Raw genomic sequence first — 57,671 nt, 5'->3', positions numbered from 1 at the left:
AGGGCCGCGCCATCCGCCGCGGCTTCCGCGTGGGTGAGGGATTCGAGTCGCTGATGACGGCCGACTACAGCCAGATCGAACTGCGCGTGATGGCCCATCTGTCCGAGGACGAGGGTCTGATCGAGGCGTTCACCTCCGGTGAGGACCTGCACGACACGGTCGCCGCGCAGGTCTTCGGCGTCGAGAAGTCCGCCGTCGATCCGGAGATGCGGCGCAAGATCAAGGCGATGTCCTACGGTCTGGCCTACGGGCTCTCCGCGTTCGGCCTCTCGCAGCAGCTGGGCATCACCCCGGAGGAGGCGCGGGGCCTGATGGACACCTACTTCGAGCGCTTCGGCGGGGTGCGGGACTACCTGCGCCGCACCGTCGAGGAGGCCCGCGCCACCGGCTACACGCACACGATCATGGGCCGCCGCCGCTATCTGCCCGATTTGACCAGCGACCACCGGCAGCGCCGCGAGATGGCGGAGCGGATGGCGCTCAACGCCCCGATCCAGGGCACGGCGGCCGACATCGTCAAGGTCGCCATGCTCAAGGTCGATGCGGCCCTGCGCGCGGCGGACCTGCGCTCCCGGATGCTGCTCCAGGTGCATGACGAGATCGTGCTGGAGATCGCAGCCGGGGAGCGGGAGCAGGTGGAGAAGCTGGTGCGCTCCGAGATGTCCTCCGCGGTGTCGCTGCGGGCCCCGTTGGACGTGTCCGTCGGCGTCGGGCAGGACTGGGAGTCGGCGGCGCACTGAGGCGTGCCCGCAAGTCCACCCGGCGCCGTCCGGATGTGAGGAGACATCGGGGCAAACCGCGGGGAAAGCGGCGGTGTGCCGACGGTGAAAGCGGGGCGGGGGCCCCGGAGTTGGCCGTTGGCCGCTGACTTGTCGGCTACTGTGCCGTAAGGTCGCCGTGATTGTGGGTGATTGCGTCCGTAGGGGATCCGTAGGGGAGAGGACGGGGACGGCTTTATGGCGCGATACCGGGGCAGGCACGCTGCGCAGCGGGAGGCCGTGCGGAGGTCGGGACACCGACGCCGCTCCGGACTGAGCAGCAGCCGATACCGCAGAGGGCTGGGCGGCACCGCGATCGCCGCCGTCGTCATGGCGGCGCTGACCGCGTCCCAGGCTCCCGGCGTGGGGCTCGGCGGCGACGACGGCAAGGGCCGCTCGGACGCCGCGGGCGACCGCACGCCGGGTGACGACAACTACGCGACGGAGCTGCCGCCGCTGCAATCCCCCAACCCGCCGGGCCAGGCGGCTCCCGGCGGCTCCGGGGACGAGTCGGGCATACCCGCCTCGGTGCTGGCGGCGTACAAGAAGGCCGCCAAGTCGCTCGCGTCCCGCACGCCCGGTTGCGGTCTGCGCTGGGAACTCCTCGCCGGTATCGGCAAGGTCGAGTCGGGCCAGGCCCGCGGCGGCGCCGTCGACAAGGAGGGCACGACGCTGCGGCCCATCCTCGGACCGGTGCTCAACGGGGCGGGTTTCGCCCACATCAAGGACACCGACGGCGGCCGCTGGGACGGCGACACCCGCTACGACCGTGCGGTCGGCCCGCTGCAGTTCATCCCCTCCACCTGGAACCGGTGGGGCGCCGACGGCAACGGTGACGGGCGCAAGGACCCCAACAACGTGTACGACGCGGCGCTCGCCGCCGGGCAGTACCTGTGCGCGGACGGCCGCGACCTGTCGGCCAAGGCCGACCTGGACCGGGCGATCCTCAGCTACAACAACTCCGACGCGTACCTGCGTACCGTCCTGGCCTGGTACGAGTACTACCGCAAGGGCACCCACTCGGTGCCGGACAGCGACGCTCCGCTCGTGCCGACGGCACCCGGCCTCGGCGAGTCCGGCAGCGGCTCGAAGAAGGGCGGCTCGCACTCCTCCGGACCGGGCAAGGGCGGCTCGCCCACGCCCGGCAAGGGCGGCGGAGGCAGCCATCCCGGCGGCGGCAACGAGGGCGGCCACGGCGGCGACAAGCCCGGCGGTGGGGACGGCCACGAGACCCCGGCCCCGGAGCCGACGGCCCCGCACGCCGTCGTCGCGGACGGCGCCAAGGAGTTCTCCGCGGTCGCCGGTGAGACCTTTGCCGCGCATCCCCGCGTCAAGGTGGAGACCTCCAAGGGCAAGGGCGTCGAGGGCGTCGAGGTCGACTTCGCCGTCGACGGCGACACCGGTGCGGCCTTCGACGGCGGCGCCAAGAAGGCGACCGTCACCACCGACGCGAAGGGTTTCGCGACGGCCCCCGACCTGGCCGCCGGTGACAAGGCCGGTGCCTTCACGGTGCACGCGTCGGTTCCGGGCAAGGACCTGGGCACCGTCGACTTCCACGCCACGGTGACCGCACCGCAGGCCGACGAGCTGGCCCGCACCAGTGACGTCGCGCTGAGCGCCGCCAAGAACGCTGCCTTCACGGTCCCGGTCGAGGCCAAGGCCACCCGCAAGGGCAAGCCGGTCGCGAACACGGCGGTGACGGCGACGCTGAAGGACACGGCCAAGGGGCCGTACTTCAAGGATGACAAGGGCAACCCGGTGCGCACTCCGGTGCAGTTCACGACGGACGAGAACGGTCTCGTCAAGGTCGAGGGCCTCTTCGCCGACGACAAGCCGGGCGACTACACCCTCACCCTGACCGCCCAGGGCGGTGCCACGGTGACGGTGCAGCTCACGATCACAGGCTGACCCCCGCACCTCCCGCGCGCCCCGGTGCCCCGCACCGGGGCGCGCGTCATGTCTGCGGGGATCCGTGTGCGGTGCGTGCGGCGTGCGGTCCGCGTACGGGGAGGGGTGTGGCGCCCGGAACGGCGCAGCGCTTGCAGCGCTGTTCCCATCCCGGGCGGCCGTTGCTACCGTGCGAGCCCATACCTGACGAGTCGTCAGCTTCCTCGTCGCCGGCCACCCCACCGGGAGGTGGAATGCGCGCTCTCCTCGCTGCCGGGATCGGACTGGTGGCCGCCCTCGCGCTCGTCCTCGCCATCACAGCGGTCGGCGCACCGCCCGGCGAGACCTCGAAAGAGCCCCTGCACACCACCGTCCCCGAACACCCCTGACCGGAGGAGCGCATGCGCCGTCGAGCGAGCCTGGTCCTTGTGGCGTTCGCGGTGTTCTTCGCCGCGCTCTCCCCGCTCATCCGCTGGTACGCCTTCCCCCGCCTGGCGAAGATCCCGCCCAGCCAGTACCAGACCATGGTCCTGGAGGCGAAGAACGCCACTCTCCTCGACTACGCCACCATGCGGTCGAAGAAGGTCCCCGAGGTCAGCATCGTGCAGACCCTCAAGGGCAACGTGGCAGCCGCCCGGAAGGCCGAGGACCGCACCGGCCGCGATGTCGTCGTATGGGACACGCTCAGCTATGTGGCCGACGACAAGGGCAAGATGGTCTCCCGCATCCCGGAGCGCTACGTCTTCGACGCCCACTCGCAGGAGCCGGTCCACGCCGAGGGCGAGCACGTCGACCACGATCCGGTACGCCGCGAAGGCATCGAGTACAAGTGGCCGTTCCTGACCGAGAAGCGCGACTACGAGTACTTCGACTTCCAGACCCGCACCTCCGCGCCCATCCACTACAGGGGCACCCGCACCGTCCACGGCCTGGAGACCTACTACTTCGAGCAGACCATCCCCTGGACGCAGGTGAAGGTCCCCAAGAAGCTGCCGCTGGGCGCCACTCCGCAGACCGTCGAACAGATCGGGCTGGAGCGCTGGTACACCACCAAGCGGATGTTCTGGGTCGACCCCGTCACCGGTGCCCCCGTCGACGGGCAGGAGATCCACAAGGAGGAGATGCGCTGGAAGGACCAGCCCGGCAAGAAGCCCCTGACCGCCTTCGCCGGGCACGTGAAGATGCGGCCCGACTTCCAGGCGGACACGGTCGACCTGGTCACCTCCCAGCGTCGGCTCGTACTCGCCCTCACCTCCTATCTGCCTTGGGGCTTCCTGACCCTGGGTGCCCTGCTCCTGGCGCTCTCCCTCGCCCTGGAGGCCCGTGCGCGGGGCCGCGGTTCCGCGCCCGCGGAGGGGCCGCCACCGGAGGCGGGGAGCGCAGGACCGCGCGCGCCGGGCCCCGGCCCGGACGGTCAGGGAACGGGACCGGACGCTGCGGAGACCGGTTCGCGCCAACTCGGCACGGGGCCCGCCGGTCAGGACACCGGGCCGCCCAGGACGCACCGGCTGCGCTCGTAGATCGCAGGCAGGCACGTGTTGCCCTGCACGCACGCCGGCCGCACCACGGTGTCCGCGGCAGTCGGCCCCCCGGCCGCCTGCCGCATCCGCTCGACCGGATCGGGCCCTCCACGGTTGCCGCCGCCCCGGCTGCCGCGCCGGGACGCCACCGGGTGCGGCAGCGCAGACGGGACGGTGGCCCGCTCCCCGGCGTCGGGCCGCGGCCCGTACGACCGACCCGGACGCCCTCAGTCGAGCAGGACAGTCGTCGTCCACGACGGGCCGGTGCCACGCTCCACAGCGGGGCGCGCCGTGCCGGAGGGCAGGAGCCGGGCTCACCCCGCCGCGGGCCGCCTGCTCTTCGTGTGCCGGGTCGGCTCCGCCGTCGCCGGGTCCGCCGGCCACGGGTGCTTGGGGTAGCGCCCCCGCAACTCGGCCCGCACACCCCGGTAGCCCTCCGCCCAGAAGGAGGCCAGATCGGCGGTGACCGCGACGGGGCGCCCCGCGGGGGAGAGCAGATGCACCAGCAGCGGCACCCGCCCGCCCGCCACCCGGGGAGTCTCCCGCGCCCCGAACATCTCCTGGAGCTTGACCGCCAGCACCGGCTGCTCCGGCTCGTAGTCGACGCGGACCCGCGAACCCGAGGGCACCTCGATCCGCTCCGGCGCCAGCTCGTCCAGCCGCGTCGCCTGACCCGAAGCCCACGGCAGCAGCCCCGACAGCACCTCGCCCGCCTGCACGCGGGCCAGATCCGCCCGCGAGACGACCTCGCCCAGCCACTCGTCGGCCCGCGCCAGCAGCGCCGCGTCCGCAACATCCGGCCACGGCGCGCCCAGTGCCCTGTGGAGGAAGCACAGACGGCGGCGCAGGGAGCGCGCGTGCTGCGACCAGTGCAGCAGCTCCGTCCCGCACCTGCGCAGCCCCTCCAGCGCCGCTTCCCGAAGCAGCGGAGCCGGCGCGTGACGCAGCGGCCGTACCGCCAACGGGACGGCACCCAGCGACTCCACCTCGCGGGCCACCACGTCACCGCCGCCTCCCTGCGGTCCCTGCGCGGGGTCCCAGCGCACCTCCTGCCGCACGCCGTGCAGCGCGCCCGCAGCGCTGCGCGCCGTCGCCTCGTCGACGGCTGCGGCCAGCCGCACCCTGGCCGAGGCGGCGCCCACCGGGCGGTCCGCCACGGCGACCGCCAGCCACGGTGCGCCCCGCAGCGGGCTGGTCACGGCCGGCTCGGCCCGGGTCCCGCCGACCATCAGGTAGGAGCCCGCCTGCTGGGCGCGCCCGATCCGCTCGGGCTGGGCGAGTGCGAGGACGGTGCCCACGCCCTGCTCGTCGGCCAGCCCGGCCGGGCGCGGAGTCTCCTCGCCCAGCAGCGCCCGCAGCCGCCGTGTCTCGGCGGCCCAGCGCACCCCGTAGGGATCGCTGCGGTGTGCCGTGCGGGCGCGCCGCAGAGCCTCCGCCGCATCGTCCCCGTACGCCCGCGGCGGCTCCTCGCTCAGCAGCGCCACCGCTTCGCACGCCAGTTCACTGCCCACGTCCGCGGCGCCGTCCAGCAGCGCCCGGGCGAGCCGGGGGTGCACCCCGATACGGGCCAGCCGCCGGCCCCGGGTCGTGACCCGGTCCGCCCCGTCCAGCGCCCCGACCGCGCGCAGCGTCTCGCGTGCCGCTGCCATCGCACCGCCCGGCGGGGCGTCCAGCAGCGCCAGCCCCGAGGCGTCCGGATCGCCCCAGCAGGCGGCGTGCAGCGCGAACGTGGTCAGATCGGCCACCGTGATCTCGGGCGACGGTTCCCGGGGGCGGCCCGCCTCCTCGGCCTGCGCCCAGCACGCGTAGGCGACGCCGGGCGCCTCCCGGCCCGCCCGGCCGCGCCGCTGCTCCGCGCCGGCGCGCGAGACCCGCACCGTGGTGAGGGAACCCAGACCGCGCGCGTGGTCCATGCGGGGCTCCCGGGCGAGCCCCGCGTCCACGACGACCCGCACGCCGGGCACCGTCAGGCTCGACTCCGCCACCGCCGTCGCCAGGATCACCCGCCGTCCGCCGCCGCCCGCGGTCGTGCCACCGCGCAGCACCTCGTCCTGCGCCTGCGCGGCCACCCGCCCATGGAGCTGGAACACGTGCGCGTCCACGTCGTGGAGGAGGGCCGCGACCCTCCCGATCTCGCCCACGCCCGGCAGGAAGCACAGCACGTCCCCCTCACGCACCTCGGCGAGCGCCCGCCGCACCGTCGCGGCAACGTGCCGCAGCAGGGCCGGGTCCACCCACATCCCGTGCGGGGGCCGCACGCCCGACGGCGGAGGCGCGTACCGCACCTGCACCGGATGGCTCGTTCCCCGGCCGCGGACGACCGGCGCGGACAGCAGCCGTGCCCATGCCGCGCTGTCCTGCGTCGCCGAGGCCGCGATCATCCACAGGTCGTCCGGGCGGAGCGTCGCTCGGACGTCCAGCAGGAACGCCAACGCCGTGTCCGCGTCCAGGTGCCGCTCGTGGCACTCGTCCATGAGGACCACGTCGACCCCCGGCAACTCCTGGTCCCGCTGGAGACGCTGCAACAGCACGCCTGTGGTGACCACCTCGACCCGGGTACGCGGCCCGGCCCGGCGCTCTCCCCGCACCGTGAAGCCCACGCTCTGTCCGGGGCGCTCACCCAGCAGCCACGCCATCCGCCGCGCCGCCGAGCGGGCCGCGATCCGGCGCGGCTCCGCCACCAGGACGGTTCGCGGCGGCGTCCCGTCGCCGAGGAGCCCCGCCAGGGCCAACGGGAGCAGGGTCGTCTTGCCGGTGCCGGGCGGCGCGTGCACGACGGCTGCGCCGCGGGCGGCGAGGGCCTCCCGCAGGTCCGGCAGGGCCTCGGCAACGGGGAGCTGGGTCAACTGGTCGTCGCGGCGCACCCGGCGATTGTCCCTGTCTGGCCCGCGCCCGTTTGCGCCCGCCCGCACCTGCCCGCGCCCACCCGACGCGCGCCTGCCGCGGGGCACCCTCACGTGCGGGTGCGGCCGGCCTTATGCGCGCGTGCAGACGAAGATCGCGGTGCCCGGCACCAGCCGCCCCCGCAGCGGGGACCAGCCGCCCCACACCTGCTGGTTGTCCTCGGGCCACTCCGGTTCGACGAGGTCGTCGAGCCGGAAACCGGCGCCCGTCAGCTCCCGGACCCGGTCACCGAGAGTGCGGTGGTGCTCCACGTACACCGTCCGCCCCTCCGTGTCCTGCTCCACGTACGGCGTGCGGTCGAAGTAGGAGGCGAGGACGGTCAGCCCCTCGGGGCCGGGCTCGTCGGCCAGGGACCACCGCAGGGGGTGGGTCAGCGAGAAGACCCACCGCCCGCCCGGCCGCAGCACGCGTGCGACCTCGGCGAAGACGCGTTCGGGATCGGCCACGAACGGGATCGCGCCGTAGGCGGAGCAGGCCAGGCCGAAGGACTCGTCCGCGAAGGGCAGCACCCGCGCGTCCGCCTCGACCAGGGGGAAAGACAGCTCGCCGCCCCTCCCGTCACCGATCCGCAGGGCGTGCTGGAGCTGCCGGTGGGACAGGTCGAGGGCGACGGGCCGAGCACCCTGTGCGGCCAGCCACCGGGAGCACTGCGCCGCACCGGCGCCGATCTCCAGCACCCGCAGGCCGCGCAGCCCGGAGGCCGGTCCGAGCAGCCCGGCCTCCGCCTCGTCGAGACCCTCGGGGCCCCAGACGAAGCGGTCGTCGCCGAGGAAGTCGCCGTGGTCGTTCTGGTACTCGTCCGCGTTGCGGTCCCACCAGCCCCGGTTGGCGCGGCTGCTCTCCGGGCCGCCGGCCGGGCGCCGTACGGCCTCGGCGTCGTCGTCGGGGGAGACGATACGGTCACCTTCGGTGACGGGTTGTCCACTTGCAGGGCGGACGGTGCCGTCCACCTCGTGCTTTTGTTCCATCGCACCTGTAGCCGTACTCTTCGTCCGGGCTCGCTGTCGAGCACCGAGGGGGACCCGCCGGGCACGCACCGGAGGCGGCCGGGCACCGTCTCACACTGCGGGAACCCCGCCGCGCGGGGCCATCTGCTCGTCCGTCGAAGCGAGTTGTGCCGGGAATGGGGTTTTCCGTCCCGGCTGTACTCTTTCGCGCATTGACCATGCCCAGCGGCCCCCGTATGCTACAAGTTGCGCTGCGGGCCTGCGTGCCTCGGACGGAGCAGGCCGCGCTCGCATCTGTTGTATGTCCCCTCGGGTTTCCGGCTTATCTGGCTGTCCGGCTGACTTGCATGCGGTGCGATCAAAGGGCTCTCGGCGTGGCAGTACCTACGACTTCATGTCCGTACCGGAGACCCTTTCCCACATGACGAGCAGCACCGAGACTTCCGCCACCAGCCCGCAGGTTGCGGTCAACGACATCGGTTCCGAGGAAGCCTTCCTCGCCGCGATCGACGAGACGATCAAGTACTTCAACGACGGCGACATCGTCGACGGCGTCATCGTGAAGGTCGACCGGGACGAGGTCCTGCTCGACATCGGTTACAAGACCGAAGGTGTCATCCCTTCCCGTGAGCTGTCGATCAAGCACGACGTCGACCCCAACGAGGTCGTCGCCGTCGGTGACGAGATCGAGGCCCTGGTCCTTCAGAAGGAGGACAAGGAAGGCCGCCTGATCCTCTCGAAGAAGCGCGCTCAGTACGAGCGTGCCTGGGGCACCATCGAGAAGATCAAGGAAGAGGACGGCATCGTTACCGGTACCGTCATCGAGGTCGTCAAGGGCGGCCTCATCCTCGACATCGGCCTGCGCGGCTTCCTCCCGGCCTCCCTGGTCGAGATGCGCCGCGTCCGCGACCTCCAGCCGTACGTCGGCAAGGAGCTCGAAGCCAAGATCATCGAGCTGGACAAGAACCGCAACAACGTGGTCCTGTCCCGCCGTGCCTGGCTGGAGCAGACCCAGAGCGAGGTCCGCCAGACCTTCCTCACCACCCTCCAGAAGGGCCAGGTGCGCTCCGGCGTCGTCTCCTCCATCGTCAACTTCGGCGCCTTCGTGGACCTGGGTGGCGTGGACGGTCTGGTCCACGTCTCCGAGCTGTCCTGGAAGCACATCGACCACCCCTCCGAGGTCGTCGAGGTCGGCCAGGAGGTCACGGTCGAGGTCCTGGACGTCGACATGGACCGCGAGCGCGTGTCCCTGTCGCTCAAGGCGACCCAGGAAGACCCGTGGCAGCAGTTCGCCCGTACCCACCAGATCGGCCAGGTCGTGCCCGGCAAGGTCACCAAGCTGGTGCCGTTCGGTGCGTTCGTCCGCGTCGACGAGGGGATCGAGGGTCTGGTCCACATCTCCGAGCTGGCCGAGCGCCACGTGGAGATCCCGGAGCAGGTCGTCCAGGTCAACGACGAGATCTTCGTCAAGGTCATCGACATCGACCTGGAGCGCCGCCGCATCAGCCTCTCGCTGAAGCAGGCCAACGAGGCCTTCGGCGCGGACCCGACCGCGGTCGAGTTCGACCCGACCCTCTACGGCATGGCCGCGTCCTACGACGACCAGGGCAACTACATCTACCCCGAGGGCTTCGACCCCGAGACCAACGACTGGCTCGAGGGCTACGAGAAGCAGCGCGAGGAGTGGGAGAACCAGTACGCGGTCGCCCAGTCCCGCTTCGAGGCGCACCAGGCCCAGGTCATCAAGTCCCGCGAGGCCGACGAGCAGGCCGCGGCCGAGGGTGCCACGGGCGGCGGCGGCGCCGGTGCCCCGCAGGGCGGCGGCGGCCAGGGTGGCTCGTACTCCTCCGAGGGCTCGGACGAGGACTCCGGCGCGCTGGCGTCCGACGAGGCCCTGGCGGCCCTCCGCGAGAAGCTGGCCGGCGGCCAGAGCTGACCGTGGTGGCTCGCCACTGAGCAAGGCCGAGCGAGGCCCGCATCCTGGAGACAGGGTGCGGGCCTCGTCCCGTTTCCGGGACCGGGCCGGTCTGCCGGTCCTGCGCCCGTCCCGACCCCGCCCCCGGATTCGTCCCCGCTCTCCGGTTCGGCGCTGCGGGAATGCTCCGGCGGGGCGCAGACGTTGGGGGAGTATGCGACAGGAGCGGGAATCGTTGTACTCGTGGGATCAGGCAGGCCTCGACGCCGTGGACGCGGTGATCAAGGAGCCCGACAGTGCGGGGCTGGTCATGCTGTACCACTTCGAAGGGTTCATGGACGCCGGTGAGACCGGTGAACAGATCGTGGAACAGCTTTCGGCGAGCCAGCCGTACGTCACCGTCGCCCGCTTCGACGTGGACCGCCTCATCGACTACCGGGCACGCCGGCCCATGATGACCTTCCGCCGCGACCGGTGGGTGTCCTACGAGACGCCTCGCCTGGAGCTGCGGCTGATGCGGGACGCGACGGACGCGCCGTTCCTCCTGCTGTCCGGCCCGGAGCCGGACAACGAGTGGGAGCGCTTCACCGAGGCGGTCCGCGAGATCGTGCAGCGGGTGCGGGCCCATCTGTCCGTGACCTTCCACGGCATCCCCATGGGGGTGCCGCACACCCGCCCCGTCGGCCTCACCCCGCACGGCAACCGTGCCGAGCTGGTGCCGGCCCAGCGGCCGGTCTTCGAGGAGGCGCAGGTCCCCGGCAGCGCGGCGGGGCTCACCGAGCTGCGGCTCTCCGAGAGCGGGTACGACGTCCTCGGCGTCGTCGCGCATGTGCCGCACTACATCGCCCGCTCCCGCTACCCGGACGCGGCGCTCGTCGTCGCCGAGGCCCTCACCTCCGCGACCGGCCTGGTGCTGCCCGAGGTCGCGCACGCCCTGCGCACGGAGGCACTGCGGACACAGAACGAGATCGAGCGGCAGTTGGCGGAGGGCGACGAGGAACTGGTCTCGGTGGTCCGCGGCCTTGAGCAGCAGTACGACGCCGTCGCGGGCGCCGAGACCCGCGGCAACCTGGTGGCGGAGCCCGTGGAGCTGCCCTCCGCCGAAGAGATCGGCGCGGTCTTCGAACAGTTCCTCGCCGACCGGGAGGACCGCGAGAGCGAGGGGCCCGGCCAGGGCCAGGAGCGCGGCGACGGCAGCGACCGGGACTGACGGCTGCGACGAACAGCCGGCCCCCGGGGTGCGGACCGGCAAGGCGCCGAGGACGCTGCCGCGGCACCGTACGAGGGCACCGTATAGCGTGGCCCGCATGCTGAAGGTGGGCTTGACAGGTGGCATCGGCGCGGGCAAGAGCGAGGTGTCGCGGCTGCTCGCGGAGTGCGGAGCGGTGATCGTGGACGCCGACCGGATCGCCAGGGAGGTCGTGGAGCCGGGCACACCGGGCCTGGCGGCTGTCGTCGCCGAGTTCGGCGAGGACGTGCTGGCCGCCGACGGCAGCCTGGACAGGCCGCGCCTGGGCGCCGTCGTCTTCGCGGACCCCGACCGCCTTGCCGCGCTGAATGCCGTCGTCCACCCGCTGGTGGGGGAGCGCTCTGCCGAGTTGGAGCGGCAGGCGGCACAGGCCGACAGCGACGCGGTCGTCGTGCACGACGTGCCGCTGCTGACCGAGAACAAGCTGGCGCCGCTCTACGACAAGGTCGTCGTCGTCGACGCGTCGCCCCGGACGCAACTGGACCGCCTCGTGCGGCAGCGCGGCATGACCGAGGAGGAAGGCCGAGCCCGCATGGCCGCGCAGGCCACGCGGGAACAGCGGCTGGAGATCGCCGACATCGTGATCGACAACGACGGCCCGCTGGAAGAGCTCGCCCCGCGCGTCCGCGAGGTCTGGACCCGCCTCCGCACGGAGAGCGGGCTGCCCCGCTGAGGCGGCTCCTGGGCCTCCGTAGCGGCCCCTCGGCTGAACCGGTCGCCCGGGTGCACGGCTGCCGGGCCTGTTGATGTGGCGGTCCGGCTGAACTGGGCGTTCCGGCCGATGTGGCGGTCCGGCTGGTGCGGCTTTTGGGTGGGACGCGGCTGTCCGGATCAGCGGTCGCCCCCGGCGCTCGCCGCGCGGGAATGCCCGAGGCAGCGCCGGTGTTGTGTCCTGGCGGAAGCCGACGGGAAGGGCAGTGCTGTGACGAGCCCGGAGACGAACCTCATCCAGTTCCGCGCCGCGGAGCAGCTTCTGGAAGCACGCGATCCGCGTGGCGCGGTCCACCTCCTCGACAGTGTGATCGAAGAGCACCCCGAGCACCGGGGGGCGCGGCTGCTGCGGGCGCGCGCGTACTTCCTGGCGGCCAGGCTCCGGTCCGCCGAGGAGGAGTTCCAGTGGGTACTGGAACGGGAGCCCGACAACGCGTTCGCCCACTTCGCGCTGGGCCGGACCCTGCAACGGGGCTCGCGTGACGAGGAAGCGCGTGCCCACTTCAAGCTGGCCGCCGCACTCGATCCTAGGCCGGACTTCGTGGAAGCGGCCGGCTTCGACACCTTCGAGCCCCCGGAGCCCGGCTCCACCGAAGACCTCGGCAACTGAGGCGCGGCAGCACACGGATGCGGGCGGCGGCTGCGGCCGTCGCCCGCTCGTGTACGGCTACGCCGGGGTGTGCTCCCGGGCCCAGCGGGCGAGCGTGGCGAAGTCCTCGTCGCGCAGCCCCCGCCGCGGATCGACGTGGTGGACGAGCGCCGGCCCGGCGTGGTGGGCGGCGACGAACCGGCGTTCCTTGTCCGTCACGGCGTCGTCCACCCAGGCGAAGGGGCGTCCCGCCGCCCACGCCACCACATGCCGCGTCTTGAACAGCAGCCCGTCCAACTCGGGCACGATCTCCTCGGGCCAGGCGACGACGGGCAGTCGGCCCAGTCCGATCAGGGGTGCGATGCAGTCGTTGGCCTCCGCGGCCCAGGTGGTGGCCCACACGAGGTCGTAGCCGAGTCGAAGAAGCCGCTCGCCGTGCGTGGCGTTCAACCGTACGCGCAGCGGCTCCACCCGGCGTCCGGCAGCCCGCCTGCGTGCGGCGTGACCCGGGGGCAGCAGCCGGTGGGTGCGGTACTCGCGCGGCCGGCGGGGCCAGCGGGCCGCGAAGGGGTTGAGCGGTCCGTCCACGTCCAGCATCAGCAGCGGGCGCCCCGCATGCTCCCGGGCCCCGTCCGGGTCCCCGCCCCCCTGTGTCACAGCAGGCCCTCCCGTTCCGCTGCGGCGGCGACTGCCAGCAGGTCGGCTTCTCTGCCGTGCGGGGCCACCAGTTGCAGGCCGACCGGGGCGCCGGTGGCCGTCCGCCCGGCGGGAAGGCTGAGCGCGGGGTGCCCGGTGACGTTGAACGCCCACGTCAGGGCCGTGCTCATCGTCGCTCCCGGTCCGTCGTGTCCGTGGGGTGGGTGGGGAGTCGTCGGGGTGGCGAGCAGTTCCACCTGGGCGAAGAGCTGATCCAGGGCGTGTGCGAACTCGGCGGCGGTGCGGTGCGCCGCCGCAGTGTCCGTGCCGGCTGGGGTGCGGGCTCTTGTACCGGCCCGTGCGGGGACTTCTGTGGTGGCTGCGCGGGTCCTCGTGGGCCTCGTACCGGTGGAACGCGGGGCCCGTGCGCGCAGTTCCCGCCAGCAGCCGGCGGGGTCGGGCAGCCGCACGGCGACGGCGGGCCGCGGCGCGATGATCTCCGCGCCCGCCAGGGCCTCCGCCAGAACCCGGGCCGTGCCGGCGACCTCGTCCCGGGTGTCTGCGAACCCCAGCGTCGCCGACCAGGCCATGCGCGGCGGCCGCGTGGGTGGAGCCGCCGACACCCGCCCTGCTGCCCCCGGGAGCCGCCCGCCGTCGGCCGACACCTGTCCGGCCGCATCCGGCGCCCGCCCGGTGGCGGGCCCGCGGAGTGCGGCGACGTACGCCGCGGCGTCGGCCGCCGTGCGAGCCAGCGGACCCGGCGCACTGCGCACGGTGGGACAGCCGGCACCGCCCCGGGAGAACGGCGCGAGCCCACCTGACGTCTTCAGCCCGAGCACACCGCACCAGGCGGCCGGGATACGGATGGACCCCGCCCCGTCGCTGCCGGTGGCGAGCGGCACCATACGGGCCGCCACGGCCGCGGCCGAACCTGCCGAGGACCCGCCCGGGGAGCAGCGCGGGTCCAGCGGGTTGCGGGTGGGCCCGCGATCGGTGTGCCCCCAGGTCTGCCACTCGGTGCCCGGACCCGGCGTGGACGTGGCCCCCACGGGCACGCACCCCGCGGCCCTCAGCAGGGCGACCTGCCGGGAGGTCAGCCGCTGGGTGCCCTTGACCGCCAGCGGCACCCCGGCCAGCGGCAGCGCCAGTTGTCCCGCACGGACGAGCCGGTCCACCTCGGCGGCGTACTCCGCCGCCTGTGCGGGCCACGTCTCGGTGAAGGCGCGTATCGGCCCGTCGGCGTCGGCGATACGCGCCAGCGCAGCCTCGACGACCTCCTGAGCACTGAGGCGTCCCGACCTGACCTCGGTGGCGATCCCGCACGCGCTCATGTCGCGGTAGGCGGCGAAGCCGTCGGCGTCACGGAGGAGAGGGGCGGAATCGCGTGCGGTCGCCCCGCACCTCACGTCCCCGGCACGCCCGGCGACCAGCCCGCTCCGGTGCCGGTGGCCCGCATGGTCGCTGTCCGCCTCCATTCCGGAAACGGTACAGCCGCCCGGGCGGCCTGGCACCGGGCCCGAGCGCCATTTACCGTATGCGGTATGGACGTTGACGCCGCGCTCACGCTCGCCACCACTGCCGCCTCCGCCGCCGCAGGCGGTACCGCCAGCGCGGCCGGACAGTCGGCGTGGGAGTCGCTGCTGTCCCTGGTGCGGCGGGTGGGCGGCCGGCGCCGGGACGGCGAACCCGCCGAAGGCGAGCTGACGGCGGTCGACCCGGCCGACGAGACGCAGGTCCGCATGCTGACCGGCTGGCTCGGCGAACAGGCCCGCGCGGACGACGAGTTCGCCGCGCTGCTGCGCGGATGGGCCGAACGGCACGAGCCGGTGCTGCGGGCGGAGCGCTCCGAGGTGCACAACACCGTGTCGGGGTCGGCCCGGGTGCGCGGGTCCGTGATCCAGGCACGGGACATCCAAGGCGGCATCAACCTGGGCTGACCGCCCTGTGGCGACCCCCACCGGCTGACCGGCGGGCGGTGACCGGCGCCGACGCGGCGCCACCGTACGGGGCCGACCCGGCCCGTCTACCCGCCTGACCTGCGCACCCCTTGATCGTCAGGGGCGGTGTCAGTGGCCGCTCCTAGACTCGTCGGCGAGTTGAGGCCGGTGCGTCCGGCGCGGTGTGGTGAGTGCGGAAGCGGTGGCGCGTATGGGGTCGGGAAGCGGTGGGGCCCTCCTGCGGTGCGCCGCGCTCTTTCTGCCGGGGGAGGTGCCCCGGCAGGGGAGCGTGGCCTTCTGGCCGGCAGACGGAGGGCCGCTGCCCGAGGCGGGGGAGCCGGCCGAGCTGAGGGTGGTGCAGCCGGACGGTGCAGAGGTACGGCCCCGCACGGTGGAGGTCCGCCGCCTGTCGGTGCGGGAGGCCCTCCCTGTCCTGATGAGGGCCCGCGCGGACGCGGGCGCCCACCCGGCCGCCGCCTGCTGGGGCGCCGCCGCACTGCACGGGCTGCGCCTGGTGGCCCGGGGTCGACTGGTTCCGGGGCTGGGCGAGGGGGACGTGGACGTCTGGCGGGCGGGGCCGCTGGACGAGGAGGACGTGGCGCATGTGCGGGCGGTGGCTGCGGCCATGCCGCCGGAGGCGCACGCGGTACCGACGGGACCGATGGGGCCGATGGGGCCGGTCGTGTCGCAGGAGGCTGTCGGGGCGGCTCCGGGCACCTCCGGCCCACCGACGGCTCCTGAGCCGCTGCGGGTTGCGGAGCCGGAACACCTCGTGCGGGCTTTCCTGGACGCGGTCGCCGACGTGCTGCCCCGTACGCCTGCCGGACCTGCCGCTGCGGGGCCCGCCTTCGCGGCCCGGGAGCCGCAACGGCTCACGGACCGGTATCCGCGCGCCCATGAGTGGGCGGCCGACGTGGCGGCCGGTACCGAGGCCGGTATCCGCCTCTCCCTGCGCCTGGACCTGTCGGCCGACCGCATCTTCGACGGCGGTCCCGATCCGGAACCGGGGCCCGTCCCGAAGCCCGGCCGTGCGGACGAGGCGGTCCACGCAGGCGCTGACACGGGCACAGGCGTCGACGCAGGGATAGGCACAGGCACAGGCACTGGCCCAGGGGGAGGTGCCGGTGGCGAGAGCGCCCCCGCGGAAGCGGACCCGTACGTCGCCGCCGCAGTCGTGCAGGTGGCGAGCATCGCGGACGCCACGCTGGTCGCGGATGCGGGGGCGCTGTGGCGGGGCGAGGCCGCATATCTGGGGGCGCGCGCACGGGTCGACACGGTGTCGGCCCTGCGGCGTGCGGCCCGCGTGTGGCCGCCGCTCGAACGGCTGCTGCAACGGCCGGTCCCCGACGTCCTGCCGCTGACCGAGCAGGAGTTGAACGACCTGCTGGGCCGCGCGGCCCGTGCGCTGGCCGCCGCGGACGTGGCCGTGCACTGGCCGCGCGCACTGGCCAGGGAACTGCTCAGCTCGACCGCGGTGGTACGGACGGGGCCGCAGGCGCCGGGCTCGGCGTCGGACGGTTTCGGCTTCTTCAAGGAGCAGCAGCTGCTGGAGTTCCGCTGGCAGATCGCGCTCGACGGCGAACCGCTCACCGACGGCGAGATGGACGAGCTGGCGGAGGCGCACCGCCCACTCGTACGGCTGCGCGACCAGTGGGTGCTGGTCGACCCGGAGCTGGTCCGCAAGGCACGCAAGCGCCACCTGGGGCTGCTCTCCCCCGGTGACGCGCTCGCCGTCGCGCTCTCCGGCGAGGCCGAGGTGGACGGCGAGCGGGTGGCGGCGGTACCCGAGGGCGCGCTGGCGGCCCTCCGCGACCGGCTCGGCGAGGCGGCGCGCCACAGCGCGGAGGCTTCCTCTCCCGGTGCGCCCGGCACGCTCGACACCTCCGGCCGCCAGGTGGCAGGGGCTGTGGCCGCTCCGGCGCGCCTGCGGGCGGAGTTGCGGGGCTATCAGCTCCGGGGCCTGGCCTGGCTGGAGTTGATGACATCGCTGGGTCTTGGCGGCTGTCTGGCCGACGACATGGGGCTCGGTAAGACGATCACCGTGATCGCCCTCCACCTGCGCCGTGCGGAACGGGGCGAGACGGCGCCGACGCTGGTGGTCTGCCCGGCGTCGTTGCTGGGCAACTGGCAGCGCGAGCTGGCCCGGTTCGCCCCGGACGTGCCGGTGCGGCGCTACCACGGGCCGGGCCGCACCCTGGACGGACTCACCCGTGAGGAAGGCGGCACGGACGCCTCGACCGACGAGGACGAGAGGGGCAAGAGAGACAAGCGGGACGGCAGGGACGGCAAGGGCTCCAAGATCGCCAACGGCTCCGAGGACGGCCACCACGACGGCGACACCCGGAACGGCGAGGGCGACGGGGCCCACCAGGGCAGCAAAGGCCGCGACCGTGACGAGAGCGGCGACGCCGGATTCGTCCTGACGACGTACGGCACTCTGCGCGGCAGTGCGGAGCGCCTCGCGGAGCAGGGCTGGGGCCTGGTGGTCGCGGACGAGGCCCAGCACGTGAAGAACCCGCACTCCGCGACGGCCCGCGCCCTGCGGGCTCTGCCGGCCACCGCGCGGGTCGCCCTGACCGGCACACCGGTGGAGAACAACCTGTCGGAGCTGTGGGCGCTGCTCGACTGGACGACGCCGGGACTGCTCGGCCCCCTCAAGACGTTCCGGGCCCGCCACGCGCGCGCCGTCGAGTCGGGCGAGGACCCGCAGGCCACCGAGCGGCTGGCCCGGCTCGTCCGGCCTTTCCTGCTGCGCCGCCGGAAGTCCGACCCCGGCATCGTTCCGGAGCTGCCGCCGAAGACGGAGACGGACCACACGGTCGAGCTCACCCGGGAACAGGCGGCGCTCTACGAGGCGGTGGTGCGCGAGACGCTGGCCCGGATCGAGGCGGCCGAGGGCATGGAGCGGCGCGGTCTGGTGATGAAGCTGCTGACAGCGCTCAAACAGATCTGCAACCACCCGGCGCAGTACCTGCGGCAGGGCGCCGAGGGTCTCCCGGGCCGGGGAGGCCGCTCGGGCAAGCTGCAACTGTTGGAGGAGCTGCTGGCCACGATCCTGGCGGAGGGCGGATCGGTGCTGGTGTTCACGCAGTACGTGGAGATGGCACGCCTGTTGGAGGCACATCTGGCGGAGCGGGGCATCGGCTCGCAGCTGCTGTACGGAGGGACACCGGTCGCCCGGCGCGAGGCCATGGTGGACGCCTTCCAGGCCGGCGAGGCGCCGGTCTTCCTGCTCTCCTTGAAGGCGGCGGGCACCGGCTTGAACCTGACCAGGGCGGGCCATGTCATCCACTACGACCGCTGGTGGAACCCCGCGGTCGAGGAGCAGGCCACCGACCGGGCCTACCGCATCGGCCAGACCCGGCCCGTGCAGGTCCACCGGCTGCTGACGGCCGGCACCGTGGAGGAGCGCATCACCCAGCTCCTCGACGCGAAACGACAGTTGGCGGACGCGGTACTCGGCGGCGGTGAGGCCGCGCTGACGGAGCTGACGGACGCGCAGCTCGCCGACCTGGTGTCGTTGCGGAGGCCAGGGTGAGGGCGTACGGGCTCGCCGACGGGGCGGGCGGTGCGGGGAGCGGGCCGGAGCCCGCGGCCGAGGGCTCGTACGGGCCGCTGGGCGAGGCGTGGGTGCGCGCGGTGGAGGCGGCGGCCGGCAGCGCCGAGCGGGACGTGGCCCGACTCGCGCGGGGCCGCGCGTACGCCCGCGGGGGCGGAGTGTTCACGGTGCGGGCGGGGCCCGGCCACGTCACCGCGTACGTGAGCGGGAGCCGCCCCCGTCCCTACCGGGCCCACTGGCGCCTGCCTGTGCTCTCGCACCAGGAGTGGGACGCGTTCGTGGAGTCGGTGGCGGCCAGGCCCGCGCAGGTGGCCGCCGTGCTGGACGGTGAGCTGCCGGCACAGGTCCTCGCCGACGCCGGTGCTGCCCGTCTCCTTCCCGCCCCGGAGGAGCTCGAGCCGTCCTGCACCTGCCCTGACCAGGGCCTCCCCTGCAAGCACGCCGCCGCGCTCGGATACGAGACCGGCCGCCTCCTCGACAGCGACCCCGGCCTGCTCTGGCGACTGCGGGGCAGCAGCGAGGAGGCCGTGCGACAAGCGCTTGTCCGGCGCACGCGGGCGGAACAGGCGCAGCCCGTCGGCGCGTTGCCGAGCGGGGAGCTGCCGCACGGGCCACTGGGGGAGGGGCTGTTCGGGGCAGAAACGCCCACAGAGGAAGCATCCGGGGAGGGGGTCTGCGCCGAGGGCGGCCTGCGCGAAGGCCCGCCGTCCTCCGGGCGGTCGCGGTCGTCTCCTCGCGTGCCCGCCGCGCGGGCTGAGGAGGGGACGCACGGGACGATGCCGGCGCGCGAAGCGTTCGCCACGTCCGTCAGGCCGCCGCTGCCCGATCCCCTTCCGCTGCCGGCGGAGTCGGACGAGCACCGGCCCGCGTATCCGGAGTTGCCGGGGGCACCCAGCCCGGACGCCCTCGCGTTTCTCGCCGTGGACGCGGCCGCCCGCGCTCGCCAGGCCCTGGCCGCCGCCCGACGAGCCCCGGCCTCCGCCTCTGCCCCGGAACCCGACTCGGAGCTGTCCTTGTGGCACGACACCGTCCGGCTCGCCGCCACGCACCCCCGGCTGACCGGGCGGCGCACTCTGTCCCCGCTGTTCGCCGCGCTCGCCCGGACGGCAGGGCGGGACGTGCTGGAGCTGGCCCGCGCGGCGGCGGCCTGGCGGCAGGGCGAGGTGGCCGGATTGGAGGTGCTCGACACGGTGTGGGACCCGCCGGCGGGCGCCTTCGACCGTGGGCGCAGCGCCCTCGCGGCCTTGGGCATCACCATGAGCATCCACCGCAACCGCCTCACTCACACCACACGCCCCGTCCAGCTCCGCTACGGCCGGGACAGCCGTTGGTACCCGTACCGAGCGGAGCCCGAGGACGCCGGCGGAGCGGCGGCCCCGCAGGATCCCGCCGCCTCCGCGTGGTGGCCCGAAGGACTTGCCGCCGACGACCCGGTGCGAGCTCTGACCGGGCCGCGGGAGCAGGAGGGTGAACCGTTCAGGTCTGCTCGATGCCGCGGGCGAAGACCCGGCGGCTGAGCGCGCAGTTGTCGATGTGCAGCCGCTCCCGCTCACGGCGCAGGAAGAGCACGCCGACGAGCCCGTTGTCCCCGAAGCGGTCGCTGCTGTGCACCGCGAGCACGTGCCTGTCTCTCGCGGTGATCAGCTCACCCACTTCGGCGGGCTGCATGCACACCGTGGTCATGCGGCGCTGATCGGTGCGCAGCATCAGTTGGGCCCCCCGGGGGCAGCCCCACCGGCCCGGGCGCGGCCAGCCGTACCGTCACCTTCCGCTCCTTGAGGTAGTTTTCGACGGAAAGCGGCAGCGTACGCGACGCCTCCAACCGTCCTGCGAGAGCCCGCTTTCGTGCGGGTAACGCGCGTGAGGCGGCATCCGTTCGCCAGGGTGGGGACCGACGATCCGCCGCACGGCCAGTCCGGACAGGGAGACGGCCCTGCCTCCCGTGTCGCGGGCGACTGCGAGGGGCAGGGCGCCGATCGGAGCGGGCGGTCCACGCTTACCGCGGAGCGGCAACGCGGCTTGCCGATATGGCAAGCTGGCCGCATGGACGACGATCTCGATCAGACTCTCGACGCGGTGGGGCCCCGGCTCCGTGCGCTGCGCAAACAGCGCGGGACCACGCTGGCCGAGCTGTCGGCGGCGACCGGCATCTCGGTGAGCACCCTCTCCCGGCTGGAGTCCGGGTCACGTCGCCCCGCCCTGGAACTCCTGCTCCCGCTGGCGCGGGCCCACGGCGTCACCCTCGACGAACTCGTCGGCGCCCCGCCCACCGGCGACCCGCGCGTCCACCTGCGCCCCGTCACGCGCTTCGGCATGACGATGCTGCCGCTCACGCGCAGAGCCGGCGGCATCCAGGCCTACAAATTGATCATTCCGGCTGCCGACACCCCGAAGGAGCCCGACCCGCAGACCCATGAGGGGTACGAGTGGCTCTACATCCTCAACGGGCGGCTCCGCCTCGTACTCGGGGGAAAGGAACTGGTGCTCGCTCCCGGTGAGGCGGCCGAGTTCGACACCCGCGTACCGCACTGGTTCGATGCGGCCGGCGGCGGCCCGGTCGAGTTCCTCAGCCTCTTCGGCAAGCAGGGCGAGCGTGCCCACCTCCGTGCGCGGCCCCGACATCGCTGAGCCCCACCAGTTCCTCCACGTCACGTGCAGATCAGGCCGCGCACTCCGCCACTGTGACGACCGTCACCGGAGACCGTCGTGGAGGGGGACGGCCGCGTTCCCGGCTTTCCCGGTGTTCCCGGACCACAACTACCGGCGGGCCCAAGGGCCTTGAGCCGGCCTGCCCGCACGTTCCGGTCCGGGCGCGACCGGACTCCGGCCCACCCGGGGCCCCGCCCCCCCCAAACGAGCCCGTGCGGGGCTGTCCAGCGACGGCCCCGGACGGGAGAGTTGTCATGTTCGACGAGTACTCTGCGCCGAACGCAAAGACAGCGCCGTCCACACCACGGCGAACGGAGCGAGGAGCGGTCCGATGGCCTTTCGCAAGGCGACGATGAAGAAGCAGGTGGCCGAGGCCATCGCCCAGCAGGCGCCGGGGGACCGTCCGCTGGTGTCGGTCGGAGCCGTCGCGGGACCGACACCGTGGCTCAGCGTCGGAATCCTGGGCCTGGTCGGCCAGTTCCTCATCAAGTACTACTTCATCACCGTCACGGAGCAGGCCCTGCTGTTCCACAAGATGTCCCGCTTCTCGCAGCGCCCCAAGGAGATCGTGCACGCCATCCCGCGCGACCAGGCCCGCGCGCTCTTCGGCGAGATCCAGTTGAACCCGCTGTGGAGCTTCTCCTACATGGCGCTCCCGGGGGAGTCCTCCCAGGTGCGGATCAACGTGCACCGCATGTGGCGCAACGAGTTGGAGGAGCTGCTGGCCGTCGTCAACGGCGCTCCCCTCCCGCAGGGCGCGCCCGGTGCCCAGGGGTACGCGCCTCAGCCGCAGCAGGGGTACGCACCGCAGCCGCAGGGATACGCCCAGCCCCAGCCGCAGCAGGGCCCTCCCCAGAACCAGCCGTACGCCCAGCCGCAGGGCCAGCCGTACGCCCAGCCGCAGGCGCCCGGCGGCTACCAGCAGCAGCCGGCCCCGCAGCAGCACCAGCAGCCGGGCCCGTACTACGGCGACCCGCAGAACCCCGGCGCCCCGGCCGCCCCTCCCCAGCAGCCCCAGCAGCAGCCCGGTCCCTACTACGGAAACCCCGGGCAGCAGCAGGGCGGTGCTCCGGTCGACCCGCGCAGCAACCCCTATGGCTGACCGGCCGGACGCGTTCTGCGGTCAGGCAACGACCGAGGTCGACCCGCGCTCGGTGGGCACCGTCCACATGACGTACGCGCCCGACCCGGACGGTGACCCGGACCCCGGCGAGATCGTGTGGACCTGGGTGCCGTACGAGGAGGGCGACGGGCGGGGCAAGGACCGGCCGGTACTCGTCGTGGCGCGCGAGGGGCACGGGTCCGGCGAGGCCGCGGAGAACGGTGAATGCCGATCGACGGTGCTCGCGGTCCAGCTCACCTCGCGACGGCACGACGGTGACCGCGAATGGGTGCCGCTCGGTTCCGGCCCGTGGGACCGCGAGGGCCGGGACTCCTGGGTCGGACTCGATCGGGTGCTCAGGGTGCATCCGGACGGCATGCGGCGCGAGGCGTGCGCCCTCGACCGTGCCCGCTTCGACACCGTGGTGCACCGTCTCCAGCAGGTCTACAACTGGGGCTGAGCCCCCGCGCCCCGGCCTCTCGGGCGCCGTCGCCCGGACCTCCCGCTGCCGCCCCGGGCGTATCCGGCAGCAGTCGGCGAGGCACCTCGCCCGGAGCCCTCCTCGGTCGGTGGACCGAGCCGCATCCGACGCAGGCCCTGTCGCGGCTCGGCCGAACGGCCGAAAGATCCGCCACGCGGAACAGCGGCAACGCGCGGGGGCGTTGCCCGGATGGCAGCGTCGACGGGCGCGGCGCCGACGGGGGCGCGGCACCCAGGAGGAAGGCGGGACCGATGACGGGCACAGCACAGACTCCGGAACGGGCTGCGGAGGACCACGGCGCGGCTTCACGGCTCGCCGCGATGCCCGAGGACTGGAACCGGGCGCTGGCTGTGGTCGCGCACCCGGACGACCTGGAGTACGGCGCCGCTGCCGCCGTCGCCGAATGGACCGCGCGCGGCAAGGAGGTCGTCTACGCCCTGGCCACCCGGGGCGAGGCCGGGATCGACACCATGGAGCCGACCGAGGCCGCCCGCGTCCGGGAGGCCGAGCAGCGTGCGAGCGCGGCCGTGGTCGGGGTTGCCGAGGTGGAGTTCCTCGACCACCGTGACGGCGTGCTGGAGGAGGGGCCGGCCCTGCGACGGGACATCGCCGGGGTGATCCGCCGGCACCGCCCCGAACTCGTCCTCACCATCAACCACCACGACACCTGGGGCGGCGGGCCGGGGAGCCCGTGGAACACGCCGGACCACCGCGCGCTGGGCCGCTCCGTCCTCGATGCGGTGGGTGACGCCGGCAACCGGTGGATCTTCAGCGACCAGCTCGAAAGGGACGGCGTGCTGCCGTGGCCCGGCGTGCGATGGGTGGCCGTCGCCGCCTCGCCGGCCGTCACCCACGCCGTTGCGGTGGGCGAGGAGGCCGCCCGCAAGGGTCTCGCCTCCCTGCTGGAGCACCGCTCCTACATCGCGGCGCTCACCGACGAGGATCCCGAGGTGTACGCGCGCTCGGTCGTCCACGGAGGCCTGGACCGCTACGCCGAGCGCAACGGCGGACGGCGCGCCGTCGCCTTCGAGCTCCACGCCAGGTGACACGGCCCGCGACACGGGGCGCCGGTGGTGCGCGGCCGTCCCCCGGAACCCGCCACCGAACCGGCCTGCGGCCGGCGCGGCGGCCTCAGAACAGCGGTCTCGGCAGCACGCCCTCCAGGGCAAGCAGGGACCGCTTGGTCTCCAGCCCTCCGCCGAAGCCGCCGATCCCTCCGGAGCTCTCCAGCACCCGGTGGCAGGGCACCACGACGGGCAGCGGGTTGGCTCCCATGGCGACGCCGACGGCCCGCGCCGCACCCGCGTCGCCGACCCGTCTCGCCAGGTCCTGATAGCCGACGGTGCTGCCGTACGGCACGCCGGTAGCCAGCTCCCGCAGGACCCGCTCGTGGAAGCCGCCGGTCAGCGACCAGTCCAGCGGGACGGTGAAGGAGCCGGGAGCGCCACCGAAGTAGCGGTCCAGCTCCGTGACGGCTGCGGCAAGGTGAGCGTCGGCACCGGTGCCCGCACCGGCACCCGTGCTCGCTGCCGCTCCGGTGGCGGTGCCGGCGCCTCCGCCGGGGGAGGGGGAGTGGACGGCGGGACCCAGGCGGCCCGAGAGCCGGGACAGAGCCGCCCGCAGAGTGCGGCCTTCCGCGTGGAAGACGACGTTGACCAGGCCCTTGTCGGTGGCAGCGAGCAGCAGCGGCCCGACAGGGGCCCCGTACACGGTCCAGGTGGGACGGGCACCGGCGACGGCGGGTGCCGCCTCCGTGCCGTCCGCACACCGGCCCGACCGCCCGTCGGGGGACCCGGCGTCGGGCGGCCCGGCGTCGGACCGCCCCGTGTCGGGCCGACCGGCGAGGCCGGCGTCCGGTAGCTCCACCGGGGTATCAGTCATGACGGCACTCTAGGGCCGCCCACTGACAGTCCCCGGTGACAGCTCCTCCGGCCTGCCCAGTGACGCGCGGGTCAGCTCTCGGGCGCGGTCTTGGCGACGGCGTCCCTGACCACGTCCGGTTTGTTCGAGATGACGCCGTCCACCCCGGTGTCGGCGACCTTCCGGGCGGCCGTGGCGTCGTCCACGGTCCAGGTGAAGACCTCCATCGTCTTGTCGTGCGGGCCCTTCAGCGCGTGGACGGCGTCCACGTAGGACTTGGTGGCGTCCGCGGAGGTGGGGTTGATCTGGTCGGCGAACTTCGCGTAGTCCTTCAGCTCGCTTGTCTTCGGCGTGCCCAGGAAGCCCGTCTTCACCGCGGGGTTCTGCTGGTGCACCTTGGCGATCGCGCTCTTGTTGAAGCTCTGGATGATGAGCCTGCTGTCGGTGTGCTTGCGGTCCAGCCAGCCCCCGCGCCGCAGCCCGTCCAGCGTCTGCTGCTCGATGTCCGGGTAGAGCTCGGGCGACTTCAGCTCCAGCAGCAGGTCCTGGCCGTTGCGGGTGATCCGGTCCAGGTACTCGTCCAGGGTGGGGATGCGCTCGCCCTTGAACTCGCTGCCGAACCAGCCGCCCGCGTCGAGTGTCTTGATCTCCTTGAGGGTGAAGTCGGAGACGTTCCAGGGGCTGCGGTCCGGGAAGCGGTCCTCGACATCGGTGGTACGGGAGAGCGTGGTGTCGTGGAGGACGACCAGCTTCCCGTCCTTGGTGCGCTGCACGTCGTTCTCGACCCAGTCGATGCCCAGCGCGTGGGCCTTGTCGACGGAGGCCAGGGTGTTCTCCGGAGCGTAGGCCGGCGCTCCCCTGTGCCCGACCGTCAGCGGTTGGCGGGTTTTCCTTGTCTCGGCCTCCGGTGACGCCGACGACGCATCGGACTGCGGCGAGGCGGCGGAGTCTACGACAGGCTCCGGCGTCTGTCTTGCCGGCCGCTCGACGGCCGTGGCGGCCGGGGCGGCGGGGAGGAAGAGCGCGCTCATACCCAGCAGCGCGCCTGCGGCGGCAGCGGTCAGCGGGCGTATCGACATGCGGGACTCCTCGCTTGTGCCTGCACGGACTGCGGAAACAGTTCCCGATGCGCAATACAAACAAGCGGGGACAAAGTGGCCTAGAGCTGAACGAGCGGTAATCAAGCTCCTGACCTGCGACGAAAGGAATGGGCCGCTATCTGCCAGTGGAGGGTAGTTTGTGAGCCCGGGGCGGCTGTCAGTGCCGAGTCGTACGGTGGTGAGCATGCGGCCCAACACCGAGATCGAACGCAAGGTGGCGCCCTTCGAGGTCGTCAGCCCTTATCAGCCCAGCGGCGACCAGCCGACCGCCATCGCGGAGCTCGCACAGCGTGTCACCGGCGGTGAGAAGGACGTCGTCCTGCTGGGTGCGACGGGTACCGGCAAGTCGGCCACCACCGCGTGGATGATCGAGAAGCTGCAGCGCCCGACCCTGGTGATGGCGCCGAACAAGACGCTGGCCGCACAGCTCGCCAACGAGTTCCGCGAGCTGCTGCCGAACAACGCGGTCGAGTACTTCGTGTCGTACTACGACTACTACCAGCCGGAGGCGTACGTCCCGCAGACGGACACCTACATCGAGAAGGACTCCTCGATCAACGAGGAGGTCGAGCGGCTGCGCCACAGCGCCACGAACTCGCTGCTCACCCGCCGTGACGTCGTCGTGGTCGCCTCCGTCTCCTGCATCTACGGCCTGGGCACCCCGCAGGAGTACGTGGACCGCATGGTGAAGCTGAAGGTCGGCGAGGAGACCGACCGGGACGACCTGCTGCGCCGCTTCGTGGACGTGCAGTACACACGCAACGACATGTCGTTCACCCGCGGCACCTTCCGGGTCCGCGGGGACACCATCGAGATCTTCCCGGTCTACGAGGAGCTGGCCGTCCGCATCGAGATGTTCGGTGACGAGATCGAGGCCCTCTCCACGCTCCACCCGATCACCGGCGAAGTCATCTCGGACGACGAGGAGCTGTACGTCTTCCCTGCCTCGCACTACGTGGCGGGCCCGGAGCGCATGGAGCGCGCCATCACCGCCATCGAGGCGGAGCTGGCCGAGACGCTGACGACGATGGAGAAGCAGGGCAAGCTGCTGGAGGCCCAGCGGCTGCGGATGCGCACGACGTACGACATCGAGATGATGCGCCAGATCGGCACCTGCTCGGGCATCGAGAACTACTCGCGGCACATCGACGGCCGTGATCCCGGTACGGCCCCGCACACCCTGCTGGACTACTTCCCCGACGACTTCCTGCTGGTCATCGACGAGTCGCACCAGACGGTGCCGCAGATCGGCGCCATGTACGAGGGCGACGCGGCGCGCAAGCGCACCCTGATCGACCACGGTTTCCGCCTCCCCTCAGCGCTGGACAACCGCCCGTTGAAGTGGGAGGAGTTCCTGGAGCGCATCGGTCAGACGGTGTACCTGTCGGCGACCCCCGGCCCCTACGAGCTGGCCCGCTCCGACGGCTACGTGGAGCAGGTCATCCGCCCCACCGGCCTGGTCGATCCGGAGGTCGTCGTCAAGCCCACCGAGGGCCAGATCGACGACCTGGTGCACGAGATCCGGCTGCGCGAGGAGCGGGACGAGCGGGTGCTGGTCACCACGCTGACGAAGAAGATGGCCGAGGACCTGACGGACTACTTCGTCGAGCTCGGTATCCAGGTCCGCTATCTGCACAGCGACGTGGACACCCTGCGCCGGATCGAGCTGCTGCGGGAGCTGCGCTCCGGCGAGTTCGACGTCCTGGTCGGCATCAACCTGCTGCGTGAGGGCCTCGACCTGCCCGAGGTCTCCCTGGTGGCGATCCTTGACGCCGACAAGGAGGGCTTCCTGCGCTCGGGCACCTCGCTGATCCAGACGATCGGCCGTGCCGCGCGCAACGTCTCCGGGCAGGTCCACATGTACGCCGACCAGGTCACCCCGGGGATGCAGCGCGCCATCGACGAGACCAACCGGCGCCGCGAGAAGCAGATCGCCTACAACGCGGAGCACGGCATCGACCCCGAGCCGCTCCGCAAGAAGATCGGCGACATCGTGGCGGACATCGCCCGCGAGGAGATCGACACCGAGGCGCTGCTGGACACGGGCTACCGTCAGCGGGACGAGACCGGAAAGGACGGCAAGGACGGCAAGGACGGCAAGGGCGCCAAGGGCAAGGCACCCACCCCGGCCAAGAGCAGGACCAAGGGCGCGAAGGCCGACGGCGAGCTGACCGACCGGCCCGCTGCCGAACTGGCCGAGACCATCGAGGAGCTGACCGAGCGGATGCGGTCCGCAGCCGCAGAGCTCCAGTTCGAGGTGGCGGCACGGCTGCGGGACGAGGTCGGCGAACTGAAGAAGGAGCTCCGGCAGATGAAGGAAGTGGGGCTCAAGTAGCGCCCGGCCCGGGGGCTTCACCGGGCGGCCGAGCGGGGCCCACCCGGAGTGTTGCAAGAACGCCACAAGAGGCGGGCGGCCACGCGGCCTGTCGGTGCCCTTGCGTAGGGTGCTGAGCCTGGCGGCCGTCGCTCGCAAGGCGGTCCCGGTTCACAGGTCAGAGAGGGGACGCACGTGTCGGTCAACTTGTCCAAGGGCCAGGCGATCAGCCTGCAGAAGAGCGACGGAGGCACGCTCACCGCGGTGCGTATGGGCCTGGGCTGGAAGGCCGCGCAGCGTCGTGGGCTGTTCGGCAAGCGCACCCAGGAGATCGACCTCGACGCCTCCGCGGTGCTGTTCGCGGACAAGCAGCCTGTCGACGTCGTCTTCTTCCGCCACCTGGTCAGCGACGACGGCTCGGTCAAGCACACCGGTGACAACCTGGTGGGCGGTGCGGGCCAGGGCGGCGACGACGAGGCCATCATGGTCGACCTGCAGCGCGTCCCGGTCCACATCGACCAGATCGTCTTCACGGTCAACTCCTTCACCGGCCAGACGTTCGCCGAGGTGGAGAACGCCTTCTGCCGGATCATCGACGAGACCACCGGCCAGGAGATGGCCCGCTACACCCTCACCGGCGGCGGCCAGTACACCGCGCAGATCATGGCCAAGGTGCACCGTCAGGGCAGCGGCTGGCAGATGACCGCCATCGGTGAGCCCGCCGAGGGCCGTACGTTCCAGGACCTGATGCCGGCGATCCTGCCGAAGCTGTGACCGGCCGCCCGGTCCTGCCGCAGTTGTGACGAGCCACAGGGGGAGAGGCGCGAGGATGACCGCCGAGCTGGTCCGGGGGCAGAACCATCCGCTGCCCGGCACGCGGGTGGAGATACGGGTGTCGGCGGACACGCCGGTCGTCGCCGGGGCGACGCTCAACGACGAGGATGGCCGGATGCGTGACGCCGGATGGATCGCCCATCCGGCCGCACCGCACCTGCCGGGCGTCGAGGTCTCCCGCCAGGCGGCGGCGGTCCACCGCCTCGCCGTCGACCTGGCCGCCCTGCCCCCGGAGGTCCACCGGGTCAACATCCTGCTGTCGCTCCCCTCCCGGACGGGTGGCCCGATTCGGTTCGCCGGGCTGGCCGCGCCCTTCCTCGCCGTCACCGGGCTGGACGGCGAGGAGATCGCCGGCTACACGGTGACCGGGCTGAGCGCCGAGTCCGCCGTCGTCGCCCTGGAGCTGTACCTGCGAGAGGGCGCCTGGAAGGTGCGGGCCGTCGGACAGGGCTACGCCGGCGGTCTCGCCGCGATGCTCGCCGACCAGGGCCTGCCCGGATCCCGCCGCCTCGCCGACACCATCGAGGAAGCGGTCAGCGCCGGGCTGGCCCGCTCGGTGGCGCCGCCACCGCCCCGGCGGCCGGAGACGGGCGGGTACACCGCGGGAGGGCAGCCCTCCCCGCGGACCCAGGGCCCGGCCCCCGCGCCGCCCGGCACGGGGGCACCGGCCGACGGCGGGACGATCGACTACCGCCACCCCCGCCGGTCCGCCGCCCCGGCGGGCACCCCGCCCCGTCCCGCCACGCCCGCCGCCGCGCCGGCGCAGTCCGGCGCCGCCGGGCACTCCGCCTCCGCACGGCCCGGTTGCGCCGCGAGGGACGGCGACGGCGCGACCGGCGAGGCCGCCGCTGCCGGTGTGCCGGTCGCCGGGGACGCCCCGGGCCGGTCGACGGAGGAGCGGCTCTACAACCAGGTGTGGGGCATGTTCGAGGACCTGGCGCGGACGGTCGCGGCCTACCGCTCCGCGGTGGACTTCGCCGACACCCGCCAGGAACGCGAGCTCGACGGACTGCTCGGTGACCCCAGGGCCCGTGTCGGTCCCGCCGCGAACGCGGCCCTTGAGGAGGCGCGCGCCAGGTACAGCACCCTCGTCGAGCAGGCACGCACCGTACTGGACCGGGATCTCGCCCAGCTCGCGGCGGAGGCCGAGGTGGTCGAGCCCGCCCTGCCGCCCGCCCTGGCCCGCTGGGACAACCCTGTCTGGCAGGCCTACGAGCCCCCCGCGGAACGGCCCCTCGCCCTGCGGGTCGGCGATCTGAGCCTCCCGGAGAGCGGTGCACTGCGGATCCCGATGCTCGTGCGGCTGCCCCTGGAGCGCGGGCTGTGGATCGACAGCGGCCGCCCGCACGGCAGCGAGGCACCGCTGACCGACCCCGAGGAGCTGCGGTGGGCCGCTGCCGGGACGGCCACGGCCCTCGCCGCCCACCTTCTCGCCGTGCACCCGGCGGGCTCGGTGACGGTGCACGTCATCGACCCGGCGGGCGCGGCGTCCACCGCGCTGCTCCCGCTGGTCGAGTCGGGAGTGCTGAGCGAGGCGCCCGCCGCGGGCGCCTCCGGTGTGGCCCGCACGCTGGAACAGCTGACCCAGCGCGTGGACCTCGTCCAGATGGCTGTGCGCAGCGGGGCCACCGACGCGCTGCCGCCGCACGTGGACCTGGCGGACCAGCTGCTGGTCGTCCACGACTTCCCGCACGGTTTCGACGACCGCGCCGTCAACCAGCTCCGCTACCTCGCCGACGAGGGGCCCTCGGTGGGGGTCGCGCTGATGATGGTCGCCGACCGGGACGAGGCGCGTGGTTACGGCCCCGTCCTCGACCCGCTGTGGCGCTCGCTGCTGCGGCTGACCCCCGTCACGGACGATCACCTCGCCGACCCGTGGGTCGGTCACGCCTGGACGTACGAGCCGCCGCAGGTGCCCGGCGGCAGTCAGGTCGTCCCGCAGGTGCTGCGGCGGCTGGTGGCCGCTTGGCACTCCGCCAGGGGCTGAGCCGCCCGGCCTCCTCGCAACGGCCCAGGTGAACGGGGTGGCACAACCCTGCTCTTTACCTTTTCATGGTGTTGCTTTACTCTTCTTTGCACGGAGGGGAGTATTCCCAGCCACGCGGTGACCCCGTCAGTACGGACCGGCAGGGACGGTCCCGGGGCACTGGCCCGGCCGCTGTGGGCGCGGCCCGGGTGGAAGAGACCTCCGGCCCATGCTCGAATGCAAGCCGGAGGACATTCATGGACGTATCCATGACCGCTTGGGCGCTGACCATCGTCGGTCTGTGCGCCCTCATCGCCGTGGACTTCTTCATCGGCGGCCGCAAGCCGCACGAGGTCTCCCTCAAGGAGGCCGGGATCTGGACCGCGGTCTGGGTCGTTCTCGCCGCGCTGTTCGGACTCGGCCTCTTCCTCTTCGGAGACGGTCAGGCTTCCGGAGAGTTCTTCGCGGGCTTCATCACGGAGAAGTCGCTGAGCGTCGACAACCTCTTCGTCTTCGTCCTGATCATGGCGAAGTTCGCGGTGCCGACGATCTACCAGCAGCGGGTCCTGATGGTCGGCGTACTGATCGCACTGGTGCTGCGCGGCATCTTCATCGCCGCCGGAGCGGCGATCATCTCGACCTTCTCCTGGATCTTCTTCATCTTCGGCGCCTTCCTCATCTGGACGGCTTGGAAGCTCGTCCAGGAGGCGCGCTCCGGACAGGAGGACGAGGAGTTCGAGGAGAACCGGCTGCTCAAGTCCATCGAACGCCGCTTCCCCTCCACCGACAAGTACCACGGCACAAAGCTGACGGTCGTCGAGAACGGCAAGCGGCTGATGACGCCGATGCTGATCGTGATGCTGGCGATCGGCACGACAGATGTCCTCTTCGCGCTCGACTCCATCCCCGCGATCTTCGGCCTCACCCAGGACCCGTACATCGTCTTCACCGCCAACGCCTTCGCCCTGATGGGCCTGCGGCAGCTCTACTTCCTCATCGGCGGCCTGCTGAAGAAGCTGGTGCACCTCTCCTACGGGCTCTCCGTCATCCTCGGCTTCATCGGCGTCAAGCTGGTGCTGCACGCCCTCCACGAGGCGGGGGTACACGTCCCGGAGATCAGCATCCCGGTCTCCCTCGGCGTCATCTGCGCCGTGCTGATCGTCACCACCCTCACCTCCCTGATGGCCTCCAGAAAGCAGGCGCAGCGAGAGGACAGGCCGGACAACGACGGTCAGGATGCCGACGCCGCCGACCGCAGGGCCGACGTCGACTCCTGACGAACCGACCTCCCGGCCCCGCCCCGCCACTCCTTCCGGTAGGGGGCGGGGCCGGGAGCCCCTCCGCGCGGTTGCTCGGCAGGCGGCGGCTCAGCGGGTGACGGTGACCTTCCGTTCAGCACGCTTCCCGTTGACGATCACCGAAAGAGTGACGGTGCCCGGTCTGCGTCCCGTCAGCGAGCCGGTCGCCGGGTCGTAGCCGATCACGCAGCGTCCCCGGGGCGTGCTGCCCTTCACACACAGCCCCGGGGCCCCCGGCCAGTCCGCACTCACCGGCCAGCCGACCGGCACCTGCCGCGCGTCCGCCCCACTGCCCTGCCGCACCGTCGCGGACGCCGAACCGTGCGCACCCACCGCGAGCTCGCGCGGCGCCCGGAGCGTCAGCCCGTCCACATGGGCGCGGGTCTGCGCCGCGATCCAGTCACCGTCGCGACCCGGCTGCCCCCGGTCGACGCCCAGCAGCGACCAGCCGGTGAACCCGCCCTGGTCGGGAGGCGCGGCGGGTGCCTTGCCGGCGTTGCCGTTGACGAGGTAGGGCACCCCGTCCACCCGGGAGGCGTCGAAGACACCGACGTGCCCCGCCATCAGCACCGCGCCCTTGCCCGAACGGGCGCGGAAGTCGGCCAGCCAGTCCTCCAGCAGACCGGCCTCCATCCGGTCGGTGAGCTGGCTGGCCTGCTGCGGTGTCGGATCACGCGGCGGCACGTGCTCGATGACGGCGACCGAGGTGACGCCGCGGTCCCGTGCCGCCGCGTCCAGTTGCCGCCGCAGCTGTTGGAACTGCGCGTATCCGCCGCCGCGTACCGTCAGGGAGGAGGTGTCCAGGGTGAGGAAGCGGGTGCCCTTGTGGTCGAACGTACGGTGCGCGGGCCCGAACTCCTTGACGAAGTTGTCGATGGAACCGCCCATCACCTCGTGGTTGCCCGGCACGTAGTACCAGTCGACGGCATCGCCCAGTTCCTCGTTCAGCAGACGGCGTGCGAACGCCAGATCCTCGGGGGACCCCTCGTCCACCAGGTCACCGTTGATGACGACGAAGTCGGGGCGGGCGGCACGGATCTCCCGCAGCGTGCGCCGCGCCTGCCGTGCCGCCTCGCTGTCCGGGTCCCGGGCCACGAACTGCGCGTCCGACATCACCGCGAACCGCCAGTCCCGCCCGGCCACGTCGGCGGCGGTGGAGATCAGCGGATCGTGCGGGCGTCCCGCGGTCGGCAGGTCCACGTCCGGCGGGGTACGCGCCACCAGTTCGTCCAGCACCACCTCGCCCTTGTACTGCGCCGCGGGCCGGGTCTCAGCCAGGTAGAAGCGGTGCAGCTTCAGCGGATACGTCACCCCTTCGGGTACGTCGAAGGTGATCCGGCGCCAGCCCTGCCAGTCCAGCAGGGGGCCCCGTAGTACCTGGTCGGTGCCGGTGGCGTCCTTCAGATGGAGCGACGGCCAGGCTCCCGAACCGTCCCCTTTGAGCCACAGGGTGAAGCTGCGTGGCTGGCCGGAGACCGTCCGGTCGGCGGGCGGCGTGGCGTAGGCGGCGCGGGTGGCCGTCGACCGGGAGAAGTCGTAGCTCAGTTTCAGCCCGCCGCCTTCCTTGCCCGACGGCTCGGGTGTCACCGAGCCGCTCGCGCGGGCCGCGCTGAACGTCCAGTCGGACGCGTCACCGAAATCGGCGACCCGCTGGTCCTTCAGCCCGACGGTGACGGCCAGCCGTGTGGTCTGTCCGTGCACCGTGACGGTCACCGTCCCCGAAGCGGACTCCTGCCCCGCACCCGCCCTCACGGTGAACTGGCCGGAGGCCGCATCCTTGTCGGGAGTGACCGAGAACAGCGCGTGGTCGTACGTCAGGCGGGCGTCGGACGGTTCGACGGGTGCGCTGTTGCCCTCCGCGTCGTAGCCGACCAGCCCGAACGTGCCCGTCGCCCCGCTGTCCGCCAGCCCCACCCGGTCGGTCGTGGGACGGACGCGCTCCAGTGCTCCGAGCACCCGCAGTGACGTCTTCCCCTTCGCCCCGCCCCGCCGCGCGGTCACCTCGGTGGCGCCGGTCCGACGGGCGTGGAAGACACCCCGCGCGTCCACCTGCCCCACCCCGGTCCGCGCCGTGTGCCAGCCCGGCCGAGCCGAGTCCTCGGCCGGGCCCCAGGTCTCGTCGTAGCCGGCGGCGGTCAGCTTCCGGGTCAGCCCGGGGAAGACCCGGTCCGGGTGACCCCCGGGCACGGTGTCGGCCGTGGGAGCCGTGTCCGGGTCGACGGCCGTCTCGACCCAGTAGCCCGTCAGGCGCCCGGATCCCGCGGGTGCGGTGAGGGCCAGGCCGTTGGGGACCTCGCGCTGCTCCCCGTCGGAGGGCGCGTTCTCCACCTGGAGGCCGTCGGACCCCGGCTCGCGGGCCAGCAGGGTGGAGGATCCGCCACCGTCGAGGTTGAGGGCGTTGTAGGCGCCCAACCGTTTCATCATCTGTGCGAGCTCCGTCAGTGTCGCGCCGTCGGAGGCCTGCTGGCGGCCGTCGACCGTCAGCACATGCATCGTGCCGCCGTCCCTGGAGAACCCGACAGCTGTCCGCGGCGCGGCCGTGTTGTTCGGCTTGCCCTCCCAGTCCTGCGGTTTCCCGTCGACCACCAGCAGCCCCCGGCCGCCCACCGCTGTGCGCGGCAGCGGCGAACCGTCGTCTGTGCGCGCGTGGTAGGCGACACCGACGTGCTCACCCGGGTGCAGCCCTGCCAACGTGTCGGCGCCGCCACCGCGGCCGAGGAGCACGGTCACCCCCTCGGGGATGTCACCCTTTCCGGGTTTCTCCGAGACGGAGGTGACCTCGCCGTCCTCGACGGTCACCTCACGCACCTCGGTCTCCCGGTCGACCGTCAACGCCCGGTCGGCCGCGCCCCACCGGGAGTCGTACAGGCCGATTCCGTCTTCCGGGACGTTCGCCGCGTCACGCCCGGCGAGCGGTGCCGTGCCCTGCGGGAGGGTGACGGTGCCCTCGAAGTACAGGTCCAGGATGCGGCCCGCAGCCCGGGGTCCGATGCCCACGGCCTCGGAGGCGCCCGGGGCCGGGGAGTGGGCCGGCGCACCGTTGCTGAGGCCCGGGCCCAGTGGGGCGCCGGTCTCGTCGATGTCGAAGAAGTCTCCGTTGATCGCCGCGACCGTACGCCGCCCGCGGCCGGGATCGTGGGCCGCGGCGAGCTCACCGACGGTCCTGCGGCCGGACACCTTGCCGGTGGTCAGGTAGTCCGCGGTGGCGCCCCGTCCGCCGCCTTTGCTGCCCGTGCCACCCAGCTCGACGGAGAGCGCGTCGGCCCGCAGCCACTTGTCCGGCTCCAGCCGGGAGAAGGACGTCAGTTCAGCGCCGGGGGCGAGGGGGCGGGTGGTACGGGTGAGGCCCATCCCTCGATCGGAGACGCCCGCAGTGGCGCTGCCCCGGCCGACCGGGGCCGGGTCCTGGGGCTGAGCGGCCGAGGCGGAGATCCGGACGGGAGGCGGCGTCGAGGACGGCGACTCCGAGACGGCCGCCAGGGCGGCGCCGCTCGGCAGCAGGCCCGCCAGCAGCGCGGAGACGGCTGCCGCCGCGCAGACCAGACCCCGCGTGCTGCGGGCCCCTCGGTCTGCCCGGTCCGCCCGGCCCGGCCGACCAGCCCGGCCCGGCTCCGCAGAGTGGGCCCTCACTTTCCCTCGGCCGGTCGCGGTCGCCCCGGGTGCAGGAGCCGGTTGTCGCGCTCCGAAGAACGTCGGGGAGCGTCTTCCGTGTGTCGTGGACCGGTTTGCGCGTGCGTGGACTCGTCTCACAACGTCCCCCACAAAGACCAGTTTTCTCAGCACTTGTCTGCGCACAGTGCGGCACAGCGTCCCAAGACGGACCGGTCTACACCAGAGGGCTGGAGCGAAATCGGGGCAAACATCAGCCTGCCGGAGGCGCATGCGGCGTAACGGGCCGGGAAACTGTGCGGAGGGCTCGCCATCCCTCAATCTGTTTGCTCATTCATGACTCGAAAGAGCTATTTTCACCCAGGAGTCCGCAGGATGAGCCCAGTTGCTGTTGACAACTGCGTGAAACCAGCGGAAACCTTGCAGGAACACGCATCCAGCGACGCCGGATGGTCTCTCAGGCACCTCCCGAAGGACCGCACCATGGCACCACCGAGCACCGCCCCGTCACCTCCCCCCTCCACCTACCGCACCGGTCGCATGATCGCGATCACCGGCGCCGTCGTGGGGGTGGTCTACGGATACGACACCGGTTCCATCTCCGGCGCGCTGGTCTTCCTGAGCAAGGACTTCGACCTGAGCGCCGGCCAGTCCGGGTTCGTCAACAGCATCCTGGTGCTCGGCAACATCCTCGGTGCTCTGATCGCGGGACGCCTCACCGACGCGCTCGGCCGCAAGCCCACCATGGTGATCGTCGCCGCGGCCTACGCCGTCTTCTCCGCGCTCTCGGCGCTCTCCCCGACGGTCGTCGTGCTCGATCTGGTGCGCTTCCTGCTCGGCGTCACCATCGGCATCTCCATCGTGGCCGCCCCCCTGTTCATCGCCGAGTCCACACCGGCCCGGCTACGGGGTGCCGCGGTCGCCAGCTACCAGGTGGCCTGCGTCGCGGGCATCACCCTCACCTACTTCATCAACTGGGGCCTCTCGGGCGGCGGACACTGGCGGATCATGCTCGGCCTGGCGGCGATCCCCTCCGCGCTCGTCGTCGTCCCGCTGCTGAGACTGCCGGACAGCCCGCGCTGGTATCTCCTCAAGGGCCGGACGGACGAGGCCGCCCGTGTCATGGCCGCCACCGACCCCGATGTCGACCCGGTCGCCGAGAGCGCCGCCATCCAGCGGGAGCTGGCCGCCGAGCGCGGGCGCGGCGGCTCGCTGGGCCAGATGATCCGCCGGCCCTTCCTGCGGGCCACCGTCTTCGTCATCGGCATGGGCTTCTTCTGCCAGATCACCGGCATCAACGCGGTCACCTACTACAGCCCGCAGATCTTCGAGACGCTCGGTTTCCACGGCGACGGCCAGAACTTCCTGCTGCCCGCCATCGTCGAGCTCATCTCTCTGGTCGCCACCGTCCTGGCTCTCTTCGTCGTCGACCGGCTCGGCCGCCGTGTCGTCCTGCTCTCCGGTATCAGCACGATGCTGGGAATGCTGGTCGTGCTGGCCGTGGTCTTCGGCACCCACTCCCTCAGCGGGACGGGCATCTGGATCGGCTTCGGCGCGATCGCGCTGTTCACCGCGGCCTTCAACTTCGGCTTCGGCGCGCTCATCTGGGTGTACGCCTCGGAGGCGTTCCCCGCGCGGCTGCGCTCGCTGGGCGCCTCCGTGATGCTCACGGCCGACCTGGCGGCGAACTTCCTGGTCGCCCAGTTCTTCCCCTCCGTGCTGGAGGAACTGGGCGCCACCTCGGCCTTCGGGGGCTTCGCCGTCCTGGTGCTGATCGCGCTGGTCTTCATGGCACGCATGGCGCCGGAGACCAAGGGCCGTCAGCTCGAAGAGATCCGGGGCTTCTGGCAGAACGGCGGCCGCTGGCCGGACAGCGTCCCGGCAGGCAGCGCGACCGGCGGGCTCGCCGCGGGCGGGGGAGACGTCTCCCTCGGCACCGGCATCGCGACCTCCGAGAAGCACCCACGCTCCTGACCGGTCGCCCGGAACGACGCCGCCCGAAAGCCGGGCTGCCCGCCGGGTCAGCTCTCCGAGCCTGCCACCAGCTTGCCGCGCTCGACCTTCACCGGAACCGAGGGCAGCGCCTCGGTGGCGGGGCCGTGCGCGACCTCGCCCGTGTCCACATGGAAGCGGCTCCCGTGCAGCGGGCAGACGGCGACCTCACCCTCGACCTTGCCCAGCAGGCCGCCCTGGTGGGTGCACACGGCGCTGAAGCCCTTGAAGTCACCCTTCTCGGGCTGTGACACCAGCACCTTCTGCTCGGGGTACAGCTTGGCTCCGCCCAGCGGGACGGCCGTGGCCTCGCCCAGATCCACGGGCTTGTCAGGTCCGGCCGCGTCCGCGGAGTCCTCTTCGCCGCAGGCGGCGGCCGTCAGCCCCAGCGCTGCCAGCGCGGCGCCGCACAGCACGGTGCGGCGCGTGGCCGGCGATTCCTCACTCGTCGTCACGCGCCGCACTCTACGTCCTCATCTGCCCGATCCGCCCATCACCCCGCACCGGAGGTGCTCGCGGGCACGACCCTGCTGCGAGGCCACCGGACGAGGGGCCCCGCCGGAGGCCCACAGGGACGCTGGGCGAGCTCTCCCGCGCGGTCACCTCACCGGGCATGCACCTCCACGGCCCCTCTCCCGGGGCACGGGCACACCCGGTGTCCGGGCAGCCGGTCAGCGCTTGCGGGTACCCGCCGCCTTTTTGGCTGCCGTCTTCTTGGCAGCCGGCGTCTTCTTGGCCGCCGCCTTCGTGGCGGCCTTCTTCGCCGGGCCGCCCCTGCGGGAGGTGTTCCGTACGGGGGTGGCGTCGCTGACGCGGTCTCCCAGCACGTCCCGGAGGAACTTTCCGGTGTGGCTGGCGGGTACGGCCGCCACCTGCTCCGGCGTGCCCTCCGCGACGACCGCGCCACCGCCGCTGCCGCCCTCGGGGCCCAGGTCCACGACCCAGTCGGCGGTCTTGATGACGTCGAGGTTGTGCTCGATGACCATCACCGAGTTGCCCTTGTCGACCAGACCCTCCAGGACGCTGATCAGCTTCCTGATGTCCTCGAAGTGGAGGCCGGTGGTCGGCTCGTCCAGGACGTAGACGGTCCGGCCCGTGGAGCGCTTCTGCAACTCGCTCGCGAGCTTGACCCGCTGTGCCTCACCACCCGAAAGAGTGGGTGCGGACTGCCCGAGCCGCACGTACCCGAGACCCACGTCGTCGAGCGTCTTCAGGTGGCGGGCGATGCCGGGCACCGCCTCGAAGAAGTCCAGGGCCTGCTCGATCGGCATGTCGAGGACCTCGGCGATGTTCTTGCCCTTGTAGTGGACCTCCAGGGTCTCCCGGTTGTAGCGCGCACCGTGGCAGACCTCGCAGGGCACGAACACGTCGGGCAGGAAGTTCATCTCGATCTTGATCGTGCCGTCGCCCGCGCAGTTCTCGCAGCGGCCGCCCTTGACGTTGAAGGAGAAGCGGCCCTGCTGGTAGCCGCGGACCTTCGCCTCCGTCGTCTCGGCGAACAGCTTGCGTACGTGGTCGAACACCCCGGTGTAGGTGGCCGGGTTGGAGCGGGGCGTGCGGCCGATGGGGGACTGGTCGACGTGCACGACCTTGTCCACCAGGTCGTCGCCCTCGACGCGCACGTGCCGCCCGGGGACCGTCCGCGCGCCGTGCAGTTCACGCGCCAGGTGCGTGTAGAGGATGTCGTTGACCAGCGTCGACTTGCCGGACCCCGACACGCCGGTGACGGCCGTGAAGACGCCCAGCGGGAAGGAGACGTCGACGTCGCGCAGGTTGTTCTCCCGCGCGCCCCGCACCGTCAGTTGCCGCGCCGGGTCGACGGGGCGGCGGACCTGCGGGGTGGGGATCTCCCGCTTGCCGGACAGGTAGTCGCCGGTCAGGGACTCCTCGTTGGTGAGGAGTTCCTTCAACGGGCCGCTGTGCACGACCTTTCCGCCGTGCTCTCCGGCGCCGGGGCCGATGTCCACGACCCAGTCGGAGGCCTTGATGGTGTCCTCGTCGTGCTCGACGACGATGAGGGTGTTGCCCAGGTCACGCAGCCTGACCAGGGTCTCGATCAGCCGGTGGTTGTCGCGCTGGTGCAGCCCGATGGACGGCTCGTCCAGCACGTACAGCACGCCGACCAGGCCGGAGCCGATCTGTGTGGCGAGCCGGATGCGCTGCGCCTCGCCGCCGGAGAGGGTGCCCGCGGCGCGGTTGAGCGTCAGGTAGTCGAGGCCGACGTCGACCAGGAAGCGCAGCCGCTCGTTGACCTCCTTCAGTACCCGTTCGGCGATCTTCTTGTCCCGGCCCGAGAGCGTCATGTCGCGCAGGAAGTCGGCGCACTCGGTGATCGACATCGCGGAGACCTCCGCGATGGACCTGCCCTGCAGGGTGACCGCGAGAATCAGCGGCTTGAGCCGGGTGCCCTCGCAGGCCGGGCAGTTCACCTCGCGCATGTAGCCCTCGAAGCGCTCCCGGCTGCTGTCGGTCTCGGCCTCGGAGTGCCGCCGCTTGACGAAGGGGACGACGCCCTCGAACGCGGTGGTGTAGGCGCGCTCGCGCCCGTACCGGTTGCGGTAGCGGACCTCGACCTGTGTCTTGTGGCCGTGCAGCAGCGCCTTTTTGGCGCGGGCGGGCAGGCCGGCCCACGGAATGTCGGTACGGAAGCCGAGCGCGTCGGCGAGCGCGCCGATCAGCCGGCCGAAGTACTCCCGGGTGTGCCCGTGCGACCAGGGGTGCAGGGCCCCCTCGTCCAGCGACTTGTCCTCGTCGGGGACGATCAGCTCCGGGTCGACCTCCATGCGGGTGCCGATGCCGGTGCACTCGGGGCAGGCGCCGAAGGGCGAGTTGAACGAGAACGAGCGCGGCTCCAGCTCCTCGAACGACAGGTCGTCGTAGGGGCAGTACAGGTGCTCGGAGTACATCCGCTCGCGCTGCGGGTCCTCCGGCTCCAGGTCGACGAAGTCGAGGATGACCATGCCGCCGGAGAGGCCGAGCGCGGTCTCCACCGAGTCGGTCAGCCGTCGCTTGGCGCTGCTCTTGACGGTGAGGCGGTCCACGACCACCTCGATCGTGTGCTTCTCCTGCTTCTTGAGCTTCGGCGGCTCGGAGAGCTGGACCGTCTCCCCGTCCACACGGGCTCGGCTGTAGCCCTTGGTCTGGAGCTCGTTGAAGAGGTCGACGAACTCGCCCTTGCGCTCGCGCACCAGTGGCGAGAGCACCTGGAACCGGCTGCCCTCCTCCAGGCCGAGCACCTTGTCCACGATCGCCTGCGGCGACTGGCGGGCGATGGGGCGGCCGCAGACGGGGCAGTGCGGCTTCCCGATCCGGGCGTACAGCAGGCGGAGGTAGTCGTAGACCTCCGTGATGGTGCCGACCGTCGAGCGGGGGTTGCGCGAGGTCGACTTCTGGTCGATGGAGACCGCCGGGGACAAGCCCTCGATGAAGTCGACGTCGGGCTTGTCCATCTGCCCGAGGAACTGCCGGGCGTACGCGGACAGTGACTCCACGTAACGCCGCTGGCCCTCGGCGAAGACGGTGTCGAACGCGAGCGAGGACTTGCCCGAGCCCGACAGCCCCGTGAAGACGATGAGCGAGTCGCGAGGGAGGTCTATCGAGACGTTCTGCAGGTTGTGCTCGCGAGCGCCACGGACGAGAAGACGGTCGGCCACGCCTGTCGGCACCTTTCATGTGGGAAGAGGGCCCGCGGCAGAGCGGGAGCCCCCGACCAAGAGTAGGACGGCGCCGCCCGGAGTGTCGTGCGCTTCCGGAACGGAGCCTCGCTCGACCATATAGCACGTGCATTCGAATTGCGGGCGCACGCGCCCTCCCGTTGCCGTCTTCCACACGAACGAGTGGCCGCACTAGCTTTGGATCATGACCACGCCTGAGCACGACGCCGAACTCGTACGGACCGCGACCGGTCGCCTGCTGAGCGCCACCGTCAAGCTGGAGGCCGCCGAGGCGGCCGAGCCCTCCCAGCTCCCCGGCTGGACCCGGGCCCATGTCCTCACCCACGTCGCACGCAACGCGGACGCCCTCGTCAACGTACTCGCCGGAAAGCCCATGTACGCCAGTGCCGAGGCCCGCGAGGCGGACATCGACAGCGGCGCGAGGCGCCCCCTCGACGAACTCGTCGACGACGTGCGCGTCAGCTCCTCCCGGCTGGAGAGCGCCTTCGCCGCCCTCGAAGGGGACGGCTGGAACCGTACCGTCACCCTGCGCAACGGTGTGACGGATCTCGCCTCCGCCCTCCCCTTCCGCCGCTGGATCGAGATCGAGCTGCACCACGTGGACCTCGGCATCGGCTACACCCTCCAGGACCTGCCGGGCACCTTCGTGGACCGGGAGCTGAGCGTGATGGCGGGCCGTTTCTTCGCCCACCCCGACATCCCCGTCGCCCTCGAACTGCGCGCCGAGGACGGCAGGACATGGCGCACCGGTGCCAAGGAGGAGGGCGCGGACGGGCCGCTGGTGGTGGTCGGCAGTTCCGTCGCACTGGTGGGCTGGCTCACGGGGCGGACGACCGGCAGCGGACTGTCGGCGAGGGGGCCCCTGCCCGCCCTGCCCGCGCTCTAGGGTGAGGCCCATGCCTTACACCGGAACCGTCTCGGTCGGCGGCCCCGCGGACGTGCACGAGCTGCGGGACCTGATGATCTCCAAGGTCGCCGTCGGCCCCATGGACAACAACGCCTATCTGCTCCGCTGCCGGGCCACCGGGGAGCAGTTGCTGATCGACGCCGCCAACGACGCGGGCACCCTGCTGGACCTCATCGGTGACGACGGCATCGCCTCGGTCGTCACCACCCACCGGCACGGCGACCACTGGCAGGCGCTCGCCGAAGTGGTGGACGCCACCGGGGCGCGCACCTACGCCGGGCAGTACGACGCCGAGGGCATCCCGGTGCCCACCGACGTACCCGTCGCGGACGGCGACACCCTGCGGGTCGGCGAGGTGGAGCTGACCGCCCGCCACCTCGTGGGCCACACCCCCGGCTCGATCGCGCTGGTCTACGACGATCGCCACGGCCACCCGCACCTGTTCACCGGGGACTGCCTCTTCCCGGGCGGGGTGGGCAACACCTTCGGCGACGCCGCGAACTTCGCCCGCCTCATCGACGACGTCGAGCACAAGCTGTTCGACCGGCTTCCCGACGAGACCTGGGTCTACCCGGGCCACGGCGGGGACACCACCCTCGGTGCGGAGCGTCCGAAGCTGGGGGAGTGGCGCGAGCGCGGCTGGTAGCCGCGCGGTGCGAGGGCGCGCATACGGCGGCGAGGGGGCCCGGAGCCACGGCGTCCGGGCCCTGGTGGTAAGCCTGTGAGGGCCCCGGAGGCACGGCTGTGAGGGACCCGAAGGTGTGACGGTGCGGCACGAGTACGCGAGCATGAGCGACGCGCGCCCGCCCGTGGCCCTGCGCGCCCCGCAGCGCGCCGCCCTCGACGCGTTGGAAGAGGGCCTTGCGGCGGGCCGGCGCAGGGCCTGGGTGGTGCTTCCGCCGGGCCTGGGCAAGACGCTCACCGGGCTGGAGGCCGCCCGCAGGATCGGCCGCCGCACTCTCGTCCTCGGGCCCAACACCGCCATCCAGGAGCAGTGGTGCCGGGAGTGGGCCGCTTTCCGCCCCGCTCCCGTGCCCGCCGCCACCGACCGGTCCCTCACGGCGCCGTTCACCGTCCTGACGTACCAGGCTCTCGCCGCCTTCGAGCCCGGCGCGGAGAGCGCCCAGGAGGACGGCGCCGCCCCTCCGGCGCCTGGGAAGCCCGCGAGACGCCACCTCGACCGGCTGCGTCCGCAGGGCCGGGAACTGGTCGAGCGGCTCCGCGCCGCCGGCGAGCTCACCCTCGTCCTGGACGAGTGCCACCACCTGCTGGACACCTGGGGCGAGTTGCTGGCCGAACTGCTGCGGGAACTGCCCGGCGTCACCGTCGTCGGCCTTACCGCCACCCCGCCCGACCGGCTCACCCCTGCTCAGGCGGCGCTGGTCGCGGAGCTGTTCGGACCCGCCGTCCGGGGCCCGTCCCTCCCGGCCGCCGTACGGGACGGCTACCTCGCCCCGTACGGTGAACTGGCCTGGCTCACCCGGCCCACGCCCGCCGAGACCGACTGGCTGAACGCCCAGGCGGAGCGCTTCACGGAGCTCACCACCCGGCTGACGGACCCCGCGTTCGCTTCCGTGCCGTTCCTCACCTGGCTCGACGAACGCGTGGTGCGCCGCGCCCACGCGGACACCGGCGCGACCGCGCTGCCCTGGCACCGTTTCGAGCGCGAACACCCGGGAACGGCCGCCGCCGCACTGCGGTTGCACCACCACGGGCTGCTCGCCCTGCCCCGGGGTGCCCGGTTGCGCGAGGAGCACCGCCACCCACCGGACGCCGACGACTGGGTCAGCCTGCTGGACGACTGGATACGGCACTGTCTGCGCCGCAGCGGAGAACCTGGGGACGCGCGCGCCGTGGAGGCGGTGCGCGCCGCGCTGCCCGGAGTCGGCTACCGCCTCACCGCGGCCGGTGTCCGGGCCGGGCGTTCACCGGTGGACCGGGTACTGGCCCGCAGCGCTGCCAAGACCCGGGCCGTACCGGAGATCCTCGGCGCCGAGTCGGCCGCGCTCGGCCCGCGGCTGCGCGCTCTCGTCGTCTGCGACCACGAGAGCGCCACCGCCACACTGCCCGCGGGGCTCGAAGCGGCCCTCGACGCGCAGGCCGGCTCCGCCCGTCTCGCGCTCGCGGAGCTCGCCGGCGACCCGCGTACCGCGCAGCTCTCCCCGATGCTGGTCAGCGGCCGCGCAGTGGCGGCGGCCCCGGACACGGCCGAACGGTTCGCCCGCTTCTGCCGGGAGGCGGTGCCCGGTCTGCGGGTGCGGCCCGAGCCGCTGGACGGCTCCGACGGCGCCCTGATGGAGCTCGTCGGCGCGTGGTCGGGCCGCCGCCGGGTCCGGCTGGTGACCCGGTTCCTGGAGAGCGGCGGCACCCACGTACTCGTCGGGACCCGGGCGCTGCTGGGGGAGGGCTGGGACGCCCGGGGCGTCAACACGCTGATCGACCTCAGTGAGGCCACGACCGCCACCGCCGTCGTGCAGACCCGGGGCCGGGCGCTGCGCCTCGACCCGCAGTGGCCGGACAAGACGGCACACACCTGGTCGGTGGTGTGTGTCGCACCGGACCACCCACGGGGCGGCACCGACTGGGACCGCTTCGTGCGCAAGCACGAGGGCCACCTCGGGGTGACCGGGACCGGCGACATCCTCTCCGGCGTCGCTCATGTCCACCCGGGGCTCTCCCCCTACGCACCGCCTCCGGCCGAGGAGTTCGACCGCTTCAACGCCGGGATGCTCGACCGTGTGGGCACCGGCCGCGCCGACGTGCGCGCCCTGTGGCGCGTCGGAACGGCGTACGAGGACACCCTCGTGCCCACGGTCCGCGTGGTCGGGACCGCCCTCCCGCCGCAGCCGCCGGCCCCGCCGGGGGACAGCCCTGCGGCCGCCGGGGCGCCGCCTGCCGTACCGGCGGCGCGCGGGCTCGTGCCCCGCCCGCGCCTCGGGACCGCCACGCCCGCCGCCACCGCGGCGGCCGCCCTTCTGGCGGGCCCCACCGGTGCGGTGGCCGCCTCCGGCCCGGGCGCCGGGCTGTGGGCCGCCGCGTCCGCCGTACTGGCAGGGGCCGCCGCTTACCTCACCGGGCGCACCACAGCAGGCGTGCGCCGGTTGCGCGCGACGGCAGCCCGCCCCGTGCTTTCCGCGCTGGCGTACGCGGTGGCGGACGGGTTGCGCGCCACCGGGCATCTGCCGGCCGGAGCGGAAGCGGTCCGCATCGACCCGGACGGCACCGGCGCATACGCGGTACGGCTCGACGGAGTGCCGTCCGACGCGGCGGAGCACTTCGCGACAGCGCTGGACGAGGTGCTCTCCCCCCTGGCCGACCCGCGCTACCTGCTGCCGCGCTACGTGGTGCACGCGGCGGGTCCCGGTGCCGGGTTCCGTGCCCGGGGCCGCAGGCCGGTGGCCAACAGCGTCGTCCACCACGCCGTTCCCGCCCTCGTCGGCGGCAACCGCGCGTCGGTGGACACCTACGCGACGGCATGGCACCGCTGGGTCAGCGCCGGCGCACCCTGCTACACCCGCAGCCCGGAAGGCGCGGGCCTGCGCGCCGCACAGGCGGGCGCCTCCCCCCTGGACGCGGGCACACAGTTGCGGCTGGCCTGGCGCTGATCACTGTCGTCCCCCGCCAGTAGGGTGTGACGTATGGCAGACCCCTCCACCTACCGCCCGAAACCGGGAGAGATCCCCGACTCGCCCGGGGTCTACCGCTTCCGCGACGAGCACCGCAGGGTCATCTACGTCGGCAAGGCCAAGAGCCTTCGCCAGCGGCTGAACAACTACTTCCAGGACCTCGCAGGGCTCCACCCGCGCACCCGCACGATGGTGACGACGGCCGCCTCCGTGGAGTGGACGGTGGTGGGCACCGAGGTGGAGGCCCTCCAGCTCGAGTACACCTGGATCCAGGAGTTCGCGCCCCGCTTCAACGTCAAGTACCGCGACGACAAGAGCTATCCGTCCCTCGCGGTGACGATGAACGAGGAGTTCCCCCGCGTCCAGGTGATGCGCGGCCCCAAGAAGAAGGGCGTGCGCTACTTCGGCCCCTACGGTCAGGCGTGGGCCATCCGCGAGACGGTCGATCTGATGCTGCGGGTCTTCCCCGTGCGCACCTGCTCGACGGGGGTCTTCAAGCGTTCCGCGCAGATCGGCCGCCCCTGCCTGCTGGGCTACATCGGCAAGTGCTCGGCCCCCTGCGTCGGCAGGGTCACCCCCGAGGAGCACCGCGAACTGGCCGAGGAGTTCTGCGACTTCATGGCCGGGCACACCGGTTCCTACCTGCGCCGCCTGGAGGGCGAGATGCAGCAGGCGGCCGAGGAGCTGGAGTACGAGCGGGCCGCCCGGCTGCGCGACGACATCGACGCGCTCAAGCGCGCCATGGAGAAGAACGCGGTGGTCCTCACCGACGCCACGGACGCCGATCTGATCGCCGTCGCGGAGGACGAGCTGGAGGCGGCGGTCCAGATCTTCCACGTACGCGGCGGGCGGGTGCGCGGCCAGCGCGGCTGGGTCACCGACAAGGTCGAGGCGGTCGGTACCGCCGAGCTGGTCGAGCATGCGCTGCAGCAGCTCTACGGCGCCGAGCAGGGGGACGCGGCCACCGGCGGCGGCAGCGGGGGCGTCCCCAAGGAGGTGCTGGTCCCGGCGCTGCCCGAGCCGGCGGAGCCGATAGCACAGTGGCTGTCCGAGCGCCGCGGCGCACAGGTGAGCCTGCGCATCCCGCAGCGCGGCGACAAGCGCGCCCTGATGGAGACGGTCAAGCGCAACGCCGACCATGCCCTGGTGCTGCACAAGACCAAGCGCGCCTCCGACCTGACCACCCGCTCCCGCGCCCTGGAGGAGATCGCCGACGCGCTGGAGCTGGACTCGGCCCCGCTGCGTATCGAGTGCTTCGACATCTCGCACCTCCAGGGTGACGACGTGGTGGCCTCGATGGTCGTCTTCGAGGACGGTCTGGCCCGCAAGAGCGAGTACCGCCGCTTCCAGATCAAGTCCTTCGCCGGTCAGGACGACGTCCGGGCCATGCACGAGGTGATCAGCCGCCGGTTCCGCCGCTATCTGGTGGAGAAGCAGAAGACCGGCGAGTGGCCCGAGGAGGAGCTGGGCGGAGAGCTGGAGGCCGGTCTCGACGGGCACCCCGTCCCCGACGGCGCAACCGCTTCCCCGCAGGGGCCGCAGGACCTCGCCCCCACCCCGCAGACTCCCGCTCAGGACGTGCCGCACCCGCCCTCCGGCGTGCCGCATCGGGAGGGTGAGCAGCCCGCCCAGGGTGCGGTACGGGACGAGGAGGGCCGCCCCAAGAAGTTCGCCTATCCGCCGCAGCTCGTGGTCGTCGACGGAGGCCAGCCGCAGGTGGCCGCGGCCCAGGCGGCGCTGGAGGAGCTCGGCGTCGACGACGTGGCCGTCTGCGGCCTGGCCAAGCGCCTGGAGGAGGTGTGGTTGCCCGGCGACGGCGACCCGGTCGTGCTGCCCCGCTCCAGCGAGGGCCTCTACCTGTTGCAGCGGGTCCGCGACGAGGCCCACCGCTTCGCGATCCGCTACCAGCGCGGCAAGCGCGGCAAACGGCTCCGCAGCAGCCCGCTGGACGCCGTGCAGGGGCTGGGGGAGACCCGCAAGAAGGCGCTGCTCAAGCACTTCGGCTCGGTCAAGAAGCTGCGGGCGGCCCGGGTGGAGGAGATCTCCCAGGTCCCGGGCATCGGCCGTAAGACGGCCGAGACGGTCGCCGCGGCGCTCGCGCAGGGCGCGCCCGCCGGTCCGTCGGTGAATACGGCAACCGGTGAGATCGTTGAAGAAGAGTGAACGGACAGCACGAAGATCGACACCCGTGCGGTCGGCGACGGAACGCTCCGGAGGCCCCGGAACACCTCGAAGGCGACGGAACGCCCGGTCCCGGTCGTGCCGCACGGACGAAGATCGACACCTCGGGGGATGACAGCATGAGCGCGGAACGTGAGCAGCGCGGAGACGGAGCAGTGGTGAGTACGCTCAAGCCGGCGCAGCCGGAGGAGGCGGGCGCGACGATCCCGGAGCTGGTGATCATCTCCGGGATGTCGGGCGCGGGCCGCAGCACCGCGGCCAAGTGTCTGGAGGACCTGGGCTGGTTCGTCGTCGACAACCTGCCGCCGGAGCTGATCCCGACGATGGTCGAGCTGGGCGCCAGGTCGCAGGGGAACGTGGCCCGGATCGCGGTGGTCGTGGACGTGCGCGGCCGCAACTTCTTCGACAACCTCAAGGGATCCCTCGCCGACCTCGCGGCCTACCACGTCGCGCGCCGCATCGTCTTCCTGGAGGCCTCCGACGAGGCCCTGGTGCGCCGCTTCGAGTCGGTGCGCCGCCCGCATCCGCTCCAGGGCGACGGCCGCATCGTGGACGGCATCGCCGCCGAACGCGACCTGCTGCGCGAGCTGCGCGGCGACGCCGATCTGGTGATCGACACCTCCAGCCTCAACGTCCACGAGCTGCGGGCCAAGCTGGACGCCCAGTTCGCCGGCGAGGAGGAGCCCGAACTGCGGGCCACGGTGATGTCGTTCGGCTACAAGTACGGGCTGCCCGTGGACGCCGACCTGGTGGTGGACTGCCGCTTCCTGCCCAACCCGCACTGGGTCCCCGAGCTGCGCCCCTACACGGGTACCAGCGAGGAGGTCTCCAGCTACGTCTTCAACCAGCCCGGTGCCAAGGAGTTCCTGGACCGCTACACGGAGTTGCTCCAGCTGATCGCCGCCGGCTACCGCAGGGAGGGCAAGCGGTACGTGACCGTCGCCGTCGGCTGCACGGGCGGCAAGCACCGCAGCGTGGCCATGTCCGAGAAGCTGGCCCGCAGGCTGTCCGACGGGGGCGTGGAGACGGTGGTCGTCCACCGCGACATGGGGCGTGAGTGACGCCGATGGCCCGTAGGAGCCTGCGGCATCTGGCCGGCCCGCGCGGCGCGCTGCGCGGCCTCACCTCCAAGCAGCCCAAGGTGGTGGCGCTCGGCGGCGGCATGGGGCTGTCGGCGTCCCTGACCGCGCTGCGCCGCATCACCGGAGACCTGACGGCCGTGGTCACCGTCGCCGACGACGGCGGGTCCAGCGGCCGTCTCCGCGCCGAGCTGGGCGTCCTTCCGCCCGGGGACCTGCGCAAGGCGCTGGCCGCGCTGTGCGGCGACGACGAGTGGGGCCGCACCTGGGCCGAGGTCGTCCAGCACCGTTTCGAGAGCCAGGGCGACCTGCACGAACACGCGGTCGGCAATCTGCTGATCGTCGCACTGTGGGAACAACTGGGCGATCATGTGCAGGCGCTCGACCTGGTGGGGAAGCTGCTGGGCGCGCACGGCCGGGTGCTGCCCATGTCCGCGGTCCCGCTGGAGCTGCGCGCCCGCGTGCGCGGCCACGACCCGGCGCGCCCGGAGGAGCTGTCCACGGTCCGGGGGCAGGCCACCGTCGCGCTCACCCCCGGTGAGGTGCAGGAAGTCCATCTGGTGCCCACCGACCCGCCCGCCGTGCCCGAGGCGGTGCAGGCGGTGCTGGACGCCGACTGGGTGGTGCTGGGGCCGGGCTCCTGGTTCTCCTCGGTCATCCCGCATCTGCTGGTGCCGGAGTTGCTGGAGGCTCTCACCGAGACCAAGGCCCGTAAGGTCCTCTCGCTCAACCTTGCTCCGCAGTCGGGGGAAACGGACGGTTTTTCCCCGCAGCGTCATTTGGAGGTTTTGGCCCGACACGCACCTAAACTCACCTTCGACGTGGTGTTGGCCGACCAGGATGCCGTACCCGACCAGGAGTCTCTCAGTGAGGCCGCCGACCGGCTCGGCGCGAGGGTCGAGCTGGCACCTGTGGCGGCAGCCGGGGATCCCTCCCGGACGGTGCCGGGGGAAGCGGATTCCCGGCCCGACCGGCACAGCCCGGAGCTGCTGGCCGCCGCGTACGACCGTATTTTTCGGATGCATGGAAGGATCGGCCCATGGCGATGACGCCTGCGGTGAAGGACGAGATCTCCCGGCTGCCCGTCACCCGCACTTGCTGCCGGAAGTCGGAGGTCTCGTCGATCCTGCGCTTCGCGGGTGGGCTGCACCTGGTGAGTGGGCGGATCGTGATCGAGGCGGAGCTGGACACGGGCATCGCCGCCCGGCGGCTGCGCAAGGACATTCTGGAGATCTTCGGGCACTCCTCCGACCTGGTGGTGATGGCGCCCAGCGGACTGCGGCGCAACAGCCGGTACGTCGTACGGGTGGTCGCCGGGGGCGATCAGCTCGCCCGGCAGACCGGCCTGGTCGACGGGCGCGGGCGGCCCATCCGTGGCCTGCCCCCGCAGGTGGTCTCGGGGGCCACCTGCGACGCCGAGGCCGCCTGGCGGGGCGCGTTCCTGGCACACGGTTCGCTTACCGAGCCGGGGCGCAGCTCGTCCCTTGAGGTGACCTGCCCGGGCCCGGAGGCGGCGCTGGCCCTGGTCGGCGCGGCCCGCCGGCTGCAGATCGCCGCGAAGGCGCGCGAGGTGCGGGGCGTGGACCGCGTCGTCGTCCGTGACGGTGACGCCATCGGCGCCCTGTTGACGCGGCTGGGCGCCCACGAGTCGGTGCTGGCATGGGAGGAGCGGCGGATGCGCCGCGAGGTGCGGGCCACCGCCAACCGGCTCGCCAACTTCGACGACGCCAACCTGCGCCGCTCGGCCCGCGCCGCCGTCGCGGCGGGCGCCCGCGTGCAGCGCGCGCTGGAGATCCTCGGTGACGAGGTGCCCGAGCACCTGGCCGCGGCCGGTCGGCTGCGCATGGAGCACAAGCAGGCCTCGCTGGAGGAGCTGGGGGCGCTCGCCGATCCGCCGCTGACCAAGGACGCGGTGGCCGGGCGGATCCGCCGGCTGCTGGCCATGGCGGACAAGCGCGCGCAGGACCTCGGAATTGCGGGGACCGAATCCAATCTGACCGAGGAAATGGTCGGCTGAAAGAGCCGGGAAACGCCCTCGGGAGAGCGGCAGGAACGCTCATCAGAAGAGCATCGGAACGCTCGTCTGATCGGCGGGGAAATGCTCGTCCGGGGAGCGCGGAAATGCCCGCTGGACGAGCGGGAAAACGCTCGCCTGAGCGGCGAGTTCAGGCAGTTGCCCGGCCCGCCCGGCCGATGTGGGACCCGTCTCGATGGAGAGGTAGGGTCGGACTCGGTCGGGGACATCCCAAACAGCACTCGCCGGTGTCCGTACCGGCGTACCTAGCGAGGAGATCGGTTCGTGACGATCCGCGTAGGCATCAACGGCTTTGGCCGTATCGGTCGTAACTACTTCCGCGCGCTGCTGAACCAGGGTGCGGACATCGAGATCGTCGGTGTCAACGACCTGACCGACAATGCCACCCTGGTGCACCTGCTCAAGTACGACAGCGTTCTCGGCCGCCTCCCCTACGAGGTCAGCCACACCGAGGACACGATCACCGTCGGTAAGCAGACCTTCAGGACGATGGCGGAGAAGGACCCGGCCAAGCTTCCCTGGAGCGAGTTGGGCGCCGACATCGTCGTCGAGTCCACCGGCATCTTCACCAAGCGCGACGACGCCGCCAAGCACCTGGAGGCGGGCGCGAAGAAGGTCCTCATCTCGGCTCCGGCCAAGCAGGAGGACATCACCATCGTCATGGGCGTCAACCAGGACAAGTACGACGCCGCCGAGCACAACGTGATCTCCAACGCCTCCTGCACCACCAACTGTGTGGCGCCGATGGCGAAGGTCATGGACGAGAACTTCGGCATCGAGCGCGGTCTGATGACCACGGTGCACGCCTACACCAACGACCAGCGCATCCTGGACTTCCCGCACAAGGACCTGCGCCGCGCCCGGGCCGCCGCCGAGAACATCATTCCGACCACCACCGGTGCCGCCAAGGCCACCGCGCTGGTCCTCCCGCAGCTCAAGGGCCGCCTCGACGGCATCGCCATGCGCGTCCCGGTCCCCACCGGCTCGGTCACCGACCTGGTGCTCGACCTCAAGCGGGAGACCACCAAGGACGAGGTCAACGCGGCGTTCAAGAAGGCCGCCGAGGGCCAGCTGCAGGGCATCGTCGAGTACACCGAGGACCAGATCGTCTCCTCGGACATCGTGAACCAGCCCCCGTCCTGCACCTTCGACGCCTCCCTCACGATGGTCGACGGCAACCAGGCCAAGATCATCGGCTGGTACGACAACGAGTGGGGCTACTCCAACCGTCTGGTCGACCTCACCAGCTACGTCGGCTCCCAGCTCTGAGTCCGGGCGGCCGCGCATGAACGACAGGGCTCGTGCCCCGCGCACGGGCCCTGTTCCATGCCGCGTCCGACCGGTGCACACCCCCGGACTTTTCGACCAGAGCCACAGGAGCCACCCATGAAGACGATCGACGATCTCGTCGCGGACGGCGTCACCGGCAAGCGCGTCTTCGTCCGCGCCGACCTCAACGTCCCGCTCGACGGCGAGACCATCACCGACGACGGCCGCATCCGCGCGGCCGTCCCCACGATCTCCAAGCTCGCCCAGAGCGGCGCACGGGTGGTCGTGGCCTCCCACCTCGGCCGTCCCAAGGGCGCCCCCGACCCGCAGTTCTCGCTGGCGCCGGTCGCCCGGCGGCTCGGCGAACTCCTCGGCACCCAGGTCGCGTTCGCGGCCGACACGGTGGGTGACAGTGCGAAGGCCACCGTCGGCGGGACCGCCGACGGCGGGGTCACGCTGCTGGAGAACCTCCGCTTCAACGCCGGGGAGACGAGCAAGGACGACGCCGAGCGCGGTGCCTTCGCGGACGAGCTCGCCGCACTGGCCGACGCGTACGTGGGTGACGGCTTCGGCGCCGTGCACCGCAAGCACGCCTCGGTCTACGACCTGCCGGCCCGTCTGCCGCACGCCGCCGGGTATTTGATCGCCACCGAGGTCGCCGTCCTCAAGAAGCTCACCGAGGACGTCCGGCGGCCCTACGCCGTCGTCCTGGGCGGCGCCAAGGTCTCCGACAAGCTCGGCGTCATCGATCACCTGCTCGGCAAGGCCGACCGGCTGCTGATCGGCGGCGGCATGGCGTACACCTTCCTGGCGGCCAAAGGCTACGAGGTCGGCAAGTCACTTCTCCAGGAGGACCAGATCCCGGCGGTCAGGGGCTACCTGGAGCGCGCCGAGAAGCTGGGTGTGGAGTTCGTGCTGCCGGTCGACGTGGTGGCCGCCCCCGACTTCCCCGACCTGAAGACCAAGGCCCCGGCACACCCGACGACCGTCGCCGCGGACGCGATCCCCGCCGACCTGGAAGGTCTGGACATCGGGCCGCAGAGCCGTAAGCTCTACGCCGCGAAGCTCGCCGACGCGGCCACGATCTTCTGGAACGGGCCGATGGGTGTCTTCGAGCACCCGGACTTCGCGGAGGGCACCAGGGCCGTCGCGCAGGGCCTGCTCGACAGCTCGGCCTTCACCGTCGTCGGCGGTGGCGACAGCGCCGCCGCGGTCCGGCAGCTCGGCTTCGACGAGAACGCGTTCGGACACATCTCGACCGGCGGCGGCGCCAGCCTCGAATACCTGGAGGGCAAGACGCTCCCCGGTCTGGCCGCACTGGAGGACTGACGCCGTGAGCGTCGCACGCGCGGCTGCCGGGCCGCAGTCAACCACGAAACTCGCACTGCGCCGCGCGGGCGGAGAAGCGAACACGAAAGGAGGGGCATGGCTACCCGTACCCCGCTGATGGCGGGCAACTGGAAGATGAACCTCAACCACCTCGAGGCCATCGCCCACGTCCAGAAGCTCGCCTTCGCGCTGACGGACAAGGATTACGAGGCCGTGGAGGTCGCGGTCCTGCCGCCCTACACCGATCTGCGCTCCGTGCAGACCCTGGTCGACGGCGACAAGCTGCGGATCAAGTACGGCGCCCAGGACGTCTCGGCTCACGACTCCGGCGCCTACACCGGTGAGGTCTCCGGCCCGCTGCTGGCGAAGCTCAACTGCACCTTCGTCACCATCGGCCACTCCGAGCGCCGGCAGTACCACGGCGAGGACGAGCCCGTCGTCAACGCCAAGGTCAAGGCCGCCCTCAAGTACGGGCTGACTCCGATCGTGTGCGTCGGTGAGGAGCTGTCCGTCCGCGAGGCGGGCAACCACGTCTCCCACACCCTCGCCCAGGTCGACGGGGGGCTCAAGGACGTCCCCGCCGAGTCCGTGGCCGAGCTGGTCATCGCCTACGAGCCCGTCTGGGCCATCGGCACCGGCAAGGTCTGCGGCGAGGAGGACGCCCAGGAGGTGTGCGGGGCCATCCGGCAGCGGATCGCCGAGCTCCACGACGAGGAGACGGCGCAGCAGGTCCGCATCCAGTACGGCGGCTCCGTCAAGTCCGGCAACGTCGCCAAGATCATGGCGCAGCCCGACATCGACGGCGCCCTGGTCGGCGGCGCCTCGCTGGACGCGGACGAGTTCGTCAAGATCGTCCGCTTCCGCGACCAGTGAGCAGACCGTGCGCGCTCGCGCTCCTGTGCAGCGTGTGACGAGGGGCGCCTGCCCGTCGTAGGCTTACGGGGCCGGGCTCGTGTTCCCGGCCCCGTAAGCACTTTGTAACCGAAAGTGTTCAGCGACGATCCGAGAGAGTTGGTCCAGCCGTGGTCATGGGGTTCTCTATCGCCCTCATCGTCTTCAGCGCGCTGCTGCTGCTGCTGGTGCTGATGCACAAGGGCAAGGGCGGCGGCCTCTCCGACATGTTCGGCGGCGGTATGCAGTCCTCCGTCGGCGGCTCGTCGGTCGCCGAGCGCAACCTCGACCGGATCACGGTCGTCGTCGGCCTGGTGTGGTTCGCCATCATCGTCGTGCTCGGCCTGTTGACGAAGTTCGGCTGACGCCCGCCCGGCGCCCCCGCTCACCGTCCGGTCGACGCCGTTCGCTTCGACGTTTGACAGTTGAGGCCTGCACGAGAGCTGACAGGGCGTCCACCCCCCTGCCTATCATGAGGGCTCGCGTCCGGTACCGACGCAGTAACTCCGGTCCCCGGACGCGCGTTGGGTCCTACGTACACTAGGGCGCTCGCAGCGGAGCGCGCACATGGGCCGCTGCTCCGTAGCACCGTGAGGCAGGGAGTTACGACCGTGGCAAGTGGCAACGCGATCCGGGGCAGCCGGGTCGGAGCGGGGCCGATGGGCGAGGCCGAGCGAGGCGAGTCCGCGCCCCGCCTGCGCATCTCCTTCTGGTGCTCCAACGGGCACGAGACCCAGCCGAGCTTCGCCGGCGACGCGGAGATCCCCGAGACCTGGGACTGCCCGCGCTGCGGCTTCCCGGCCGGCAAGGACCGGGACAACCCGCCGGACCCGCCGCGTACGGAGCCGTACAAGACCCACCTCGCCTACGTGCGGGAGCGGCGCAGCGACGCGGACGGCGAGGCCATCCTGGCCGAGGCGCTCGCCAAGCTCCGCGGCGAGATCTGACCCCGGTACGCCGCCCGCACCCGCGCAGCTCACCGCGGCCTCGCGCGGTGGCGCTTCAGCGCCTGCGCCGCACAGCGTTCCGCGCAGCTCAGGGTCCTTTCACAGCACCGCGCGAGCTCTCCTCGGCACCGAACGACGGACGGCCCGGCCGTACACCGCCCCTGCGGTGCGCGGCCGGGCCGTCCATCGTCTAGGTTGGAGATCGGCGGAGATCATTACGAGACGAATGGGCTGATTTCGCTGATGAACGCTGAAGGCCGCACCCAGCTCGACCAGATGCCCGAGTGGCACGCGCTGAGCCAGCACCGCGAGAAGTTCGGCCGGACGCACCTGCGGCAGTTGTTCGACGACGACCCGCAGCGCGCCGAGCGCTACACCGTCCGGGTCGGTGACCTCTACATCGACTACTCCAAGCACCTGGTCACCGACGAGACGCTGCGCCTGCTGCGGCAGCTCGCCGAGGCGGCGGGCGTGGCCCGGCTGCGCGACGCCATGTTCGACGGCGAGAAGATCAACGTCACCGAGGACCGCGCCGTCCTGCACACCGCGCTGCGCACCCCCGAGTCCGCCACCGTCCGCGTGGACGGCGAGAACGTGATGCCCAAGGTGCACCAAGTCCTCATCCGTATGGGTACGTTCGCCACCAAGGTGCGCGAGGGGCACTGGCGCGGCCACACCGGCAAGCGCATCAAGAACATCGTCAACATCGGCATCGGCGGCTCCGACCTCGGGCCCAAGATGGCCTACGAAGCGCTGCGCCCGTACGCCCGCCGCGACATGACCTTCCGCTTCGTCTCCAACGTCGACGGCGCCGACCTGCACGAGGCGGTACGCGACCTCGACCCGGAGGAGACGCTGTTCGTCGTCGCCTCCAAGACCTTCACCACGATCGAGACGATCACCAACGCCAAGGCCGCCCGCGCCTGGTTGCTCGACGGGCTCGACGGCGGGGACGCCTCCCGGTCGGGCAGCGGGGGGCGGTCGGCCGTCGCCAAGCACTTCGTGGCCGTCTCCACCAACGCGGAGAAGGTCGCCGAGTTCGGCATCAACACCGACAACATGTTCGAGTTCTGGGACTGGGTCGGCGGCCGCTACTCCTACGACTCGGCCATCGGACTATCCCTCATGGTCGCCATCGGCCCCGAGTGCTTCGGTGACATGCTCGCCGGGTTCCACCTCATGGACGAGCACTTCCGCACGGCACCCTTCGAGTCCAACGCGCCCCTGCTGATGGGGCTGCTCGGCATCTGGTACGGCAACTTCCACGACGCCCAGTCGCACGCGGTACTGCCCTACAGCCACTATCTGTCCCAGTTCACCGCCTACCTCCAGCAGTTGGACATGGAGTCGAACGGCAAGTCGACCACCCGCGAGGGCGACCCCGTGGGCTGGCAGACCGGACCCGTCGTCTGGGGCACCCCCGGCACCAACGGCCAGCACGCCTACTACCAGCTGCTGCACCAGGGCACCAAGCTGATCCCTGCCGACCTGCTCGGCTTCGCCGACCCCATCGCCGAACTCGGTGACCTGCGCGACCAGCACGACCTGCTGATGGCCAACCTCTTCGCCCAAGGCCAGGCCCTGGCCTTCGGCAAGACCGCCGACGAGGTGCGCGCAGAAGGCGTCTTCGAGGCGCAGGTGCCGCACCGCACCTTCCCCGGCAACCGCCCCACCACCACCGTCCTGGCCTCCGCGCTGACCCCGTCCGTCCTCGGCCAGCTCGTCGCCCTCTACGAGCACAAGGTGTTCGTCCAAGGCGCCATCTGGAACATCGACTCCTTCGACCAGTGGGGCGTCGAACTCGGCAAGGTGCTGGCCAAGCGCCTGGAACCCGCCCTCACCGAAGGCGCCGACGTCGCCGGCCTCGACGCCTCCACCTCCGCCTTGGTGGAGCGCTACCGGTCGCTGCGGGGCCG

The 57,671-nt window shown here is 72.2% G+C and carries 43 protein-coding genes (2 of these 43 cut by a window edge); 33 read left to right on the top strand and 10 right to left on the bottom strand.

All coding sequences use genetic code 11. The features are described 5' to 3' along the window. The 4 genes from polA to pgfA form a co-directional block, all read left to right on the top strand. Positions 1-740 carry the 3' portion of a DNA polymerase I gene (gene polA, locus H297_RS0108155; protein WP_486589471.1) on the top strand. It extends 1,927 nt beyond the left edge of the window, so 740 of the gene's 2,667 nt are visible here — the last part of the coding sequence; its start codon lies beyond the left edge, outside the window; the stop codon is at positions 738-740. Between the two features lie 216 nt (positions 741-956). Then, complete coding sequence (locus H297_RS0108150; RefSeq protein WP_051351656.1) at positions 957-2,666, top strand: lytic transglycosylase domain-containing protein; 1,710 nt, start codon at positions 957-959, stop codon at positions 2,664-2,666. A 233-nt stretch (positions 2,667-2,899) separates the two neighbouring features. After that, the gene (locus tag H297_RS42635) at positions 2,900-3,034 is read left to right on the top strand and encodes an SPW_0924 family protein (RefSeq protein WP_106959584.1); all 135 of its coding nucleotides are present in this window, start codon (positions 2,900-2,902) and stop codon (positions 3,032-3,034) included. A gap of 12 nt (positions 3,035-3,046) precedes the next feature. Continuing rightward, a complete protein-coding gene (gene pgfA / locus H297_RS35215; RefSeq protein ID WP_078513842.1) occupies positions 3,047-4,165 on the top strand; it encodes a cell envelope lipid trafficking protein PgfA in 1,119 nt (372 codons plus the stop codon). Positions 4,166-4,479: 314 nt separating this feature from the next. Here the strand turns inward: pgfA and hrpB are convergent, their stop codons facing one another. Together hrpB and H297_RS0108125 are read right to left on the bottom strand one after the other, a co-directional pair. Beyond that, entirely contained in the window at positions 4,480-7,029 is a 2,550-nt protein-coding gene (gene hrpB, locus H297_RS0108130; RefSeq protein ID WP_027736634.1) for an ATP-dependent helicase HrpB, read from the bottom strand. A gap of 111 nt (positions 7,030-7,140) precedes the next feature. Beyond that, positions 7,141-8,037 (bottom strand): class I SAM-dependent methyltransferase, encoded by an 897-nt coding sequence (locus tag H297_RS0108125; RefSeq protein WP_078513841.1) that lies wholly within the window; start codon positions 8,035-8,037, stop codon positions 7,141-7,143. A gap of 400 nt (positions 8,038-8,437) precedes the next feature. On the opposite strand from H297_RS0108125, the gene rpsA reads away from it, so the two are divergent. From rpsA to H297_RS0108105, 4 genes are all read left to right on the top strand, one after another. Next, positions 8,438-9,952, top strand: coding sequence for a 30S ribosomal protein S1 (gene rpsA, locus H297_RS0108120; protein WP_027736632.1), 1,515 nt, complete (start codon positions 8,438-8,440; stop codon positions 9,950-9,952). Positions 9,953-10,145: 193 nt separating this feature from the next. Further along, positions 10,146-11,141, top strand: coding sequence for a PAC2 family protein (locus H297_RS0108115; protein ID WP_027736631.1), 996 nt, complete (start codon positions 10,146-10,148; stop codon positions 11,139-11,141). Positions 11,142-11,238: 97 nt separating this feature from the next. After that, positions 11,239-11,853, top strand: a complete 615-nt coding sequence (gene coaE, locus H297_RS0108110) for a dephospho-CoA kinase (protein WP_027736630.1) — start codon at positions 11,239-11,241, stop codon at positions 11,851-11,853. 249 nt (positions 11,854-12,102) lie between these two features. Further along, the gene (locus H297_RS0108105) at positions 12,103-12,501 is read left to right on the top strand and encodes a tetratricopeptide repeat protein (protein WP_027736629.1); all 399 of its coding nucleotides are present in this window, start codon (positions 12,103-12,105) and stop codon (positions 12,499-12,501) included. Positions 12,502-12,558: 57 nt separating this feature from the next. Here H297_RS0108105 and H297_RS35210 read toward each other — a convergent pair whose 3' ends face one another. Both H297_RS35210 and H297_RS0108095 read right to left on the bottom strand, forming a co-directional pair. Further along, positions 12,559-13,077, bottom strand: coding sequence for an HAD domain-containing protein (locus H297_RS35210; protein ID WP_037793493.1), 519 nt, complete (start codon positions 13,075-13,077; stop codon positions 12,559-12,561). 56 nt (positions 13,078-13,133) lie between these two features. Continuing rightward, complete coding sequence (locus H297_RS0108095) at positions 13,134-14,591, bottom strand: amidase (RefSeq protein WP_486589446.1); 1,458 nt, start codon at positions 14,589-14,591, stop codon at positions 13,134-13,136. Positions 14,592-14,657: 66 nt separating this feature from the next. On the opposite strand from H297_RS0108095, the gene H297_RS0108090 reads away from it, so the two are divergent. The 3 genes from H297_RS0108090 (at position 14,658) to H297_RS35205 (ending at position 20,129) form a co-directional block, all read left to right on the top strand. Then, complete coding sequence (locus H297_RS0108090; RefSeq protein WP_027736627.1) at positions 14,658-15,053, top strand: hypothetical protein; 396 nt, start codon at positions 14,658-14,660, stop codon at positions 15,051-15,053. 211 nt (positions 15,054-15,264) lie between these two features. Beyond that, positions 15,265-18,591 carry an ATP-dependent helicase gene (locus H297_RS0108085; protein WP_027736626.1) on the top strand — a complete coding sequence of 1,109 codons (3,327 nt, stop codon included), beginning with the start codon at positions 15,265-15,267 and terminating at the stop codon, positions 18,589-18,591. Further along, positions 18,588-20,129, top strand: a complete 1,542-nt coding sequence (locus H297_RS35205; protein ID WP_051351655.1) for an SWIM zinc finger family protein — start codon at positions 18,588-18,590, stop codon at positions 20,127-20,129. The genes H297_RS0108085 and H297_RS35205 overlap by 4 nt, the downstream gene beginning before the upstream one ends. Here H297_RS35205 and H297_RS0108075 read toward each other — a convergent pair. Beyond that, positions 20,089-20,319, bottom strand: a complete 231-nt coding sequence (locus H297_RS0108075) for a hypothetical protein (RefSeq protein WP_027736625.1) — start codon at positions 20,317-20,319, stop codon at positions 20,089-20,091. The two genes, H297_RS35205 and H297_RS0108075, sit on opposite strands and share 41 nt — an antisense overlap. Positions 20,320-20,655: 336 nt before the next feature. Here H297_RS0108075 and H297_RS0108070 point away from each other — a divergent pair, with 336 nt between their 5' ends. The 4 genes from H297_RS0108070 (at position 20,656) to H297_RS0108055 (ending at position 23,890) form a co-directional block, all read left to right on the top strand. Continuing rightward, positions 20,656-21,240, top strand: a complete 585-nt coding sequence (locus H297_RS0108070) for a helix-turn-helix domain-containing protein (protein WP_027736624.1) — start codon at positions 20,656-20,658, stop codon at positions 21,238-21,240. A 352-nt stretch (positions 21,241-21,592) separates the two neighbouring features. Then, entirely contained in the window at positions 21,593-22,363 is a 771-nt protein-coding gene (locus H297_RS0108065) for a hypothetical protein (protein ID WP_027736623.1), read from the top strand. After that, on the top strand, positions 22,356-22,823 hold the full coding sequence (locus H297_RS0108060) for a type II toxin-antitoxin system PemK/MazF family toxin (RefSeq protein WP_027736622.1): 468 nt from the start codon (positions 22,356-22,358) through the stop codon (positions 22,821-22,823). The genes H297_RS0108065 and H297_RS0108060 overlap by 8 nt, the downstream gene beginning before the upstream one ends. Before the next feature lie 272 nt (positions 22,824-23,095). Then, positions 23,096-23,890: a PIG-L deacetylase family protein gene (locus H297_RS0108055; RefSeq protein ID WP_027736621.1), complete on the top strand. Its 795-nt coding sequence runs from the start codon at positions 23,096-23,098 to the stop codon at positions 23,888-23,890. A gap of 85 nt (positions 23,891-23,975) precedes the next feature. Here H297_RS0108055 and H297_RS0108050 read toward each other — a convergent pair whose 3' ends face one another. Both H297_RS0108050 and H297_RS0108045 read right to left on the bottom strand, forming a co-directional pair. After that, the gene (locus H297_RS0108050) at positions 23,976-24,725 is read right to left on the bottom strand and encodes a methylated-DNA--[protein]-cysteine S-methyltransferase (protein WP_078513840.1); all 750 of its coding nucleotides are present in this window, start codon (positions 24,723-24,725) and stop codon (positions 23,976-23,978) included. Positions 24,726-24,796: 71 nt separating this feature from the next. Further along, the gene (locus H297_RS0108045) at positions 24,797-25,783 is read right to left on the bottom strand and encodes a glycerophosphodiester phosphodiesterase family protein (RefSeq protein WP_027736619.1); all 987 of its coding nucleotides are present in this window, start codon (positions 25,781-25,783) and stop codon (positions 24,797-24,799) included. Positions 25,784-25,988: 205 nt separating this feature from the next. Here H297_RS0108045 and uvrB point away from each other — a divergent pair, with 205 nt between their 5' ends. From uvrB to H297_RS0108025, 4 genes are all read left to right on the top strand, one after another. Further along, positions 25,989-28,139 carry an excinuclease ABC subunit UvrB gene (uvrB, locus tag H297_RS0108040; RefSeq protein WP_027736618.1) on the top strand — a complete coding sequence of 717 codons (2,151 nt, stop codon included), beginning with the start codon at positions 25,989-25,991 and terminating at the stop codon, positions 28,137-28,139. A gap of 174 nt (positions 28,140-28,313) precedes the next feature. Next, positions 28,314-28,892: a TerD family protein gene (locus H297_RS0108035; protein WP_027736617.1), complete on the top strand. Its 579-nt coding sequence runs from the start codon at positions 28,314-28,316 to the stop codon at positions 28,890-28,892. A 55-nt stretch (positions 28,893-28,947) separates the two neighbouring features. Then, a complete protein-coding gene (locus H297_RS0108030; protein ID WP_027736616.1) occupies positions 28,948-30,939 on the top strand; it encodes a TerD family protein in 1,992 nt (663 codons plus the stop codon). 236 nt (positions 30,940-31,175) lie between these two features. After that, entirely contained in the window at positions 31,176-32,195 is a 1,020-nt protein-coding gene (locus H297_RS0108025; RefSeq protein ID WP_027736615.1) for a TerC family protein, read from the top strand. A 90-nt stretch (positions 32,196-32,285) separates the two neighbouring features. Here the strand turns inward: H297_RS0108025 and H297_RS0108020 are convergent, their stop codons facing one another. After that, positions 32,286-35,567, bottom strand: a complete 3,282-nt coding sequence (locus H297_RS0108020; RefSeq protein ID WP_486589445.1) for a phosphodiester glycosidase family protein — start codon at positions 35,565-35,567, stop codon at positions 32,286-32,288. A gap of 741 nt (positions 35,568-36,308) precedes the next feature. On the opposite strand from H297_RS0108020, the gene H297_RS0108015 reads away from it, so the two are divergent. Continuing rightward, positions 36,309-37,799 carry a sugar porter family MFS transporter gene (locus H297_RS0108015; RefSeq protein WP_027736613.1) on the top strand — a complete coding sequence of 497 codons (1,491 nt, stop codon included), beginning with the start codon at positions 36,309-36,311 and terminating at the stop codon, positions 37,797-37,799. A gap of 47 nt (positions 37,800-37,846) precedes the next feature. On the opposite strand, the gene H297_RS0108010 is transcribed toward H297_RS0108015, so the two are convergent. Next, a complete protein-coding gene (locus tag H297_RS0108010; RefSeq protein WP_027736612.1) occupies positions 37,847-38,281 on the bottom strand; it encodes a Rieske (2Fe-2S) protein in 435 nt (144 codons plus the stop codon). Between the two features lie 207 nt (positions 38,282-38,488). After that, positions 38,489-41,470: an excinuclease ABC subunit UvrA gene (gene uvrA / locus H297_RS0108005; protein ID WP_027736611.1), complete on the bottom strand. Its 2,982-nt coding sequence runs from the start codon at positions 41,468-41,470 to the stop codon at positions 38,489-38,491. 205 nt (positions 41,471-41,675) lie between these two features. Between uvrA and H297_RS0108000 the strand changes: the two genes are divergently transcribed. From H297_RS0108000 to pgi, 13 genes are all read left to right on the top strand, one after another. Further along, positions 41,676-42,377, top strand: a complete 702-nt coding sequence (locus tag H297_RS0108000; protein WP_027736610.1) for a maleylpyruvate isomerase family mycothiol-dependent enzyme — start codon at positions 41,676-41,678, stop codon at positions 42,375-42,377. Positions 42,378-42,387: 10 nt separating this feature from the next. After that, positions 42,388-43,044 (top strand): MBL fold metallo-hydrolase, encoded by a 657-nt coding sequence (locus H297_RS0107995; protein WP_027736609.1) that lies wholly within the window; start codon positions 42,388-42,390, stop codon positions 43,042-43,044. 142 nt (positions 43,045-43,186) lie between these two features. Next, on the top strand, positions 43,187-46,003 hold the full coding sequence (locus H297_RS0107990; RefSeq protein WP_037793485.1) for a DEAD/DEAH box helicase family protein: 2,817 nt from the start codon (positions 43,187-43,189) through the stop codon (positions 46,001-46,003). Positions 46,004-46,036: 33 nt separating this feature from the next. Next, positions 46,037-48,187 (top strand): excinuclease ABC subunit UvrC, encoded by a 2,151-nt coding sequence (gene uvrC, locus H297_RS0107985; protein WP_027736607.1) that lies wholly within the window; start codon positions 46,037-46,039, stop codon positions 48,185-48,187. A 137-nt stretch (positions 48,188-48,324) separates the two neighbouring features. After that, positions 48,325-49,266, top strand: a complete 942-nt coding sequence (rapZ, locus tag H297_RS0107980) for an RNase adapter RapZ (RefSeq protein WP_199787165.1) — start codon at positions 48,325-48,327, stop codon at positions 49,264-49,266. Positions 49,267-49,271: 5 nt separating this feature from the next. Further along, the gene (locus H297_RS0107975) at positions 49,272-50,333 is read left to right on the top strand and encodes a uridine diphosphate-N-acetylglucosamine-binding protein YvcK (protein WP_027736605.1); all 1,062 of its coding nucleotides are present in this window, start codon (positions 49,272-49,274) and stop codon (positions 50,331-50,333) included. Further along, positions 50,324-51,301, top strand: coding sequence for a DNA-binding protein WhiA (whiA, locus tag H297_RS0107970; RefSeq protein WP_027736604.1), 978 nt, complete (start codon positions 50,324-50,326; stop codon positions 51,299-51,301). Before H297_RS0107975 ends, whiA begins: the two co-directional genes overlap by 10 nt. 282 nt (positions 51,302-51,583) lie before the next feature. Further along, entirely contained in the window at positions 51,584-52,588 is a 1,005-nt protein-coding gene (gap, locus tag H297_RS0107965; protein WP_027736603.1) for a type I glyceraldehyde-3-phosphate dehydrogenase, read from the top strand. 117 nt (positions 52,589-52,705) lie between these two features. Continuing rightward, a complete protein-coding gene (locus tag H297_RS0107960) occupies positions 52,706-53,917 on the top strand; it encodes a phosphoglycerate kinase (protein WP_027736602.1) in 1,212 nt (403 codons plus the stop codon). Between the two features lie 96 nt (positions 53,918-54,013). Continuing rightward, complete coding sequence (tpiA, locus tag H297_RS0107955; protein ID WP_027736601.1) at positions 54,014-54,790, top strand: triose-phosphate isomerase; 777 nt, start codon at positions 54,014-54,016, stop codon at positions 54,788-54,790. Positions 54,791-54,939: 149 nt separating this feature from the next. Further along, positions 54,940-55,173, top strand: coding sequence for a preprotein translocase subunit SecG (secG, locus tag H297_RS0107950; RefSeq protein WP_027736600.1), 234 nt, complete (start codon positions 54,940-54,942; stop codon positions 55,171-55,173). Positions 55,174-55,419: 246 nt separating this feature from the next. Then, positions 55,420-55,755: an RNA polymerase-binding protein RbpA gene (locus H297_RS0107945; RefSeq protein WP_078513839.1), complete on the top strand. Its 336-nt coding sequence runs from the start codon at positions 55,420-55,422 to the stop codon at positions 55,753-55,755. A gap of 243 nt (positions 55,756-55,998) precedes the next feature. Next, positions 55,999-57,671, top strand: partial view of a glucose-6-phosphate isomerase gene (pgi, locus tag H297_RS0107940; RefSeq protein ID WP_027736598.1) — the 5' portion only. It continues 10 nt past the right edge of the window; 1,673 of the gene's 1,683 nt are visible here — the first part of the coding sequence; its start codon is at positions 55,999-56,001; its stop codon lies beyond the right edge, outside the window.

This window comes from Streptomyces sp. CNT360, assembly GCF_000424785.1.
The sequence above is the reverse complement of the archived record's forward strand: the minus strand, read 5'-3'. Positions and strand labels throughout refer to the sequence as shown.

Bases quoted from the DNA above. Each gene is read 5' to 3' on its own strand.
- H297_RS0108150 (WP_051351656.1), top strand. From the start codon at position 957: ATGGCGCGATACCGGGGCAGGCACGCTGCGCAGCGGGAGGCCGTGCGG.
- H297_RS42635 (WP_106959584.1), top strand. From the start codon at position 2,900: ATGCGCGCTCTCCTCGCTGCCGGGATCGGACTGGTGGCCGCCCTCGCG.
- pgfA (WP_078513842.1), top strand. From the start codon at position 3,047: ATGCGCCGTCGAGCGAGCCTGGTCCTTGTGGCGTTCGCGGTGTTCTTC.
- H297_RS0108125 (WP_078513841.1), bottom strand. From the start codon at position 8,037: ATGGAACAAAAGCACGAGGTGGACGGCACCGTCCGCCCTGCAAGTGGA.
- rpsA (WP_027736632.1), top strand. From the start codon at position 8,438: ATGACGAGCAGCACCGAGACTTCCGCCACCAGCCCGCAGGTTGCGGTC.
- H297_RS0108115 (WP_027736631.1), top strand. From the start codon at position 10,146: ATGCGACAGGAGCGGGAATCGTTGTACTCGTGGGATCAGGCAGGCCTC.
- coaE (WP_027736630.1), top strand. From the start codon at position 11,239: ATGCTGAAGGTGGGCTTGACAGGTGGCATCGGCGCGGGCAAGAGCGAG.
- H297_RS35210 (WP_037793493.1), bottom strand. From the start codon at position 13,077: ATGCTGGACGTGGACGGACCGCTCAACCCCTTCGCGGCCCGCTGGCCC.
- H297_RS0108095 (WP_486589446.1), bottom strand. From the start codon at position 14,591: ATGGAGGCGGACAGCGACCATGCGGGCCACCGGCACCGGAGCGGGCTG.
- H297_RS0108090 (WP_027736627.1), top strand. From the start codon at position 14,658: ATGGACGTTGACGCCGCGCTCACGCTCGCCACCACTGCCGCCTCCGCC.
- H297_RS0108085 (WP_027736626.1), top strand. From the start codon at position 15,265: ATGGGGTCGGGAAGCGGTGGGGCCCTCCTGCGGTGCGCCGCGCTCTTT.
- H297_RS0108075 (WP_027736625.1), bottom strand. From the start codon at position 20,319: ATGCTGCGCACCGATCAGCGCCGCATGACCACGGTGTGCATGCAGCCC.
- H297_RS0108070 (WP_027736624.1), top strand. From the start codon at position 20,656: ATGGACGACGATCTCGATCAGACTCTCGACGCGGTGGGGCCCCGGCTC.
- H297_RS0108065 (WP_027736623.1), top strand. From the start codon at position 21,593: ATGGCCTTTCGCAAGGCGACGATGAAGAAGCAGGTGGCCGAGGCCATC.
- H297_RS0108060 (WP_027736622.1), top strand. From the start codon at position 22,356: ATGGCTGACCGGCCGGACGCGTTCTGCGGTCAGGCAACGACCGAGGTC.
- H297_RS0108055 (WP_027736621.1), top strand. From the start codon at position 23,096: ATGACGGGCACAGCACAGACTCCGGAACGGGCTGCGGAGGACCACGGC.
- H297_RS0108050 (WP_078513840.1), bottom strand. From the start codon at position 24,725: ATGACTGATACCCCGGTGGAGCTACCGGACGCCGGCCTCGCCGGTCGG.
- H297_RS0108045 (WP_027736619.1), bottom strand. From the start codon at position 25,783: ATGTCGATACGCCCGCTGACCGCTGCCGCCGCAGGCGCGCTGCTGGGT.
- uvrB (WP_027736618.1), top strand. From the start codon at position 25,989: ATGCGGCCCAACACCGAGATCGAACGCAAGGTGGCGCCCTTCGAGGTC.
- H297_RS0108030 (WP_027736616.1), top strand. From the start codon at position 28,948: ATGACCGCCGAGCTGGTCCGGGGGCAGAACCATCCGCTGCCCGGCACG.
- H297_RS0108025 (WP_027736615.1), top strand. From the start codon at position 31,176: ATGGACGTATCCATGACCGCTTGGGCGCTGACCATCGTCGGTCTGTGC.
- H297_RS0108020 (WP_486589445.1), bottom strand. From the start codon at position 35,567: ATGGGCCTCACCCGTACCACCCGCCCCCTCGCCCCCGGCGCTGAACTG.
- H297_RS0108015 (WP_027736613.1), top strand. From the start codon at position 36,309: ATGGCACCACCGAGCACCGCCCCGTCACCTCCCCCCTCCACCTACCGC.
- H297_RS0108000 (WP_027736610.1), top strand. From the start codon at position 41,676: ATGACCACGCCTGAGCACGACGCCGAACTCGTACGGACCGCGACCGGT.
- H297_RS0107995 (WP_027736609.1), top strand. From the start codon at position 42,388: ATGCCTTACACCGGAACCGTCTCGGTCGGCGGCCCCGCGGACGTGCAC.
- H297_RS0107990 (WP_037793485.1), top strand. From the start codon at position 43,187: ATGAGCGACGCGCGCCCGCCCGTGGCCCTGCGCGCCCCGCAGCGCGCC.
- uvrC (WP_027736607.1), top strand. From the start codon at position 46,037: ATGGCAGACCCCTCCACCTACCGCCCGAAACCGGGAGAGATCCCCGAC.
- rapZ (WP_199787165.1), top strand. From the start codon at position 48,325: ATGAGCGCGGAACGTGAGCAGCGCGGAGACGGAGCAGTGGTGAGTACG.
- H297_RS0107975 (WP_027736605.1), top strand. From the start codon at position 49,272: ATGGCCCGTAGGAGCCTGCGGCATCTGGCCGGCCCGCGCGGCGCGCTG.
- whiA (WP_027736604.1), top strand. From the start codon at position 50,324: ATGGCGATGACGCCTGCGGTGAAGGACGAGATCTCCCGGCTGCCCGTC.
- H297_RS0107960 (WP_027736602.1), top strand. From the start codon at position 52,706: ATGAAGACGATCGACGATCTCGTCGCGGACGGCGTCACCGGCAAGCGC.
- tpiA (WP_027736601.1), top strand. From the start codon at position 54,014: ATGGCTACCCGTACCCCGCTGATGGCGGGCAACTGGAAGATGAACCTC.